The 53,688-nt window shown below is 71.6% G+C and carries 48 protein-coding genes, 1 tRNA gene and 1 pseudogene; 27 read left to right on the top strand and 23 right to left on the bottom strand.

The genetic code is table 11. The features are described 5' to 3' along the window. The first annotated feature begins 38 nt into the window (after positions 1-38). The 3 genes from HPY23_RS33040 (at position 39) to HPY23_RS12855 (ending at position 3,825) form a co-directional block, all read left to right on the top strand. Entirely contained in the window at positions 39-1,421 is a 1,383-nt protein-coding gene (locus HPY23_RS33040) for an ATP-binding protein (RefSeq protein ID WP_200649622.1), read from the top strand. Continuing rightward, the gene (locus HPY23_RS33045) at positions 1,418-2,050 is read left to right on the top strand and encodes a response regulator (RefSeq protein WP_060847335.1); all 633 of its coding nucleotides are present in this window, start codon (positions 1,418-1,420) and stop codon (positions 2,048-2,050) included. The genes HPY23_RS33040 and HPY23_RS33045 overlap by 4 nt, the downstream gene beginning before the upstream one ends. Before the next feature lie 323 nt (positions 2,051-2,373). Further along, the gene (locus tag HPY23_RS12855; protein ID WP_091888950.1) at positions 2,374-3,825 is read left to right on the top strand and encodes a diguanylate cyclase domain-containing protein; all 1,452 of its coding nucleotides are present in this window, start codon (positions 2,374-2,376) and stop codon (positions 3,823-3,825) included. A gap of 39 nt (positions 3,826-3,864) precedes the next feature. On the opposite strand, the gene HPY23_RS12860 is transcribed toward HPY23_RS12855, so the two are convergent. Next, entirely contained in the window at positions 3,865-5,133 is a 1,269-nt protein-coding gene (locus tag HPY23_RS12860) for an FAD-dependent monooxygenase (protein WP_091888952.1), read from the bottom strand. 133 nt (positions 5,134-5,266) lie between these two features. On the opposite strand from HPY23_RS12860, the gene tesB reads away from it, so the two are divergent. The 3 genes from tesB (at position 5,267) to HPY23_RS12875 (ending at position 8,324) form a co-directional block, all read left to right on the top strand. After that, entirely contained in the window at positions 5,267-6,145 is an 879-nt protein-coding gene (tesB, locus tag HPY23_RS12865; protein ID WP_091888954.1) for an acyl-CoA thioesterase II, read from the top strand. Positions 6,146-6,397: 252 nt separating this feature from the next. Next, positions 6,398-6,736 (top strand): P-II family nitrogen regulator, encoded by a 339-nt coding sequence (locus tag HPY23_RS12870; RefSeq protein ID WP_048450383.1) that lies wholly within the window; start codon positions 6,398-6,400, stop codon positions 6,734-6,736. An 82-nt stretch (positions 6,737-6,818) separates the two neighbouring features. Further along, a complete protein-coding gene (locus HPY23_RS12875; protein WP_060847330.1) occupies positions 6,819-8,324 on the top strand; it encodes an ammonium transporter in 1,506 nt (501 codons plus the stop codon). Positions 8,325-8,603: 279 nt separating this feature from the next. Here the strand turns inward: HPY23_RS12875 and HPY23_RS34065 are convergent, their stop codons facing one another. Together HPY23_RS34065 and HPY23_RS34070 are read right to left on the bottom strand one after the other, a co-directional pair. After that, positions 8,604-8,795 carry a hypothetical protein gene (locus HPY23_RS34065; protein ID WP_200602153.1) on the bottom strand — a complete coding sequence of 64 codons (192 nt, stop codon included), beginning with the start codon at positions 8,793-8,795 and terminating at the stop codon, positions 8,604-8,606. A 164-nt stretch (positions 8,796-8,959) separates the two neighbouring features. After that, positions 8,960-9,124: pseudogene (locus tag HPY23_RS34070) on the bottom strand (nucleotidyltransferase domain-containing protein); the annotation flags it as partial. 256 nt (positions 9,125-9,380) lie between these two features. On the opposite strand from HPY23_RS34070, the gene HPY23_RS12890 reads away from it, so the two are divergent. Further along, positions 9,381-12,002, top strand: coding sequence for a DNA translocase FtsK (locus HPY23_RS12890; RefSeq protein WP_200649620.1), 2,622 nt, complete (start codon positions 9,381-9,383; stop codon positions 12,000-12,002). 22 nt (positions 12,003-12,024) lie between these two features. Here HPY23_RS12890 and HPY23_RS12895 read toward each other — a convergent pair whose 3' ends face one another. Beyond that, complete coding sequence (locus HPY23_RS12895) at positions 12,025-13,146, bottom strand: NADH:flavin oxidoreductase/NADH oxidase (protein WP_091890793.1); 1,122 nt, start codon at positions 13,144-13,146, stop codon at positions 12,025-12,027. Positions 13,147-13,258: 112 nt separating this feature from the next. Next, on the bottom strand, positions 13,259-13,660 hold the full coding sequence (locus HPY23_RS12900) for a hypothetical protein (RefSeq protein WP_091890790.1): 402 nt from the start codon (positions 13,658-13,660) through the stop codon (positions 13,259-13,261). Between the two features lie 337 nt (positions 13,661-13,997). Between HPY23_RS12900 and HPY23_RS12905 the strand changes: the two genes are divergently transcribed. Next, complete coding sequence (locus HPY23_RS12905) at positions 13,998-15,245, top strand: sensor domain-containing phosphodiesterase (RefSeq protein WP_175540082.1); 1,248 nt, start codon at positions 13,998-14,000, stop codon at positions 15,243-15,245. Between the two features lie 42 nt (positions 15,246-15,287). Here the strand turns inward: HPY23_RS12905 and HPY23_RS12910 are convergent, their stop codons facing one another. Continuing rightward, positions 15,288-17,198, bottom strand: coding sequence for a propionyl-CoA synthetase (locus HPY23_RS12910; RefSeq protein WP_091890784.1), 1,911 nt, complete (start codon positions 17,196-17,198; stop codon positions 15,288-15,290). 156 nt (positions 17,199-17,354) lie between these two features. On the opposite strand from HPY23_RS12910, the gene HPY23_RS12915 reads away from it, so the two are divergent. Then, positions 17,355-18,986, top strand: coding sequence for an acyl-CoA synthetase (locus HPY23_RS12915; RefSeq protein WP_091890781.1), 1,632 nt, complete (start codon positions 17,355-17,357; stop codon positions 18,984-18,986). A gap of 480 nt (positions 18,987-19,466) precedes the next feature. On the opposite strand, the gene HPY23_RS12920 is transcribed toward HPY23_RS12915, so the two are convergent. Continuing rightward, entirely contained in the window at positions 19,467-19,652 is a 186-nt protein-coding gene (locus HPY23_RS12920; protein ID WP_048427332.1) for a YdcH family protein, read from the bottom strand. 214 nt (positions 19,653-19,866) lie between these two features. On the opposite strand from HPY23_RS12920, the gene HPY23_RS12925 reads away from it, so the two are divergent. From HPY23_RS12925 to HPY23_RS12940, 4 genes are all read left to right on the top strand, one after another. After that, a complete protein-coding gene (locus HPY23_RS12925) occupies positions 19,867-20,085 on the top strand; it encodes a YdcH family protein (RefSeq protein WP_060849372.1) in 219 nt (72 codons plus the stop codon). 152 nt (positions 20,086-20,237) lie between these two features. Next, positions 20,238-20,735, top strand: coding sequence for a 5-(carboxyamino)imidazole ribonucleotide mutase (gene purE / locus HPY23_RS12930; RefSeq protein ID WP_060847323.1), 498 nt, complete (start codon positions 20,238-20,240; stop codon positions 20,733-20,735). Beyond that, positions 20,732-21,832, top strand: a complete 1,101-nt coding sequence (locus HPY23_RS12935) for a 5-(carboxyamino)imidazole ribonucleotide synthase (protein ID WP_091890778.1) — start codon at positions 20,732-20,734, stop codon at positions 21,830-21,832. Before purE ends, HPY23_RS12935 begins: the two co-directional genes overlap by 4 nt. 260 nt (positions 21,833-22,092) lie before the next feature. Further along, positions 22,093-22,974, top strand: coding sequence for a tetratricopeptide repeat protein (locus tag HPY23_RS12940; protein WP_060847321.1), 882 nt, complete (start codon positions 22,093-22,095; stop codon positions 22,972-22,974). Positions 22,975-23,218: 244 nt separating this feature from the next. On the opposite strand, the gene HPY23_RS12945 is transcribed toward HPY23_RS12940, so the two are convergent. From HPY23_RS12945 to HPY23_RS12960, 4 genes are all read right to left on the bottom strand, one after another. Further along, on the bottom strand, positions 23,219-23,665 hold the full coding sequence (locus HPY23_RS12945) for a GNAT family N-acetyltransferase (protein WP_060847320.1): 447 nt from the start codon (positions 23,663-23,665) through the stop codon (positions 23,219-23,221). A 103-nt stretch (positions 23,666-23,768) separates the two neighbouring features. Then, positions 23,769-24,767 (bottom strand): class II fructose-bisphosphatase, encoded by a 999-nt coding sequence (glpX, locus tag HPY23_RS12950; RefSeq protein ID WP_091890775.1) that lies wholly within the window; start codon positions 24,765-24,767, stop codon positions 23,769-23,771. Between the two features lie 154 nt (positions 24,768-24,921). Further along, positions 24,922-26,244 carry a homoserine dehydrogenase gene (locus tag HPY23_RS12955; protein WP_060847318.1) on the bottom strand — a complete coding sequence of 441 codons (1,323 nt, stop codon included), beginning with the start codon at positions 26,242-26,244 and terminating at the stop codon, positions 24,922-24,924. A 132-nt stretch (positions 26,245-26,376) separates the two neighbouring features. Next, positions 26,377-27,060 (bottom strand): hypothetical protein, encoded by a 684-nt coding sequence (locus tag HPY23_RS12960; protein WP_091890773.1) that lies wholly within the window; start codon positions 27,058-27,060, stop codon positions 26,377-26,379. Positions 27,061-27,166: 106 nt separating this feature from the next. Between HPY23_RS12960 and xth the strand changes: the two genes are divergently transcribed. After that, positions 27,167-27,964 carry an exodeoxyribonuclease III gene (gene xth, locus HPY23_RS12965; protein WP_091890770.1) on the top strand — a complete coding sequence of 266 codons (798 nt, stop codon included), beginning with the start codon at positions 27,167-27,169 and terminating at the stop codon, positions 27,962-27,964. Positions 27,965-27,978: 14 nt separating this feature from the next. Here the strand turns inward: xth and HPY23_RS12970 are convergent, their stop codons facing one another. Both HPY23_RS12970 and HPY23_RS12975 read right to left on the bottom strand, forming a co-directional pair. Next, positions 27,979-28,743, bottom strand: coding sequence for a Crp/Fnr family transcriptional regulator (locus HPY23_RS12970; RefSeq protein WP_175540081.1), 765 nt, complete (start codon positions 28,741-28,743; stop codon positions 27,979-27,981). Between the two features lie 74 nt (positions 28,744-28,817). Then, the gene (locus HPY23_RS12975; RefSeq protein WP_175540080.1) at positions 28,818-29,192 is read right to left on the bottom strand and encodes a response regulator; all 375 of its coding nucleotides are present in this window, start codon (positions 29,190-29,192) and stop codon (positions 28,818-28,820) included. Between the two features lie 345 nt (positions 29,193-29,537). Here HPY23_RS12975 and HPY23_RS12980 point away from each other — a divergent pair, with 345 nt between their 5' ends. After that, the gene (locus tag HPY23_RS12980) at positions 29,538-30,008 is read left to right on the top strand and encodes a cyclic nucleotide-binding domain-containing protein (RefSeq protein ID WP_091890761.1); all 471 of its coding nucleotides are present in this window, start codon (positions 29,538-29,540) and stop codon (positions 30,006-30,008) included. Continuing rightward, positions 30,008-30,262 (top strand): DUF6894 family protein, encoded by a 255-nt coding sequence (locus tag HPY23_RS12985; protein WP_091890758.1) that lies wholly within the window; start codon positions 30,008-30,010, stop codon positions 30,260-30,262. The genes HPY23_RS12980 and HPY23_RS12985 overlap by 1 nt, the downstream gene beginning before the upstream one ends. Here the strand turns inward: HPY23_RS12985 and HPY23_RS12990 are convergent. The 5 genes from HPY23_RS12990 to HPY23_RS13010 all read right to left on the bottom strand — a co-directional run bounded on the left by HPY23_RS12990 (position 30,243) and on the right by HPY23_RS13010 (position 37,863). Further along, positions 30,243-30,503 (bottom strand): hypothetical protein, encoded by a 261-nt coding sequence (locus HPY23_RS12990; protein ID WP_060847312.1) that lies wholly within the window; start codon positions 30,501-30,503, stop codon positions 30,243-30,245. The genes HPY23_RS12985 and HPY23_RS12990 overlap by 20 nt on opposite strands. A 52-nt stretch (positions 30,504-30,555) precedes the next feature. Further along, complete coding sequence (locus HPY23_RS12995; RefSeq protein ID WP_139235058.1) at positions 30,556-30,855, bottom strand: hypothetical protein; 300 nt, start codon at positions 30,853-30,855, stop codon at positions 30,556-30,558. A 159-nt stretch (positions 30,856-31,014) separates the two neighbouring features. After that, positions 31,015-31,896: a transglutaminase family protein gene (locus HPY23_RS13000; RefSeq protein ID WP_060847310.1), complete on the bottom strand. Its 882-nt coding sequence runs from the start codon at positions 31,894-31,896 to the stop codon at positions 31,015-31,017. Positions 31,897-31,948: 52 nt separating this feature from the next. Then, the gene (locus HPY23_RS13005; RefSeq protein ID WP_091890752.1) at positions 31,949-34,621 is read right to left on the bottom strand and encodes a circularly permuted type 2 ATP-grasp protein; all 2,673 of its coding nucleotides are present in this window, start codon (positions 34,619-34,621) and stop codon (positions 31,949-31,951) included. Continuing rightward, positions 34,618-37,863: a transglutaminase family protein gene (locus HPY23_RS13010; RefSeq protein WP_091890749.1), complete on the bottom strand. Its 3,246-nt coding sequence runs from the start codon at positions 37,861-37,863 to the stop codon at positions 34,618-34,620. The genes HPY23_RS13005 and HPY23_RS13010 overlap by 4 nt, the downstream gene beginning before the upstream one ends. A 276-nt stretch (positions 37,864-38,139) precedes the next feature. Here HPY23_RS13010 and HPY23_RS13015 point away from each other — a divergent pair, with 276 nt between their 5' ends. The 3 genes from HPY23_RS13015 to HPY23_RS13025 all read left to right on the top strand — a co-directional run bounded on the left by HPY23_RS13015 (position 38,140) and on the right by HPY23_RS13025 (position 42,422). Continuing rightward, the gene (locus HPY23_RS13015; RefSeq protein ID WP_091890746.1) at positions 38,140-39,300 is read left to right on the top strand and encodes a zinc-binding metallopeptidase family protein; all 1,161 of its coding nucleotides are present in this window, start codon (positions 38,140-38,142) and stop codon (positions 39,298-39,300) included. Positions 39,301-39,850: 550 nt separating this feature from the next. Next, positions 39,851-41,584: a dihydroxy-acid dehydratase gene (ilvD, locus tag HPY23_RS13020; RefSeq protein WP_060847307.1), complete on the top strand. Its 1,734-nt coding sequence runs from the start codon at positions 39,851-39,853 to the stop codon at positions 41,582-41,584. After that, positions 41,571-42,422 (top strand): tetratricopeptide repeat protein, encoded by an 852-nt coding sequence (locus HPY23_RS13025; protein ID WP_082742522.1) that lies wholly within the window; start codon positions 41,571-41,573, stop codon positions 42,420-42,422. The genes ilvD and HPY23_RS13025 overlap by 14 nt, the downstream gene beginning before the upstream one ends. 53 nt (positions 42,423-42,475) lie before the next feature. On the opposite strand, the gene HPY23_RS13030 is transcribed toward HPY23_RS13025, so the two are convergent. Then, the gene (locus tag HPY23_RS13030) at positions 42,476-43,099 is read right to left on the bottom strand and encodes a glutathione S-transferase family protein (protein ID WP_091890743.1); all 624 of its coding nucleotides are present in this window, start codon (positions 43,097-43,099) and stop codon (positions 42,476-42,478) included. 144 nt (positions 43,100-43,243) lie between these two features. Between HPY23_RS13030 and HPY23_RS13035 the strand changes: the two genes are divergently transcribed. Beyond that, entirely contained in the window at positions 43,244-43,555 is a 312-nt protein-coding gene (locus HPY23_RS13035) for a hypothetical protein (protein WP_091890740.1), read from the top strand. 110 nt (positions 43,556-43,665) lie between these two features. After that, complete coding sequence (locus HPY23_RS13040; RefSeq protein ID WP_091890737.1) at positions 43,666-44,019, top strand: hypothetical protein; 354 nt, start codon at positions 43,666-43,668, stop codon at positions 44,017-44,019. A gap of 378 nt (positions 44,020-44,397) precedes the next feature. Here the strand turns inward: HPY23_RS13040 and HPY23_RS13045 are convergent, their stop codons facing one another. Both HPY23_RS13045 and HPY23_RS13050 read right to left on the bottom strand, forming a co-directional pair. Further along, entirely contained in the window at positions 44,398-45,183 is a 786-nt protein-coding gene (locus HPY23_RS13045) for an AprI/Inh family metalloprotease inhibitor (RefSeq protein WP_091890730.1), read from the bottom strand. A gap of 19 nt (positions 45,184-45,202) precedes the next feature. Continuing rightward, entirely contained in the window at positions 45,203-46,159 is a 957-nt protein-coding gene (locus HPY23_RS13050) for a 2-hydroxyacid dehydrogenase (RefSeq protein WP_175540079.1), read from the bottom strand. Between the two features lie 273 nt (positions 46,160-46,432). Here HPY23_RS13050 and HPY23_RS13055 point away from each other — a divergent pair, with 273 nt between their 5' ends. The 6 genes from HPY23_RS13055 (at position 46,433) to HPY23_RS13080 (ending at position 53,151) form a co-directional block, all read left to right on the top strand. Continuing rightward, entirely contained in the window at positions 46,433-47,524 is a 1,092-nt protein-coding gene (locus HPY23_RS13055; protein ID WP_060847301.1) for an ABC transporter ATP-binding protein, read from the top strand. A gap of 89 nt (positions 47,525-47,613) precedes the next feature. After that, positions 47,614-48,924, top strand: coding sequence for an ABC transporter substrate-binding protein (locus tag HPY23_RS13060; protein WP_060847300.1), 1,311 nt, complete (start codon positions 47,614-47,616; stop codon positions 48,922-48,924). A gap of 361 nt (positions 48,925-49,285) precedes the next feature. After that, complete coding sequence (locus HPY23_RS13065) at positions 49,286-50,230, top strand: carbohydrate ABC transporter permease (RefSeq protein ID WP_060847299.1); 945 nt, start codon at positions 49,286-49,288, stop codon at positions 50,228-50,230. A 19-nt stretch (positions 50,231-50,249) separates the two neighbouring features. Further along, positions 50,250-51,140 carry a carbohydrate ABC transporter permease gene (locus tag HPY23_RS13070; RefSeq protein WP_060847298.1) on the top strand — a complete coding sequence of 297 codons (891 nt, stop codon included), beginning with the start codon at positions 50,250-50,252 and terminating at the stop codon, positions 51,138-51,140. A 415-nt stretch (positions 51,141-51,555) separates the two neighbouring features. Then, complete coding sequence (gene leuC / locus HPY23_RS13075; protein WP_200602156.1) at positions 51,556-52,971, top strand: 3-isopropylmalate dehydratase large subunit; 1,416 nt, start codon at positions 51,556-51,558, stop codon at positions 52,969-52,971. A 95-nt stretch (positions 52,972-53,066) separates the two neighbouring features. Beyond that, positions 53,067-53,151: transfer RNA gene (locus HPY23_RS13080), tRNA-Leu, on the top strand. A gap of 67 nt (positions 53,152-53,218) precedes the next feature. On the opposite strand, the gene HPY23_RS13085 is transcribed toward HPY23_RS13080, so the two are convergent. Together HPY23_RS13085 and HPY23_RS13090 are read right to left on the bottom strand one after the other, a co-directional pair. Beyond that, positions 53,219-53,410 carry a YcxB family protein gene (locus tag HPY23_RS13085; protein ID WP_200602157.1) on the bottom strand — a complete coding sequence of 64 codons (192 nt, stop codon included), beginning with the start codon at positions 53,408-53,410 and terminating at the stop codon, positions 53,219-53,221. Positions 53,411-53,485: 75 nt separating this feature from the next. Next, positions 53,486-53,688 (bottom strand): transposase (locus HPY23_RS13090; RefSeq protein WP_200649621.1); only part of this gene is annotated, 203 nt, incomplete at its 5' end.

The following is a 53,688-nucleotide window of genomic DNA, read 5'->3' on the forward strand; positions in this document are numbered from 1 at the left end:
ACCGTCCGGGGCCGGCCGGCGCCGCCGCCGGACGCGGGCTGGTACCCGCCCTGTGGTCGGGCCGGCCGATGCGGGCGCGGCTGATGGTGGTGGTCGTCCTCATCGACCTCGTCGCGGCGGCGATCTCCGGGGCGGTCATCATCCACAAGGCGCGCAGCGCGACCGAGGTCGAGACCGCGGCCTCGCTGGCGGTGGTCGAGCCGCTGGTGGCCGAGACCCTGCAGGCCCTTCAGGACGCCCCCCTGCCGGGCCTGTTCCGCACCCTGGCGCTGCGCTTCCAGGGGCTGCGCCACGTCCGGGTGACCCTGCTCGATGCCGCGAACCAGCCGGCCGGGACCGGCCCGCGCCATGAGGGCCGGCGGCGCGCCCCGGGCTGGTTCGCGGCGCTGATCGCCCCGCCGGCGCAACGCCACGAGGTGCCGCTGGTGCTGCGCGGCGTCCGCATCGGCACGGCGCTCGTCACCGCCGAACCCTCCGACGAGATCGACGAGGTCTGGGGCTATGCCCTGGCCCTGGGTCTCACCGGCCTGTCGCTCAGCCTCGCCATGCTGGCGATCCTCTACGTCGCCTTCGGGAGAATCCTGAGCCCACTCGCCCAGCTCGCCGCCGGGCTGACCCGGCTGGAGCAGCAGGATTACGGCGCCCGGGTCGACCGGCCCGACACCCGCGAGCTGGCCGTCATCGCCGCCCGGTTCAACCGCCTCGCCGAGGCGCTCGGGGCGGCCCGGGCCGCCAACCTGCGGCTCCACCGTCGCCTGCTCACCGCCGAGGAGGACGAGCGCCGGCGCACCGCGCTGGAACTCCACGACGAGTTCGGCCCGTGCCTGTTCGCGCTCGAGGCCAATTCCTCCTCGATCGCCCGCATCGCCACGACCCTCGACGAGCCGGCGCGCGGCCGCCTGACCCAGCGCACCGACGACATCGCGGCGATCGTCAAGCGGGTGCAGACCATCAACCGGGCGCTCCTCAACCGCCTGCGCCCGGCCGGGCTCGGCCAGGTGCCGCTCGCCCGCTGCCTCGAGCTCCTGGTGCGCGAGGCCGCCCGGCACCACCCGGAGATCGCGGTCGAGGGCCGCTTCGCGCCGCTCAAGGACGGCTACGGCGACCTCGTCGACCTGACCGTCTATCGCTGCGTGCAGGAGGGGCTGACCAACGCGCTCCGCCATGCCGGGGCGGAGCGGGTGAGCGTTGCGGTCGCCGAGGAGGCCGACGGCAGCGTGCGCCTCGCCGTCGAGGACGACGGCGCCGGCCTTGGGCCGGACCGGGGCGACGACCGGACCGGGGGGCGGGGTCTCGCCGGCATGCGCGAGCGGGTCGAGGCGCTCGGCGGCCGGCTGGCGCTCGTCCCGCGCATGCCCGGCACGGCCCTGCGGATCGTGCTGCCCGCCGGCCCCGAGACTCCCGAGGAGGCATCGCCGTGACCCGCATCGTCGTGGTCGACGACCACCCGATCGTGCTGCGCGGGGCCAGCCGGCTGCTGGAAGACACCGGCGCCGAGGTGTGCGAGGCCGCGAGCCTGTGCCGGGGCTACCGGGCGATCCTGCGCCACCGGCCGGACGTGGCGGTGATCGACCTCACCTTCCCGGGCCGCGACCTCGGCGGCCTCGCGCTGATCGGACGGGTGCGCAAGCGGGCGCCCGCGACCCGCATGATGGTGTTCAGCATGCATGCCGATCCGGCGGTGGTGGCCCGGGCGCTCGCCGCCGGCGCCGTCGGCTACGTGCTCAAGGATGCGCCCGCCGGCGACCTGGTCCGGGCCTACGAGCAGGTCCGGGCCGGCCGGCCCTACCTCGACGGGACGCTCGCCACCGAGGTCGCCCTGCTCCAGGCCGACCCGCGCCGGACGATGCTGGGCGCCCTCACCCCGCGCGAGCGCCGCGTCCTCACGCTGCTGGCCGAGGGTCGGGGCTACACGGCGATCGCCGACGATTTGTCGGTCAGCTACAAGACCGTGACCAACGCCTGCGCGGCCCTGCGCCAGCGCTTCGGGCTCGGGACCCTGACCGAGCTGACGCATTTCGCCGTGCGCCATGCGGGGGATCTGCGCTGAGGCGCTCGGAGCCCGGATCGGCTCGGGTTTTCGCCGAGGGAAACGAGCGTCATCGACCGTTTGCGCAGGCCGGCGATGTCCGCCCCGCGCCCCGTGCCGAGACGAGGGGATAATCGGGACGGGAGGACCGTCGCCGATCCGCTCGACGACATAGGCAGATGCGAGCGGATACCTCCCTTCGAGGGGGCCAGCGCCGCGGTAAGGCCTTCAGAGCTTTCGGCAGACGCCGTCCCCCCGGCAACGTCACGAGCGGTTAAACCCGTTCGGCGTAAGACATCGTCGCGTTCTCGCCTCGGCGAGGCGATGTGGGGGCGGAACGGCGCATGTCGGACGATCAGCATGAGGCGCTCCGGCAAAAGGCCCTGGCCGAGATCGCCCTCCTCGATACGCCGCCCGAGCGCGAGTTCGATGCCCTGGCGAAGCTCGCACAACGCATGCTCGGCACCGGCATGTCCTCGATCACCCTGATCGCCCCGGAGCGCCAGTGGTTCAAGGCCCGCTGCGGGCCCCTCGCCCCGCAGACCCCGCGGGACGGGGCGTTCTGCCCGGTCGTGGTCGAGACCGGGGCGCCGCTCGTCGTCGCGGATGCCTGCCTCGATCCCCGCTTCGCCGGGAGCCCGTTCGTCACGGGCGCACCGAACATCCGCTTCTACGCCGGCGTCCCGGTTCGCGTTCAGCGGCCCGGCGGCGACCCGGTGACGGTCGGGACGCTCTGCGTCCTCGACGCGCGACCGCGCGAGCCGACGCCGATCGACCTGGAGGTTCTGGAGGGACTGGCCTGCCTCGCGGAGGCGCTGATCGAGTCCCGGTCCGTCGCGCTTCGCGCCGCCGAGGCCGCGGAGGAGCACCGTCGGACCGCAGAGCGGCTGGAGCGCGAGCGGCGCCAGTTCAAGCAGGCCGAACGCATGGCCGACATGGGATCGTACCGATACGACATCGAGAAGCGGTCGACGGAGTGGTCGGACGGTGTCTTCGCCATCCACGAACGCCCCGTCGCCGCCGGCGTCCCGGGCGAGGACATCCTGCACTACTTTCCCGAGCCCGACCGCACCGCGTTCGTCGCCGCGGTGATGCGCACGCTGGAGACGGGCGAGCCGTTCGAACTGGATGCCGATTTCGTCACCGCCAAGGGCAATGCGCGGCGCGTGCGGTGTTCGTGCGAGATCGAGCTCGCCAAGGGCAAGCCGGTCGCCCTCATCGGCCTGATCCAGGACATCACCGAGCGTCACGACCTGGAGCAGCGTCTGCGTCATCTGGCCCGCACCGACGACCTGACTCAGCTGGCCAACCGCGTCGAGTTTCACCGGGTTCTCGATGCCCGGCTGCGGGACGCACGCGCCGCGGACGGCGACGTGGCCGTCCTGCTGATCGACCTCGACGGCTTCAAGGGCGTCAACGACGCCCTCGGCCATGCCGCGGGCGACGCGGTGTTGCGCCGGGTCGCCGATCGGCTGCGCGCCTCCTGCAATGCCGGGAGCTTTCCGGCGAGGCTGGGGGGCGACGAGTTCGCCGTCGTGCTGCCCGCCGATGTCGACGGCGTGGGAGTGGACCGGACGGTGCAGCGCCTCCTGCACGACCTCGAGATCGTCATGGAAGGTCCCGGCCACATCGCTCGCGTCACGGGAACGATCGGGATCGCGTGGTCGAGCACGGCCGGGCAAGACCGCGACAGGCTCCTGCGGCAGGCCGATGCGGCGCTCTACGTCGCCAAGCGCACCCGGAAGGGAACGGCGGCGACCTACAGGATCGACGCGGACGACCGGCAGGCGGGGTGAGCCCGTCCCGGCTGCGGCGCGCGGGGACGGTCCGTCCCCCTACAACGCCTCCCCCCGCATCAGCCGCGGCTGGCGCCCGCGCAGGCCTGCCGCCTCGCGGATGAACAGGCGCTTCAGGCCCGGCATCCGGTCGACGAGGCCGAGGCCGAGGTCGCGGGCGAGGCGCACCGGGAGGGCGTCGGTGGAGAACAGGCGGTTGAGTCCGTCGGTGGCCGCCCCCATAGCCAGGGTGTCGAAGCGGCGGCTGCGCTCGTAGGCCTCCAGCGCCTCGGGGCCGCCGGGGTCGAGGCCGAGGCGCATCGTGTCGGCGAGGGATTCCGCCAGGGCGGCGGCGCTGCGCAGGCCCAGGTTCAGGCCCTGGCCGGCGATCGGGTGGATGACGTGGGCGGCATCTCCGAGCAGCAGCAGGCGCCTGGCGCCGAAGCGCCGGGCGATGCCGAAGGCGAGCGGGTAGGCCTTGAGCGGCGATTCGAGGGCAATGCGTCCGAGCGCCAGGCCGAAGCGGCGCTCGACCTCCATCAGGGCCTCCTCCGGCCCGCCGCCGAGGAGCGCCGGCACGTCGGCCTGGCGCTCGGTCCAGACGATCGAGGAGCGGTGGCCGAGGGAGCCGCCGGGGGGAAGCGGCAGCACCGCGAAGGGGCCGGAGGGCAGGAAGTGCTCGATCGCCCGGCCCTCGTGGTCGCGCTCGTGCGCCACCGTCGCGACGATGCCCGATTGCGGGTAGGACCAGCCGACCCAGCCGATGCCGGCGGCCTCGCGCAGGCGCGAGCGGGCGCCGTCGGCCGCCACCACGAGGTCGGCGCGGAGCGCGCGCCCGTCCGGCAGGCGCGCGACGATGCGGTCGGCTTCCGGTACGGCCGCCTGGACCGGGCTCGCCTCCAGCACCACCCCGGCGGCGACGGCGGCGTCCCGCAGGGCAGCGAGCAGGCCGCCGCCCTCGACCATGTGGGCGAAGGGCTCGCCCTCGGCCACCTCGCCCTCGAAGGTCAGGAAGGTCGGCCGCACCGGGTCGGCGAGGCGGCTGTCGGTGATCACCATCTCGCGGATCGGCTGGGCGCTCGCGGAGACCGCGTCCCAGACGCCGAGGCGCGCGAGCATCCGCCGGGCGGCCGCCGCCACCGCGTAGGCGCGCAGGTCCCGGGGGGCGTCCGCGCGGCCGAAGGCCGGGTCGCAGACCGTGATCCGCACCGCCTCGCCGAGGGTCTGGCGCAGGGCGAGCGCCAGAGCGAGCCCCGGCAGCCCCCCGCCCGCGACCACGATCTCCCGCGCCGCCGCCCGCCGCCCGCTCACGCCTTCACCCTGCGCCATCTCGTGACCGCCCGCTGCACATCCGTCGGGCACGGCTCTTAGCACGTCGGGCGGCGCCGCGCGTCGCTTGACGGCGCGCATCGGCCTGCGTCAGCTACGCGCCCCTCCCCCCTCCAAGCCCGGACACCTTCCCTTGCGCGCGGTCGCCGAACTCCTCGACATCCTCGACCTGGAGACGCTCGAGCAGAACCTCTTCCGAGGCCGCTCGCCGAAGGACCGCTGGCAGCGGGTCTATGGCGGCCAGGTGATCGGCCAGGCCCTCGTCGCGGCGACCCGCACCGTGCCGGCGGAGCGCCGGCCGCACTCCCTCCACGCCTACTTCCTGCTCGGCGGCGACCCGAAGGTGCCGATCGTCTACGAGGTCGACCGCATCCGGGACGGCCGCAGCTTCACGACGCGCCGGGTGGTGGCGATCCAGCACGGCCGGCCGATCTTCTCGATGTCGGTGTCCTACCACGTCGAGGAGCCGGGCTTCGACCACCAGGCCCCGATGCCCGCGGTGCCGATGCCCGAGGACCTGCCGGGCGAGGGCCTGCTCAAGGCCTCGGTGATGCCCCGCATGCCCGAGCCGGTCCGGGCCTATTTCGAGCGCGAGCGGCCGATCGAGCTGCGCCCGGTCGAGCTCGAGCGCTACGGCGAGCGCAAGCCCGGCTCGTCGCGCTTCCACGTCTGGATCCGGGCGACCTCGCGGCTGCCGGACGACCCCGCCATCCACCAGGCGGTGCTGGCCTACGCCTCCGACATGACGCTCCTCGACACCTCGCTCAGCCCGCACGGCCGCACGGTGTTCGAGAGCGAGATCCAGCCGGCGAGCCTCGACCACGCCCTGTGGTTTCACCGCCCGTTCCGGGCCGACGAGTGGCTGCTCTACGCCCAGGACAGCCCGAGCGCCTCCGGCGGCTGCGGCTTTGCCCGCGGCCTGATCTTCACCCGCGACGGCACGCTCGTGGCCTCGGTCGCCCAGGAGGGCATGATCCGCGAGAAGCGCACGCCGCCGGAGCCCGAGGCCTGACGTCCACTGCCTTATTCCCAGGCACATGCTGATTTTTTGAACTGCAATGGCGCCGGGAGCGGCTTCAATCTCCGCAATCGGCCCAGGAACCGGGCAGCGTAGCCGCAACGGGCGATCCGCGTGCTGGCACGTTCCTTGATTAGCTTCCCTTGAGACCGGTGCCGGGACCCGAACGGGTTCGCGAATGGCGCCGGATCATGCCCCGACCCGGCGCAAGCCGGCGGGAGCGCCAATCGAAAGGGGGCTCGTCCCATGAAGATCGTCATGGCCATCATCAAGCCGTTCAAGCTGGAGGAGGTCCGCGACGCCCTCACCAGCATCGGCGTGCACGGCCTGACCGTGACCGAAGTGAAGGGCTACGGCCGGCAGAAGGGGCACACCGAGATCTATCGCGGGGCCGAGTACGCCGTCAGCTTCCTGCCCAAGCTCAAGATCGAGGTGGCGGTGGCGGTCGACCTCGTGTCGAACGTCGTCGACACCATCGCGGCCGCCGCCCGCACCGGCCAGATCGGCGACGGCAAGATCTTCGTGATGCCGCTCGAGAAGGCCGTGCGCATCCGCACCGGCGAGACCGACGTCGACGCCCTCTAGGGCGCTGCCCGGGCGGGGCCCGGTCCCGCGCCCCGCCGCCCCCTTCACGCCATCGCCTTATTCCATCGGGAGTTTTTCTTCCATGAAGCTTCGCAACGTCCTGGCTCTGGGCCTGGGAGGCGCCGCGCTGGCGCTCCTCCTGGTGGAGCCGTCCCTGGCGCAGACGCCGACGGTCGAGGCGGCGCCGGCCGCCGCCGCGGCGGCCCCGGTGCCCAACAAGGGCGACACCGCCTGGATGCTGATCTCGTCGGCGCTGGTGCTGATGATGTCGGTGCCCGGCCTGGCGCTGTTCTACGGCGGCCTCGTGCGCACCAAGAACATGCTGTCGCTGCTGACCCAGGTCTTCGCGATCGTCAGCCTCGCCTGCATCGTCTGGGTGTTCTTCGGCTACAGCCTCGCCTTCACCAACGGCGGCGGCCTCAACGATTTCGTTGGCGGCTTCTCGAAGGCGTTCCTGCGCGGCGTCGACGCCAACTCGACCGTCGCCACCTTCTCGAACGGCGTCGTCATCCCCGAATACGTCTACATCTGCTTCCAGATGACGTTCGCGATGATCACCCCGGCGCTGATCGTCGGCGCCTTCGCGGAGCGGATGAAGTTCTCGGCCCTGATGCTGTTCAGCCTGCTGTGGCTGGTGTTCATCTACTTCCCGATGGCCCACATGGTCTGGTACTGGGGCGGCCCGGATGCGGTCGGCAACGCCGCCAAGGCGCTGGCGGCGGCCACCGACGAGGCTTCCAAGAAGGCGGCGCAGGACGCCCTCGACGCCGTCAACGCCGATGCCGGCCTACTATTCAAGTGGGGCGCCCTCGACTTCGCCGGCGGCACCGTGGTGCACATCAACGCGGGCATCGCCGGCATCGTCGGCTGCCTGATGCTCGGCAAGCGCATCGGCTACGGCCGCGACCTGCTCGCCCCGCACTCGCTCACCATGACGATGATCGGCGCCTCGCTGCTGTGGGTCGGCTGGTTCGGCTTCAACGCCGGCTCCAACCTGGAGGCCAACGGCTCGGCCGCGCTCGCGATGATCAACACCTTCGTGGCCACCGCGGCGGCCGGCCTGTCCTGGCTCCTCGTCGAGTGGGCCGCCAAGGGCAAGCCCTCGCTGCTGGGCATGCTCTCGGGCGCGGTCGCCGGCCTCGTCGCCGTCACCCCGGCCTGCGGCTTCGCCGGCCCGATGGGCTGCATCGTGCTCGGCCTCGTCGCCGGCGCCGTCTGCTTCGTGATGTGCTCGACCGTCAAGAACGCGCTCGGCTACGACGACTCCCTCGACGTCTTCGGCGTGCACTGCGTCGGCGGCATCCTGGGCGCGCTCGCCACCGGCATCCTGGTCAACCCGGCGCTCGGCGGCGTCGGCGCCCCGGACTACGCCGCGAAGCCCGGCGAGCTCGTCGCCGCGGCCTACGAGTTCGGCCCGGCCTTCCTGGCCCAGGCCAAGGCGGTCGGCTTCACCATCGTCTGGTCGGGCGTCGGCTCGGCGATCCTCTACAAGATCGTCGACGTTGTCGTCGGCCTGCGGGTGACGCAGGACGAGGAGCGCGAGGGCCTCGACCTCGCCGACCACGGCGAGCGGGCCTACAACTACTGAGGCTCGGCGGCCGGGGCGGGTGCGCCCCGGCCGCACATGCCGCAGAACACATGCGTAGAGAGAGCCCCGGTGCCGTTGCACCGGGGCTCTCTTCTATTTGAACCGACCGGTCGTCAGCGGTTCACGGAAGCACGGCGGTCCTCAGGACCCGATCTTGGATCGCAACTCCACGAGCAAGGCTTCTGCCCGAGCGACAGCCCAAGCTGCCTCGTCCTGGCCGGGCGGCTCCGCGGTACAATCGGCCGGCATCCTGATTTCATGCACGCGGTGGAGCGCCCGTCAGAAGACGGCGTCGACGTACCCGGTCTGAACCAGGTCCCTCCCGAAGGCCGCGATCAGGCTGCGATGGGTCTCGCTTCCGGACCCGGCGACGGCATGCCCCGAAGCCAGCAATGCTGCCTGGGCCGCATCGAACATCGAGTAGTACGCACGATTGCACGCGCCATCGAGATCGCCGGCCGCGAGAAGCATCCGGGCCGATCGCGCCGCTCGCTCGGCTTTCTGCAAGTAGCGGGCAGGAGTGGCTCGCCCGGGCACAAGCGAAGCCCGTCCCGCTTGATCGCGGCGATCAACCCCGGATTGCTGAAGGCCTCCGGCCGCTCGAACTCGTCCTTCCAGAGCGGGACGGCCTGCACCAGGACGCCCGTTTCCAGCATCACCGTGAAGGCGATCTCCGCCATCTCGCCGGCGATCCGGTAGCGCTCGCCGGTCGGACCGCTCAGGATCAAGGCGAGGGCGGCATCGCTGTCATCATCATGCGTGCCGCGGGCGCGGCTGCCGAACAGCACGACGTCCTTCACCGGGTCGCGCCCAACGAGGTGCCGTACGACGATCCGTGCCGCCCGCGCGGTCTCGGGATCGGACAGGACGGGAGCGGGCAGGGGCGCCTCACGCGTTCATGACGGGATTTGATCCGGTCGCCCGGAAAAGTCCAGCAGAGCCAGCACCTTCCCGCCACCCTCCGGCCAAGTTGCAAGATCCGGTTAGCCTTAAACCACCATTAACCGCACCGCCCCATCCTCACGGTCCAGTTCCGCGTACCCGGTATCGTCCCGCATGCGTTCGCTTCGTCGCTCGGCATCGCCCTACGATGGCCTCATCGACACGCTCCGCGCGTTCCTGACGCGGCGGGCGACGGAGGTCACCGGCCTCGCCCTGCTCGTCGGGGCGGCGTGCTTCACCGTCGCCCTGGCGACCTGGTCGATCGACGACCCGAGCCTCAACCACGCCACCTCGCGCGCCGCCCGCAACCTGCTCGGCTTCGGCGGCGCGGTGGTGTCGGATCTCGGCATGCAGCTCCTGGGGCTCGGGGCGCTGGCCTTCGCGCTGCCCCCGGCCGTGTGGGGCATGCGGCTGCTGCGCACCCACCGCCTCGCCCGGATGCAGCTGCGGATCGTGCTCTGGATCATCGGCTTCGGGGCGGCGAGCGGCATGGCGAGCGCGCTGCCGCCGACCGCGCGCTGGCCGCTGCCGACCGGCCTCGGCGGCGTCGCCGGCGACGCGCTGCTCGGCGCCGCCAAGGCGATCGCCGGGCCGGCCGGGGCCTTCGCGGGCTTTCTCTACGCCGCGGTCGCGGTGATCAGCCTGACCGGCTCCTGCGGCTTCGGCCTGATCGAGGACGAGGACGGGGACGACGAGGCGGAGAGCTACGCCCCGGTGGTGAGCCGCTACGACGAGCGCCAGGGCCGCCGGGGCCCGGCGGCCTCGCACGACGACGAATCGCCCGGGATCGGCCTCGCCTCCCTGGGGGCGCTGGCGCACCTCGCGATGAGCGCCAAGGCGGCGGTGACCCAGCGGGTCGATTCGATCCGCGACGGCTCCTGGCGCCAGGCCGGCCACGACCCCTATGCCGGCAACTCGCCCGCGCTCGCCGCCCGCCGCGCCTTCGCCGAGCCCGGCGACGGCGAGGCCTGGGACGAGCCCGAGGCCGAGGCGCCCGCGCGCCCCGGCGCCAAGGGCGCGCCCAAACCTCCAGCCAAGGGCGGGCGGCGCGAGCCGGTCTTCGCGGATGGCGCCCCGCGCCGGGCCGAGCCGGCCTTCGAGGACGAGCCGGAGGACGACGAGGACGGGCTCGCCGCCGAGGCCGCACCCCGCGGCCGGGTCGCGCCCCCTCCCTCGCCGATCCAGACCCGCCGAGCCCCGGCGCCCGGGCCGGCCTCGCCGGATTCCTACGATCTGCCCGCGCTGACGCTCTTGGCCGAGCCGCGCCACCCGGCGCCGAGCGCCGCGGTCTCGACCGACGCGCTGGAGCAGAACGCCACCCTGCTCGAATCGACGCTGGAGGATTTCGGCGTGCGCGGCGAGATTCTCGCCGTGCGCCCCGGCCCGGTGGTGACGCTCTACGAACTGGAGCCGGCGCCCGGGACCAAGTCGAGTCGCGTCATCTCGCTCGCCGACGACATCGCCCGCTCGATGTCGGCCGTCTCGGCCCGCGTCGCGGTCGTGCAGGGCCGCAACGCCATCGGCATCGAGCTGCCGAATGCGCGTCGCGAGACGGTGTACCTGCGCGAGCTCCTCGCCTCCCCGGCCTTCGCCGAGACCAAGCAGAAGCTCGCGCTCTGCTTGGGGAAAAACATCGGCGGCGAGGCGATCATCGCCGATCTCGCCCGCATGCCCCACCTGCTGGTGGCCGGCACCACCGGCTCGGGCAAGTCGGTCGCCATCAACACCATGATCCTGTCGCTGCTCTACCGGATGACCCCGGAAGAGTGCCGCCTGATCATGGTCGATCCGAAGATGCTGGAGCTGTCGGTCTACGACGGCATCCCGCACCTGCTCTCTCCCGTCGTCACCGACCCCAAGAAGGCGGTCATCGCCCTCAAATGGGCGGTGCGCGAGATGGAGGAGCGCTACAAGAAGATGTCGAAGCTCGGGGTTCGCAACATCGACGGCTTCAACGCCCGGGTGGCGGAGGCGCGCGCGCGCGGCGAGGTGATCACCCGCACGGTCCAGACCGGCTTCGACCGCGAGACCGGCGAGGCGGTCTACGAGGACGAGATGATGGATCTCGCGCCCCTGCCCTACATCGTGATCGTGGTCGACGAGATGGCCGACCTGATGATGGTGGCGGGCAAGGACATCGAGGGGGCGATCCAGCGCCTGGCCCAGATGGCGCGCGCCGCCGGCCTGCACCTGATCATGGCGACGCAGCGCCCGTCGGTGGACGTGATCACCGGCACGATCAAGGCGAACTTCCCGACCCGGATCTCCTTCCAGGTGACGAGCAAGATCGATTCGCGCACGATCCTGGGCGAGATGGGCGCCGAGCAGCTGCTGGGCCAGGGCGACATGCTGTTCATGGCGGGCGGCGGGCGCACGACCCGCGTGCACGGCCCGTTCTGCTCGGACGACGAGGTCGAGCAGGTGGTCGCCCACCTCAAGCGCCAGGGCCGGCCCTCGTATCTGGAGGCGGTGACCGCCGAGGAGGGCGAGGAGGAGCCGGACGCGCCGGTCATGGACCAGGGCGGCTTCGGCGAGCCGGGCGCCGATCTCTACGACCAGGCGGTGGCGGTGGTGCTGCGGGACAAGAAGGCGTCGACGAGCTACATCCAGCGCCGCCTGCAGATCGGCTACAACCGCGCCGCTTCGCTGATGGAGCGGATGGAGCGCGAGGGCATCGTCGGCCCCGCCAACCATGCCGGCAAGCGCGAGATCCTGCTGGAGGAGCAGGACGGCTGAGGCCGCCCTGCCGGAGCCCGCCTCAGCGCTGGCCGAAGCTCGCCTCCTTGAACAGGTCCTTCAGGTGGTGGGGCTGCGAGCGCCAGTACTGCTTGGGCGCCCGGACCCGGGCGCCGAGTTCCGCGGCGGCGTGCCAGGGCCAGCGCGGATCGTAGAGCATCGCGCGGGCGAGCGAGACCGCGTCCGCCTTGCCCTCGACCAGGATCGCCTCGGCCTGGCGCGGCTCGGTGATCAGGCCGACCGCGATGGTGACGAGGTCGGTCGCCGCCCGCACCCGCTCGGCGAAGGGCACCTGGTAGCCCGGGCCGATCGCGATCTTCTGGCGGGGCGAGACGCCGCCGGTCGAGACGTGGATGGCGGCGGCGCCCCGCGCCTTCAGGGCCTGCGTGAACGCGATGGTCTGCTCGACCTCCCAGCCCTCCTCGACCCAGTCGGTCGCCGAGACCCGGGCCCAGACCGGGTTGCCCGCGGGAAACGCCTCGCGCACCGCGTCGAACACCTCGAGGGGAAAGCGCATCCGGTTCTCGAGGCTGCCGCCGTACTCGTCGCTGCGCCGGTTGGCGAGCGGCGACAGGAACTGGTGCAGCAGGTAGCCGTGCGCGGCATGGATCTCCGCCGCCTCGATGCCGAGGCGCGCAGCCCGTCGGGCGGTGGCCGCGAACCCGTCGCGGATGCGCTTCATGTCCTCCCGGTCGAGCATGCGCGGCGCGACCTCGCCCTCGGCATGGGCAAGCGGCGACGGCGCCTCGGTCAGCCAGCCATGGGGAGAATCCGGCGCCACCTGCTGGCCGCCGCGCCACGGCGCCTCGCTCGACGCCTTGCGGCCGGCATGGGCGATCTGGATGCAGATCGGCACCGGCGCGTAGTCGCGCACCGCGTCGAGGACTTTCGCCAGCGCCCGCTCGGTGCCGTCGTCCCACAGGCCAAGGTCGCCGTGGGTGATCCGCGCCTCCGGCGAGACCGCGGTCGCCTCCAGTGTCAGGAGCCCGGAGCCCGACATCGCGAGCTGGCCGAGATGCATCATGTGCCAGTCGGTGGCCTCGCCGTCGCGGGCCGAATACTGGCACATCGGCGCGACGATGATGCGGTTCTCAAGCTCGAGGCCGTCGAGGCGCAGGGGCTGGAACAGGGCGGGGCTGCTCATGCGGGGTCTCCGGGTGGGGATGGCCGCAATGTGGCGCGCCCCACCCGCGCGAACCAGCGCAGGCGCTGCAGGGCGCCTGCGCGTTAGCGCCTGATCGAGAAAGGCCGGTCGGTCACCAGCCCCGGCCGAGGCTCATGGCGATCCGGCTCGGACGGGTTCCGACCAGGGCGGCGGCCAAGCGCTTGCGCGCCCGGGTCGCGGCGCCGCGCGCGGCCGCGGCGGCGCGCGAGCGCAGCGAGGTGTCCTCGATCTCGGCCAGCCGCTCGCCCGCGCTCACCACGCGCTCGACCGCCTGCAGGGTCCTCGGGTCGGCCTCGGTGAGGGCGCAGATGTCCGACAGACTGCTGCGGAGCGCGTGCATCGCCTCGCGCGGGTCGGCCCCCCGGGCGAGGTCGAGGATGCCCTGCTCGATGCGCTCCAGGAGCACCTCCAGCGGCTCCGGCACCACGGCGGCGACCGCGACCGGTCCGGCGCCCTGGCACGACGGCTCCCCGTAGATCCCCGAAACGAGCATGGCGACTCCTCTACGCGCGGAGACCGGCCGCAGATCACACGCCATGGTGCCAAACCCGTCGAGGCAATTCAACCACTTGTGCGAGCCCAACGGCTCGGTTAGATATCCAAGTTCTTACTACAATCCATTGCACCAAGATCGAGCCTCAGGCCAAAGATGTCGAACTGTATCTTTCCTGATCCTCGGCCATTCCATTGCAACATTTCCGCCGATACCCGCCCTCGAAGACATCCGCTGTTCGGGCCATCCTCACCCTGAGGACGCATCTAGAATATTCGCAAATACATATAATATACCATCGAGCGCATCACCGAAACTGACGAAGCCGGACCGAACGATGCCCCTGCGTCCCATTTTCGGCGATCATCCCGGCAACACCGGCGACCAGGTCCTGTCCCTGCTCCGGGCGGTCCGCCGCCACCTGGCGATGGATGTCGGCTTCATCTCAGAATTCGTCGCGGGCGATCGGATAATCCGCTTCTCGGATGTCGGGGGACCGGCCCCGAATCCCGTCATGGTCGGCACCTCGGCGCCGCTGGAGCAGAGCTTCTGCTACTACGTCGCCAAGGGCCTGATGCCCGGGCTGATGCCGAACGCGGCGGACGATCCCGTCGCCGCCGCCATGCCGGTCACCCGCGACATGCCGGTCGGCGCGCATCTGAGCGTCCCGCTCCGCCATGCCGACGGCGAGGCCTTCGGGACGCTGTGCTGCTTCAGCTACGCGCCGGATCGCAGCCTCACCGCCCGCGACCTCGGCCTGCTGCGCCTGTGCGCCGAGATGGTGGAGGCGATCCTGGCCCGCGACCACGGCGCTGCGCGCGAACGCGACGCCAAACGCCGGCGCATCGCCGCCCTGCTCAAGTCGGACGCGATCGAGATGGCGTTCCAGCCGATCTACCGCACCCAGGACGGGAGCCTCGCCGCCTTCGAGGCGCTGGCCCGCTTCCCGTCGCCGCCCGGCCAGGGCCCCGACATCTGGTTCGCCGACGCGGCGGAGGTCGGCCTCGGGGAGGAGCTCGAACACCTCGCCCTGCGCAAGGCCCTGGCGGCGTTCCCGGCCCTTCCCGCCGGGATCAAGCTGTCGGTGAACCTGTCGCCCTCGGCCCTCGCCTCGCACCGGCTCGTCGAGGCGCTGGGCGACGTTCCCTCGGAGCGGCTGGTGATCGAGCTGACGGAGCACGCGGCGGTGGCGTCCTACGAGGAGCTGCGCGCGGTGCTCGATCCGCTGCGCGCCCGCGGCCTTTTCCTGGCGATCGACGACGTCGGGGCCGGCCACGCCACGCTGCGGCACGTCCTCGACCTCGCCCCCGAGATCATCAAGCTCGACATGAGCCTGATCCGCCACATCGACACCCATTCCGGCCGCCGCGCGCTGACCGAGGCGCTCACCGGCTACGGCCGGCGCATCGGCTGTGAGATCGTCGCCGAGGGGGTGGAGACCGAAGCCGAGTACGCGGTGCTGCGGGGCATCGGCGTGACGCGGGTGCAGGGCTTCCTGACCGGCCGGCCGATGGCGCTCCAGGCCGCCGCCGCGCTCCCGCCGTTCGGGACGGTCGCCCGCCGGGAGGCCGCGGCGACCGGCTGACCGGGCCGGATCGGGGCGTCGCGGATCGCGCGCGCGATCCGCTCAGCCGAGGCCCCGCTCCCGCAGCGAGGCGCCGATCTCGTCGAGCACGGCGGGATCCTCGATGGTCGGCGGCATCGTCCAGGCGTCACCGTCGGCGATCTTCTTCATCGTGCCGCGCAGGATCTTGCCCGAACGGGTCTTGGGCAGGCGCCCGACCGTGAGGGCGAGGCGGAAGGCGGCGACCGGGCCGATGCGCTCGCGCACCAGCGCCACCAGCTCGCGCTCGATGACGTCAGGCGCCTTCGCGACGCCGGCCTTCAGCACCACGAAGCCGCACGGCGCCTCGCCCTTGAGGGCGTCCTTGATGCCGATCACCGCGCATTCGGCGACCGCCGGATGGGACGCCAGCACCTCCTCCATGCCGCCGGTCGAGAGGCGGTGGCCGGCGACGTTGATGATGTCGTCGGTGCGGCCCATGACGTAGACGTAGCCGTCGCGGTCGAGGAAGCCGGCATCCGAGGTGTTGTAGTAGCCCGGATAGGTCGCGAGGTAGCTCTCGCGGAAGCGCTCGTCCTGCCGCCACAGGGTCGGCAGCGCACCGGGGGGCAGCGGCAGCCTGATGGCGATCGTCCCCATCGTGTCGGCGGGCACCGGCTTGCCGGATTCGTCGAGCACCTGCACGTCCCAGCCCGGCATCGGCACCGTCGGGCTGCCGTGCTTGACCGGGAGGGCGCCCAAGCCCACCGGGTTGGCGGCGATCGGCCACCCGGTCTCGGTCTGCCACCAATGGTCCACCACCGGCACGCCGAGGATCCGCTCGGCCCACGCCACGGTGTCGGGGTCGGCCCGCTCGCCGGCGAGGAACAGGGTGCGGAAGCGCGAGAGGTCGTGGCCCTGCATCAGGCGGGCCTCCGGATCCTCCTTCTTCACCGCCCTCAGCGCCGTCGGCGCGGTGAACAGCGCCACCGCCCCGGTCTCGGCGATCACGCGCCAGAACGCCCCGGCATCGGGCGTGCCGACCGGCTTGCCCTCGTACAGCACCGTGGTGCAGCCGTGCAGCAGCGGCCCGTAGACGATGTAGGAATGGCCCACCACCCAGCCGACGTCGGAGGCGCACCAGTAGGTCTCGCCGGGGGCGACGCCGTAGAGGTTCGGCATCGACCAGGCCAGCGCCACGAGGTAGCCGCCGGTGTCGCGCACCACGCCCTTGGGCTTGCCGGTGGTGCCCGAGGTGTAGAGCACGTAGAGCGGATCGGTGGCGGCGACCGGTACGCAAGGCGCGGCGCGGCCCGCGGTCCTGGCCTGCGCCACGGCCTCATTCCAATCCCGGTCGCGCGCCTCGACCATCTCGGCGACGGCTTGCGGCCGCTGCAGGATCAGGCAGGAATCGGGTTTGTGCGAGGAGAGGCGGCAGGCCTCGTCGAGGAGCGGCTTGTAGGCGACGACCCGGGCCGGTTCGATGCCGCAGGAGGCGGCGAGCACCACCTTGGGGGCGGCGTCCTCGATGCGGGCGGCGAGCTCGCGGGCGGCGAACCCCCCGAACACCACCGAGTGCACCGCGCCGATGCGGGCGCAGGCCAGCATCGCGAACAGCGCTTCGGGCACCATCGGCATGTAGAGCACCACCCGGTCGCCGCGCCCGACGCCGAGATCCTGCAGCACGGCGGCGAGCGACGCGACCTCGTCGAGAAGCTCCGCGTAGGTGATCCGGCGCTTCGTCCCGGTGACGGGGGACTCGTACAGGATCGCCGCCTGCTCGCCGCGGCCGGCCGCGACGTGGCGGTCGACCGCGTTGTGGCACGCATTGACCTCGGCGCCCACGAACCAGCGGCCGTAGGGTCCTTCCCCGGGGGAGAAGACCCGGGAGGGGGGCGTCACCCAGTCGATCGCCTGCGCGGCGTCGCCCCAGAACGCCTCCGGGTCGCGCTGCCAGGCGGCATAGGTCTCCGGGTAGCGGCTCGGGCTGGCCATGGCGTCGTCCTCCGGTGCCGACCGTCTCGGGGCGGTCGTGCGCCTGGGATAGAGCAGCGGCCGCGGCCTCCGGAAGTCGAACTTTCGTAAGGACCGAGATGGATTGATCGCGCCGTCCTCGCGGGTACTGTGGCCGGACAGGCAGCAGGACGACCCATGACCGGCGCGACGATCTACGATCACGGCCTCGACCGGAACCCGGCGAACCACCAGCCGCTGACGCCGCTCACCTTCCTGGAGCGGGCCGCCGCGGTCTTCCCGGACCGCACCGCGGTGATCCACGGGGGCCTGCGCCGCAGCTACCGCGACCTCTACGCCCGCTGCCGGCGCCTCGCCTCGGCCTTGAGCGCCCACGGCATCGGCCGCGGCGACACGGTGGCGGTGATGCTCGCCAACACCCCGGCGATGATCGAGTGCCATTACGGGGTCCCGATGGCCGGAGCGGTGCTCAACACCCTCAACACGAGGCTCGACGCCGCGATCATCGGCTTCTGCCTCGATCACGGCGAGGCCAAGGTGGTGATCACCGACCGGGAATTCGCCCGCACCATGGGGCCGGCCTTGCGCCAAGCCGGGGCGACGCCGCTCGTCATCGATTACGACGACCCGGAATACGACGGCCCGGGCGAGCGGCTCGGCACGATCGAGTACGAGGACTTCCTGGCCGGGGGCGATCCCGCCCATGCCTGGACGATGCCGGGCGACGAGTGGGACGCGATCAGCCTCAACTACACGTCGGGCACCACCGGCGACCCGAAGGGCGTGGTCTACCACCATCGCGGCGCCTCGCTGCTCGCGGTCGGCAACGTGGTGGCGGGCAACCTCGGCCGGCATCCGGTCTATCTCTGGACCCTGCCGATGTTCCACTGCAACGGCTGGTGCTTCCCCTGGACCCTGTCGGTCGTGGCCGGCACCCATGTCTGCCTGCGGCAGGTCCGGGCCAAGGCGATGTACGACGCCATCGCCGATCACGGGGTGACGCATCTGTGCGGCGCGCCGATCGTGATGTCGCTCCTCATCAACGCGCCGGCGGCCGAGCGCCGCGACCTGCCGCGCCGGGTCTCGTTCCTCACCGCCGCCGCGCCGCCGCCGGAGGCGGTGCTCGCCGGGATGGCGGAGGCCGGGTTCGACGTCACCCACGTCTACGGGCTGACCGAGACCTACGGCCCCGCGGTGGTGAACGAGTGGCACGCCGACTGGGATGCCTTGAGCAAGGACGAGCAGGCCGCCCGCAAGGCGCGCCAGGGCGTGCGCTACCCGCCGCTCGAGGCCCTGGACGTGCTCGATCCCGAGACGATGGAGCCGGTGCCCGCCGACGGCGAGACGCTCGGCGAGGTGATGTTCCGCGGCAACGTGGTGATGCGCGGCTACCTGAAGAACCCGAGCGCCACCGAGGCCGCCTTCAAGGGCGGCTGGTTCCACTCGGGCGACCTCGGGGTGAAGCACCCGGACGGCTACATCCAGCTCAAGGACCGCTCGAAGGACATCATCATCTCAGGGGGAGAGAACATCTCGTCGATCGAGGTCGAGGAGGCTTTGTTCAAGCACCCGGCGGTGGCGGCCGCCGCGGTAGTGGCCAAGCCCGACGAGAAATGGGGCGAGACGCCGTGCGCCTTCGTCGAGCTGAAAGGCTCCGAGACGGTCTCGGCCGAGGAGCTGATCGGCTGGTGCCGCCGCTCGCTCGCCGGATTCAAGGTGCCCCGGCACGTCGTCTTCACGGAACTGCCGAAGACCTCGACCGGCAAGGTGCAGAAGTTCGTGCTGCGGGAGATGGCGAAGGCCCTGTGACGGGACCCCGGCGATTCGGGCCGGACGCCGGGCATCCAGGCTTCGAGCCATTCAAGCCCGCTCGGCCCGAATTGGAGACGACCTCCTGACCTCTACCTCATCCTGAGGTGTCAGTTCATCGCAGATGAACTGACCTCGAAGGAGGGCTCCAGAAGTCTCGCGATCCCTGCAGCCCTTCTTCGAGGTCAGCCGATCACGGATCGACCAACGCCTCGGGATGAGGATGCGAATCGGATCGAAGATCGTCGCCCTGTGAGCCCGGTTCGTCGAACGGGCACCCGCGGCCTCGGTGCGAGGTGCCGGCGGACGGGCTTCTCCATAAAGTAAACGACCGCCGAAACGGCGCCGGCGGGACCCACCCCGCGTCGCGCAGTCTGCGCTATCCATCTCGCGGGAGCAGAACCCGCCGGTCGTCTTGAGCAATGAGCGAGGACCGCCGCGTCGATACGCCGACGCGGCGGCGCGCTGAATTCTGCCGGGCTAGTGCATCACGCGGGTGGACGTCGTCCGCAGGCGGCTGATCTCATCCTTCAAGTGAAGCTTGCGCCGCTTGAGTTCGACTATTCGCAAGTCGTCGGTGGAGAGATGGGTGCAGGCGTCCTGAATCTCGCGCTCCAGGGCTTCGTGCTTACGCTCGAGCTCGGTGAGATGCGTGTGCAGCGACATCAGCCATAGCCTCCTGTCATGTAGGTGACACACGAAGCCTGCCACAGGCCGCGGCCGATGTCTAAGGCATTCCGTATTGCAATTGCGTAATGTGCGCCGCAGCGCGAGGCCGCCGAGGAGGCGGTACAACCCCGCCGGCGCCCTTGCGACACCCTTGCCGGAGGGCGGGGCCTGGTTCATGCTTCACCGCATTGTCCAAGGGCTTAGGGCGGCGATGGCGTTCGAGTTGAGTGCGGAATCGACGGCGGAGTACGAGAGCGAGCTGGCGCGGCTCCGGGAGGAGCATCGCGACCTCGACGACGCGATCGAGGCGCTGGCGGGCGTGATGGCCGGCGACCGCCTCCAGCTCCAGCGCCTGAAGAAGCGCAAGCTCGGGATCCGCGACCGCATCTCCTTCCTGGAGGACCAGCTCACGCCGGACATCATCGCCTGAGGGCGGCGTCCGGCGATCGAGGACGTCCCCGCGGTTGAGGACGTCCCGCGGCGGCTTGCGGGAGCGCGGGCGCGCCGCTACTGCGGATGAATGACCGGTCGCGGCCCGTTCGCGCGGCTTTGCGGCGCTTTTGCGAGAGGATGCGCTTGACGATGGCGGCATCGCCCCCCGTCGCAGTGATCATGGGCAGCCAGTCCGACTGGGCCACCATGCGCCACGCGGCCGAGACCCTCGACGCCCTCGGCATCCCCTACGAGGCCCGCATCGTCTCGGCCCACCGCACCCCGGACCGCCTGGTGGCCTTCGCCAAGGGCGCCAAGGCGGCGGGCGTCAAGGTGGTGATCGCGGGGGCCGGCGGCGCCGCCCACCTGCCCGGCATGGCCGCCGCGATGACGCCGCTGCCGGTCTTCGGCGTCCCGGTCGAGTCGAAGGCGCTGTCGGGCCAGGACAGCCTCCTGTCGATCGTGCAGATGCCGGCCGGCATCCCGGTCGGCACGCTCGCCATCGGCCGGGCCGGCGCCGTCAACGCGGCCCTGCTCGCCGCCGCCGTCCTGGCGCTGACCGACGAACCCCTGGCCGAGCGGCTCGACGCCTGGCGCGCGCGCCAGAGCGCGGCGGTCGCCGAGCATCCGGACACGAGCGCCCCGTGAGCACGCCCCCCATCGCCCCCGGCGCCACCATCGGCATCATCGGCGGCGGCCAGCTCGGCCGCATGATCGCGGTCGCGGCGGCGCAGTACGGGCTCAAGGCCCACATATACTGCCCCGATCCCGACAGCCCGGCCTTCGAGGTGGCGGGCCGCCGGACCGTGGCGGCCTACGACGACGCGGCGGCGCTCCAGGCCTTCGTCGAGTCCGTCGAAGTGGTGACCTACGAGTTCGAGAACATCCCGAGCCGCACCGCCGAGATCCTGGCCGCGCACCGGCCGCTGCATCCGAGCGCCTCGGCGCTCGCGACGACGCAGGACCGGCTGACGGAAAAGAGCTTCGTCGCGGGCCTGGGCATCCCGGTGGCGCCGTTCCGGGCGGTGGACGACGCCGCGGGCCTGGCCGAGGCCGTCCGCGAGATCGGCCTGCCGGCGGTGCTGAAGACCCGACGCTTCGGCTACGACGGCAAGGGCCAGGTCATGCTGCGTGATGCGGGCTTCGACACCGCCGCCGTAATGGCCTCCCTGAACGGCCAGCCCTGCATCCTCGAGGGCTTCGTGCCGTTCGAGGCCGAGGTCTCGGTGGTGGCCGCCCGCAACGCGGAAGGACGCTTCTCGGCCTACGACCCCTGCGCCAACGAGCACCGCCACCACATCCTCGCCCGCACCGTCGTGCCGGCCCCCGGCATGACGCCGGAGACCGCCGCCGAGGCGGTCGCGATCGCCCGCACCATCGCGGAGGCGCTGGGCTACGTCGGCGTGCTCGCGGTGGAGATGTTCCTGGTCCGCGGAGCCGACGGGCGGGCGGGCGTCGTCGTCAACGAGATCGCGCCGCGGGTGCACAATTCCGGCCACTGGACCATCGAGGGGGCCGAGACCTCGCAATTCGCCCAGCACGTCCGGGCGATCTGCGGCTGGCCGCTCGGCAGCGCCGCCCTGACCGGCCGCTCGGTCGAGATGCTGAACCTGATCGGCGACCAGGCTGACGACTGGACCCGGATCCTCGCCGAGCCCGGCAGCCACCTGCACCTCTACGGCAAGGGCGCGGCGCGGCCCGGCCGCAAGATGGGCCATCTCACCCGGGTCGCGGCCGGCGCCTGACCCCGCGCCTCGCCCGAACGGGTGAGGCCGCGCGGCCACACCCGTCGCCCCGGGGCGCCCTCCCCTGCTGCAACGGCGCCGGGAGCCACACCTTCGCCACATCGTCCCGCACAAGCGAAGAGGCGCACTGCCTTTAAGCCGGCCTTCACCGCGATCGGAGAAGGGTCGTCCGGCGCCGGGACCGCTTCGAGGCGGGGCGCGCGTGCGGATTGCGAAGGTGCGCGGCGCAGCGAAGATGCGCCGCCCCGGGGGAGCGGGTGATGAACAACGTGATCGGCTGGAGCCGTGTGACACCGGCGGCCCGGATGCTGGGGGCGACCGTGCTGGCCGCGCTCTCGCTCGCCGGCTGCGACACCGTCAGCCGGGCCACCGCGACGCGGCAATTCGCGGTGGTCGAGGCCGACAAGTCCGGCGCGACCGAGGTGAACATCGCCTCCCTGTCGGACGTGATCCAGCGCAACCCGAGCGACGCGGCGGCCTACAACACCCGCGGCGCGGCTTACGCCCGCGCGGGCAACTTCGATTCGGCCATCGCCGACTTCACCAAGGCGATCCAGCTCGACCCGAACTCGGCCTCGGCCTACGGCAACCGGGCCCTGGCCTACCGCCAGTCGGGCCGCAACGACGCGGCGCTGCAGGACTTTACCAAGGCGGTCGCCGCCGACCCGAACTACACCGCCGCCTATATCGGGCGCGCCAACCTGCAGCGGGCGCAGGGCAACTACGAGGCCGCCTACAGCGACCTCAGCCAGGCGATCCGCCTGACCCCGGAATCGGCCGAGGCCTACCACGCCCGCGGCCTGGTGCGGCAGGCGCAGGGCCAGCACCGCTCCGCGATCGGCGACTTCGACGCCGCCATCGACCGCAACCCCTTCGTGGCCGCGCCCTACGCCGCCCGCGGGCAGAGCCTGATCGCCACCAACCAGTACGACAAGGCGATCGAGGACTACAACGCGGCGCTGAACGTCAACAACAAGGACGCGGATTCCTGGGCCTATCGCGGGCTGGCCTACGAGAAGTCGAACCGCCGCCAGGAGGCGCTGGAGAGCTACCAGCGCGCCGTCGCCATCGACCAGGGCAACGCGATCGCCAAGCAGGGCCTGGGCCGGATGCAGGGCGGGGTGGCGTCGCTGTTCCGGTAGGAACGACGGGATTGCAGGATGAAAAGGGCCTCCGGCAATATGCCGGGGGCTTTTTTCTTGGGAGTACACGCGCGCTTGAACTCTCCCCCTCTGCCGAAGAAGGTTGCCCCGCGGAGTGGGGGCGGGAGAGGGACACCACGCTTCGGACTGAGACCGAAACCGTTCTGGCGAGCGGTCTCCTGGACCAGCGTCGCGCTTCCTCGCAGAGGCAGGAGCGTTCAGCCGCGGCCCGCTCCGCGAGACCTCACAGCACCTTGCGGTACTGGATGAAGCCCGGCCGGTCGGCGAGCGTGTCGTAGAGGGCCCGCGCGGTGACGTTGGCCTCCTGGGTCAGCCAGTAGACCCGGCTCGCCCCCGCCTCGCGGGCGGCGGCGTAGACCGCCTCGATCAGGGCACGGCCCACCCCCTGCCCGCGCGCGGCCTGCGCGGTGAACAGGTCCTGCAGGTAGCAGTAGGGCCCGGCGGTCCAGGTCGAGCGATGGAAGATGTAGTGGACGAGGCCGATCACGGCGCCGTCCCGCTCGGCCACGAGGGCGTGCATCGGCTCCGATGCGTCGTGCAGGCGCGCGAAGGTGAGGTCGGTGACCTCGGGCGCGACCGTGGCGCCGTAGAAGGTCAGGTAGCCCTGCCAGAGCGGGTCCCAGGCGGCGCGCTCGTCGGGGCGCAGCGGACGGATGATGGGGCTCGGCATGAGCGGCGAATCCTCGGGTGAGAGACGCCGCAGGGTCGCGGGGAAAGCCCCCCGGATCAAGGGGGCCGCACCGGGATCCCGGCACGGCCCGCTCGGAACAGTCCTACTTCAGGTGGAACTTGTCGAAATCGCGGTGCTCGGCCTCGATCCGGCGCACGGTGCCGGTATGCGAGCGGTAGACCACCGTCTCGGTGCGGATGGTGTTGCGGCCGAACTTCACGCCCTTGACGAGCGCTCCGTCGGTCACGCCGGTCATCGCCACCACGACGTCACCGCGGGCGAGGTCCTCGAGGGAATAGAGGCGGTTCGGATCGGCGACGCCCATCTTGGCGGCGCGGTCGCGATTCTCCTCGGTGTCGAGGATCAGGCGGCCCTGCATCTGGCCGCCGATGCAGCGCAGCGCGCCCGCCGCCAGCACGCCCTCGGGGGCGGCGCCGATGCCGAGATAGATGTCGATGCCGGTCTCCTCCGGCATGGTGGTGAAGATCACGCCGGCGACGTCGCCATCGGAGATCAGGCGCACGCCGGCACCCGTCCGGCGGATCGCCGCGATCAGGTCGGTGTGGCGCGGCCGGTCGAGGACGAGGGCGGTGATCTCGGACGGCGGCACGCCCTTGGCCTTGGCCAGCGCGTGGATGTTCTCCTCGGGGGAAGCGTCGAGGTGCACGGTGCCGACCGGGTAGCCCGGGCCGATGGCGATCTTGTGCATGTAGACGTCGGGGGCGGCGAGCAGCGTGCCGCCCTCGGCCATCGCCATCACGGCGACGGAGCCCGGCATGTCCTTGGCGCAGAGGGTCGTGCCCTCGAGCGGGTCGACCGCGATGTCGACCTTCGGGCCCGAGCCGTTGCCGAGGGTCTCGCCGATGAACAGCATCGGGGCCTCGTCGCGCTCGCCCTCGCCGATGACGACGGTGCCGTCGATCGGCAGGCGGTTCAGCTCGCGGCGCATCGCGTCGACGGCGGCCTGGTCGGCGGCCTTCTCGTTGCCCTGGCCGCGCAGGCGCGCCGCGGCCACGGCCGCACGCTCGGTGACGCGCACCAGCTCGAGGGTCAGGATGCGCTCGATGACCTGGCTCGGCCCCGGCTTCTTGGCGTCCGACATGCGTTCGTAATCCCCGTACTGGTCCTTGGGGCCGGGTCTTAGAGGAGAAACCGGCGCCGCTGAACTGAATTCTGTCGCTCGCCCGGCCGATCACCGGTGGATGGCGCGGGATCGGCGGGCGTCCGTGACTTGTGAAAACCCTCGCGGGCCGACCTCACTCGCGCTCGATGCGGATGAGCTGGGGCGGCTCGGACAGGAGCCCGTCCGCCGCCATCGCGTCGAGGCTCTCGCGGATCGCGGCTTCCGTCGCCGCGTAGGTGATCAGCACCAGCGGCACCGGCAGGCCGGAGCGGCCGTGGCGGTCGCGCGCCGCGGCGCTCTCGGAGCGGTGCTGGAGGATGCTCTCGAGCGAGATCTCGCGCTCGGCCATCTTGGTCGCGACACCGGCGGCGACGCCGGGACGGTCGTGGACGGTGAGGCGGATGTAGTAGCCGCCCTCGTGGCGCTGCATCTCGGCCCGCACCGGGGCGGTGAGGGTCGCGACCGGGCGGCCGAAGGCCGGGGGCGTGCGGCCCGCCGCCACGTCGGCGATGTCGGCGACCACCGCCGAGGCGGTGGCCTCGCCGCCGGCCCCGGGGCCGATCAGGGTCAGCTCGCGCAGTGCGTCGGTGTCGATGGTGACGGCGTTGGTCACGCCCATCACCTGGGCGATGGCCGAGGATTTCGGCACCATCGTCGGGTGGACGCGCTGCTCGATGCCGCCCGCCGTCGCCTCGGCGACGCCGAGCAGCTTGATGCGGTAGCCGAGCTCGTCGGCCATGCGCAGGTCGAGCGGGGTGATCGCCGAGATGCCCTCGACCGAGACGCCCTCGGCGTCGAGCTCGGTGCCGAAGGCGAGGCTGGTCAGGATCGCGAGCTTGTGGGCGGTGTCGAAGCCCTCGACGTCGAAGGTCGGGTCGGCCTCGGCGTAGCCCAGCGCCTGCGCGTCCTTCAGGCAGGCCTCGAAGGTCAGGCCCTCGAGCTCCATCCGGCTCAGGATGTAGTTGCAGGTGCCGTTGAGGATTCCGTAGACGCGGGAGATCCGGTTGCCGGCCAGCGCCTCGCGCAGGGCCTTGACCACCGGGATGCCGCCCGCCGCCGAGGCCTCGAAGGCGAGGGCGGCGCCCGAGGCCTCCGCCGCGCGGGCGAGCGCCGGGCCGTGCTTGGCGAGCAGCGCCTTGTTGGCGGTCACGACGTGCTTGCCGGCGGCGAGCGCCGCCTCGACGGTCTCGCGCGCCTTGCCCTCCGCGCCGCCGATCAGCTCGACCACGCAATCGACCTCCGCGGAGCGGGCGAGCGCCACGGGATCGTCGAACCAGGTCGCGCCGGAGAGATCCAGGCCGCGGTCGCGGGAACGGTCACGAGCCGCGACCGCGGTCACGACGACCGGCCGGCCGGCGGTGGCGCCGATCGCCTCGGCGCGGCGCGCGACCATGCGGACGACGGAGGCTCCGACGGTGCCGAGACCGGCGATGCCGAGGCGGAGGGCTTGAGTCATGGCAAAAATCCGGGGCGAGCGATCCGGGCAGCGGGCGCCGGGCGCCACGGACGGCGCCCTGGCGGCGGCGTTCTTCTGCAACGGTTTCGGGACCCGTGCAAGGAAGCCGCGGCGAGGTCGGCTTCCGGCGCGTCAGGCGGCCGGGCCGGGGCCCGGTTCGCGGGCGCGGCGGGCGGCCCGCACCAGGGCGTAGAGCACACCGGCGTTGAGGAGGTGCCAGAGCCAGTGGGTGCCGAAGGGCACGACCGGGCAGAGGGCGGCGTCCAGGGTGCGGGCGGTGAGCGAAACCATGAACAGCCCCCCGATCCCGATCAGGGCGGCGCCCTCCCGCCGGCCGAACCGAAGCGAGGCGATCCCGACGCCGAACAGCGCCAGGATGGCCGGCGCGTAGGCGATCGAGCCGTTGCCGAGCGGCCCGAGCAGCCGCCCGGCGAGCCAGGACGAGGCGGGCTCGAACAGGGCGGCGGCGAGCGCGAAGGCCAGCGTGCCGGCGAGCGCCGCCGGGACGGAGAGCCCGAGGAAGCGCCCGAGCGCCAGGAAGAAGTAGGCGTGGATGAACAGCGCGATCGGGATCACGTCGGCGAGCATCGCCCACTGCACCGCCAGGGTGTGGAAGAGCGCGCTGCCGATCCCGATCACCCCGACCAGCGCCGCGAACCCGTCGGCGACCGGGTCCGGCGCCCGGCCGCGCCGCAGGAGCAGGACCGCCGCGACCACGAAGGCGGCGTTCGAGACCGCGTTCAGCGGCTCGGCCAGAAGCTCCGGCCCGGTGCGCTCGCAATAGTCGCGCACCGGCTCCCACCATCCCGCCGCCATGCCCGGTCCCCAGTTCACACGCGGCCTCCGGCTTGCCAGCGCGGCGCGAAACCCCGATGACGGGAGCCCTCCGTAGAAGTGCGGTTCACGAGCGGCGCGGGACGCGATGCGGATCACCACCTGGAACGTCAACTCGGTCAAGCAGCGCCTTCCCCATCTCCTGGCCTTCCTGGCCGAGGCGCAGCCCGACGTCGTCTGCCTCCAGGAGCTGAAATGCGTCGACGACGCGTTTCCCCGCACGGAGATCGAGGAGGCCGGCTACGTGGTGGCGACCCACGGCCAGAAGGCGTTCAACGGCGTGGCGCTGCTGGCCCGCCGGCCGCTGCCGCTCCAGGAGATCCGCCGCGGCCTGCCGGGCGACGCCGCCGACGAGCAGGCGCGCTACATCGAGGCGGTGATCCCGACGAGCACCGTGCCGGTGCGGGTGGCCTCGATCTACCTGCCGAACGGCAACCCCGTCGGCACGCCGAAATACGACTACAAGCTCGCCTTCATGCGCCGCCTCCAGGCCCATGCCGTGGCCCTGCGGCAGAAGGAGGAGATCCTGGTGCTCGCCGGCGACTACAACGTGATCCCAGAGCCCGAGGATGCCGCCGATCCGGCCGCCTGGGCCCACGACGCGCTCTACCTGCCCCAGACCCGGGCGGCGTTCCGCGCGCTCCTCGCCGAGGGCTTCACCGACGCCCTGAGGGCCTGCGACGGGCGGGCGGGCGTCTACAGCTTCTGGGACTACCAGGCCGGCTGCTGGCCGCGGAACCAGGGCATCCGCATCGACCACCTGTTGCTGGCGCCCCAGGCCCTCGACCGGCTGGTCTCGGCCTCGGTGCGGAAGCACCTGCGCGGGCTGGAGAAGCCGTCCGACCACGTCCCGGTGACGGTGGAGCTGGCGGTGGAGCCGGCCTGAGGCGGGGCGGACGATCAGGCGCCCGTCGGCCGCAGGTACCCGTCCTGGAACTCGGCGACGCGGCGCAGGCCGGCCCGGTCGAGCACGTCGACCCGTCGGCCGCCGACCTCGACGAGCCGCATCAGGCGCAGCTGCCGCAGCACCCGGTTGACGTGGACGTTGGACAGGCCGGCGGTGTCGGCGATGTCCTGCTGGGTCAGCGGCAGGTCGTAGCCCGCCCGCGTCGCCCAGCCGACGGTGCCGAGCCGCGCGTGAAGCTCGCACAGGAGATGCGCCACCCGCTCGATCGCGGAGCGGCAGCCGACATTCATCAGCCATTCGCGCGTCGTCTCCTCCTCGGCCAGCTTGGCGAGACGCAGCGCCCGGGCGATGCCGGGATGCCGGGCGGTGAGGCCGGCCAGCACCTCGCCGGGCACCCGCGCCACCCGGCACGGCCCGAGGGTGCCGATGCTGTGATTCATCCGGCCGAGATGGACGAGGTCGGGGTCGCAGAGGTCGCCGGGCAGGAGATGGCCGGTGATCTGGCGGGCGCCGTTCGGCCGGTGGCGGTAGCGGCAGGCCACGCCCTCGACGATCAGGACGGCGTGATCGGGCGCGGCGCCCTCGGTCACGAGGTTCTGGCGCCCTTCGACGCATTGCGCGCCGGCGCCGAGATCGGCCAGCGCCTCTTCCTCCGCCGCGCTCAGGGGACCGAAGGCCGCGAGCTTGCGCACGATGGGATGCAGCAGGAGCGGCGCGTGGTGTCCGCATTCCGGCGGGGCGAGCGCACTCGCCATCATGGTCGGCGCAGCGGGCCACGTCCCGGATGTCGCCGTCGCCGATACCGCCGTTGGTGGGGTCATTCTGGGCACGGTCATTCCGGGCGTACCTCGCGGGCGAGCTGGTCGAGCACGAGGACGAGGTCCCGGTGCCAGGCCGGCTTGGTCAGCCGGGGAGCCAGGCTGAGCTCGGTGCAGGCGTCGGCGCTGCGATCGGCATGGACGAGGAACGGCACGCCCCGGGCTCGCAGGGCCCGGGCGAGCCGGCTGCCGTCGCCGTCCCGGAGGGGGAGGTCGATGACGGCGAGGTCGGGCACGCGGCCGGCCATCCAGGCGAGCGCCTGGGCCTGCGTCGCCAGGGGCCCGGCGACGCGGTAGCCGGCTTCCGCCAGCGTCTCGCCGACCGCGAGGCCGACGAGCGGGTCCTCCTCGATCAGCAGCACCGTCGGATGATGGTCGTCCCGTCTCACGATGGGGCCCTCCGTGTCCGTTCCGGGCCGGCCCGGCGAGCTGCTCGGCCGCCCGCGAAACCGTGATGGCGCAAAGAGTTATCGACGCGATCCGCCTCGGCGCAAGCATTCGTTACGCTCGGTATTGTATCGAACCAATCGCACCCGGCGATCTCGGTTCCCGGCATGACGAAAATTACCGCAATAAACGAAGCGTGAGCATGACCGATTTCCGGACTATCATTTGTTATATTGCTTGATTTCTTTGAATTCTCTCTTTGGTTTCATGACGAAAACTGATAGTGGACGACCCCCGCTCGCGGTCGGACAGGGCGCCTCGGCCGTCGGGTCAGCGAGGAGGGAGCCGTGTCGCATCTCCGGCAATCGACCACCCGCAACCGCATCCTCAGGGCGATGGCGCCCGAGGACCTCGCGCGGCTGCAGCCGCATCTCGATCCCCTGCCGCCGCAGCTGCGCGAGGTGCCGATCTCCCCGGACACGCCGGTCGACGAGCTGTTCTTCATCGAGAGCGGCATGGTCTCGATCTCGACCGCGCACGACGAGCGCCGGATCGAGGTCGGCCTGGTCGGAAGCGAGGGGCTGGTCGGCGCGGTCCCGGTCGCCCTCGACTGCCTCAGGACGCCGCAGGTCTACTTCGTCCGGCTGTCGGGCGAGGGCTTGAGCATCGGCCGGGACGCGCTCTGCGCGGCGATCGGCGAGAGCCCGGCCCTGCGCCGGCGGATCGGGGTGCTCGACCGCGCCAGGCTCCTGGCACTGACGAACGGCCGCTACGGCACGCCGGAGGGCGAGTATGCCCGGCTGATCAAGGGCGCCTGATGCGGCGCTTCTTCTTCCATCTCCGGCACGCCCCGGGCCCGGACGGCCTGGCCCGCGACCCCGAGGGGGATGCCCTGCCGGGCCCCGGCGAGGCTCGCGCCCACGCCCTCGCGATCGCCCGCGGCCTGATCGCCCGGACGCGGGTTCACGCGGTGCGGGACTGGTTCGCCTGCACCTTCGAGGTGACGGACGAGGACGACCGGCCGGTGATGGCGGTGCCGTTCTCCGACACGGTCATGGCGGACGAGGACTAGGCTCGGCGGCGAGCCGCCGGGCGATCCAGGTTTGCGCCGCGTCGAGATCGGCGAAGGCCGCCGGCTGGTGCGACGCCAGGGGGCCGAACCCCGCCTCCAGGAACCAGGAGCCGGCTTCGTCGCCGTAGGCATCGGAGAGGCAGACGAGCACGGCCGCGAGCGCGCCGCCCGCGAAGACCAGCAGGCCCCGCTCGTCCTCGCTGCCGGTCCTGACGCGCACGGGCTGGAGCGTGAGATCCATGGCTGGGCAACGGCGCGCCGCTGCGATGGTTCGGGCGGTTCCGGCGAAGTCTTCACGCCGAGCTTTTCTCGCCGAGTTTCCCGCCGAGTTTCCCGCGATGCGTCGTGCTCGCCGGCGGCGGCACGGAGCAGGCGGCGGCCGGGATCGCGGCCGCCCGGGGCACGGGCAGCCCGGATGCCGGCTGCGGGGGGACCGCGGTCGCGCGCTCGCCCCGCGCGATCGTCGGCCATGCCGACGGCGCTGACGCAGCGGGGATCTCGGCGCCGGGGGATTTCGCCGGGCGAATCGTCCGGATCGGGTAAATCGCCGGAGATTGATCCAAGTTGAGGACGCGGGCGGCGAACCGGCCCATGGTCCCCCTCGCCACGCCGGCCCTGTCCCGTCCCATCGACGGCACTCGGTTGGTGTCGCGACCCGCGGGCCGGGACATCTCTCCTCGGCGTTCAGCGCATCGCCCGGCCCGCCCATTCCCCTCGCCGAACGTTCCCCCGCGCATCGCCACGCGCGGCGTTCAGGCGATCTCGTCCTCCGGCACCACGTCCACGGCGACCCGCAGGCTCTGCGCGCCCGACCCGGCGATGATGCCGGCGACCGGCGCCACGTCGGCGTAGTCGCGGCCGCGGGCGACCACGATATGGTCGTCCCGGACGCCGATGCCGTTGGTCGGATCGAGGCCGATCCAGCCCTCCCCGCACCAGACCGCCACCCAAGCGTGGCTCGCATCCGCCCCTTCGAGCCGCGGCTGGCCCGGGGGCGGCAGGGTGCGCAGGTAGCCGCTGACATAGGCGGCCGGCAGGCCGAGGCCGCGCAGCGCCGCGATCATGATGTGGGAAAAGTCCTGGCACACGCCGCGCCGGCCCGCGAAGGCCTGGGCGAGCGGCGTGCCGACCTCGGTCGCCTCGGCGTCGAAGGCGAAGTCCGCGCGGATGCGGCGCATCAGGTCGAAGGCCCCCGCATAGGCGCCGCCGCCGGGGGGGAAGCTCGCCCGCGCGTAGTCCGTGACCTCCGGCAGGAGCGGCACCCGCCGGCTCGGCGCCGTGAAATGGGCCGGCGCGTCGGGATCGAGGCCGGGCCGGGTCAGCACCCGCTCGCGCACCTCCTCCCAGGCCGGGCCGGATTCCGGCTCCGGCAGCGGCGGCCGCTCGACGCGGACGCGGGACTGCGCGTCGATCCGGAAATCCCGGTGCGGCGTCTCGACGGTGAGCGACACCGTGCGGTTGCCGAAGAAGTCGCCGCGCTCGGTCGCGGTGCGGGGCGCGGGCTCGACCACGACCTCGTGCGAGAGCGGCACCTGCCCCTCCCCCGCCGCCGGCGCGAGGCGCAGGGTGCAGCGGGCATAGCCGACCGGGTTGCGGTAGGCGTAGGCCGTGAGGTGGCGCAGGCGGTAGAGCATCGCAGCCGATCGATCGTCCAGAGTGCCGGGCCCGGGGCCCGGGTGCCGCGGCTCAGGCCAGGGTGGCGAGGGTTTCCGGCCGCGCGGCGTCCGACCCGCCGGGGAAATAGCGCGCGGCGACCGCCTCGGCGATCTCCCACAGGCGGGTCTCCCAGGCCGCCACCGCCTCGAGCGGCAGCGTGCCGGCCTCGGCGCCGGCGACCTCCCCGGCGAGGCTCGCGACGAGGCGCACCGGCGCCTCCGCCACCCCGTCCTGGCGCAGCGACGGCAGGCCGGCCAGGCGCTCGGCCAGGCGCTCGACCTGGAAGGCGAGGGAGCGCGGGTTGTAGGGATCGAGCAGCACCATGTCGCGCACCGGCGCCAGGGCGACCCCGAGGATGTAGCGCGCCCCGTAGGAGATGCGGGAATCGGCGAGCTCGAGCAGCACGCCGAGGTCGTCGGTGCTGGCGCCGGCCGCCCCGAACTCGAGGGCGAAGCGGCAGGCATGGACCGCGCGCTCGACCCGCCGGCCCAGGTCGACGAAGGCGAAGCCCCCGGCCCGGTTCATGTTCTCCTGGGCCAGGCCCGCGAGCGCCGCGGTGAGCGAGAGGGCGCGCTCGGCCCGGTCGAGGAGGGCGGCCTCCGAATCGGTCCCCTCGGCCGGGGCCTCCAGCACCTCCCGCAGGGACGAGAGCGCCCGCCAGGTCTCGCCCGACAGGCGCTCGCGCAGCGACGAGGCGTTGCGCCGGGCCGACAGGGCGTGGGCGAGCGCCGAGCCCCACATCCCCCCGTCCGAGAGGGCATGGTGGGCGAGCCGGGCGGCCGGCCCCTCCGTCGCCGGCACGGCGCCCCAGGCGTGCAGCAGGGCACGGATGCGGGCCGAGGTGGCGCGATCCTCGGTCGCCATCGAGACGCTGCCGGCTCCGTCGAGCAGGCAGGCGGTGAGGCGGATCACCGCCTCGGCCCGCTCCAGGTGGCGGCCGAGCCAGAACAGGTTGTCGGCGGCCCGGCTCGGCAGCAGGCCGGGCACCCGGCGCACCGCGACCCGGTCGCTCGGCGGCAGGAGGCTCGCCTGCGCGGCGGTTGAGCCGTCGGAGAGCACCCAGACGTCGGCGGCGCGCACCCCGGCCCCCATCGCCACCGGGCGCACGTCCGGCGTCTCGGAGATGCGGCAGAAGCCGCCGGGCATCACCCGCCAGCCCTCGGGCGTCGCGGCCGCGAAGACCCGGAGCACGAAGGGGCGCGGCACCAGCCGGGTGCCGTCCCAGACCGGGGCGGTGGAGAGGCGCACCGGCTCGTGGGCGACGAGGTCGCCGGGCCGGTCGCGCAGCACCCCGCGCAGGCGCGCGGTCTCGGCCGCGTCGCGTCCCCCGCCGAAGGCGCGGCTGCTGAACGCCCCCTGCGCCGGGGCGGCGGCCGGGCGGAAAGCCAGGTAGTCGAACCGCTCCAGCACGGCGTCGCGCTGGGCGGGGTCGCCGCACCACCAGGTCGGCAGGCCGGGCAGGCGCAGGGGCTCGCCGAGGAGGTGCCGGCACAGCGCCGGCAGCGAGGCGGCGAGCCAGGCGCTCTCGACGAGGCCGGTGCCCGGCATGTTGCCCATCGCCACCGCACCGGCACGCAGCGCCTCGACGAGGCCCGGCGCGCCGAGGCGCGAGGCGGGGTTGAGCTCCAGGGGATCGACGAAGTCGCCGTCGATGCGGCGCCAGAGCACGTCGACCCGCTTGAGGCCGGCCACCGTGCGGATGAACACCAGCCCGTCGCGCACCAGGAGGTCGTCGCCCTCCACCAGGGCGAAGCCGAGATAGCGGGAGAGCACCGCCTGCTCGACATAGGTGTCGCTGTAGGGCCCCGAGGTCATCAGCCCGATGCGCGGCTCCTCGCGGGAGGCCGTGGCGGCGAGGCCGTCACGAAACGCCTGGAAGAACGAGGCGACGCGCTCGACGTCGAGCGCGGCGTAGACCTCCGGCAGGGCCCGGGCCATCACGAGCCGGTTCTCCAGGGCGTGGCCGGCGCCCGACGGCGCCTGGGTCCGGTCGGCCAGCACCCGCCAGGCGCCGTCCGGCCCGCGGGCGAGGTCGGCGGCGTAGAAGTGCAGGTGGCGCCCGCCCGAGGGGGGCACACCGACCAGGGGGCGCAGGAATTCCGGGTCGCCCGCGACCGCCGCCGCCGGCACGAGGCCGGCCCGGGCGAGGGCACCCTCGCCGTAGAGGTCGCCCAGAACCGCCTCGAGCAGCTCGGCGCGCTGCGCCACCCCGGCGGCGATCGCCTGCCACTCCGTCCCCTCGATCAGGAGCGGCAGGGCGCCGATCGGCCAGTCGCGCTCGGTCGTGTCGCCGTAGGCCCGGTAGGCGATGCCGGTGCCGTGGATGTGCCGCCCCGCCGCGGCGAGCCGGGCGGCGATCTCGCAATCCGGCAGCCCGGCGAGGTGGCCCAGGAACCGGGCCCAGGCCGGCCGCAGGGCGCCGTCCGCCGAGACCAGCTCGTCGGGCAGGCCCGGCTGGGCGGCGTAGCCGGCGGTCCAGCGCGCCAGGCGCGCCTCGGGGTCGTCCTCCCGGGCCGGCTCGATCCAGCCCAGGCAGTCGCGGTCGTCCGGATCCCCGCCCGACGCACCTTGCGCCGGGCCGCCCTGCGCCGCCGGGCCGTCGGCGACCGGCCCCGAAGCCCCGGGCTCCCCGTCACCGGGATCCCGGTCGACGAGCCCGTTCCCGGGGAGCGTATCGCCCGGCGCCGTCCCCGCCGCACTCATCGCGGCGCGGGCGTGCGCAGGTCGAGGGTGAGCGGGAACTCGCGCCGGGGCTCCTCCGGCGGCGTGCCGACCCGGCCCGGGGTGTGGCCGTTCTCCTGGAAGCGGGCGAGGCGGCGGCCTTCCGCCTCGTAGGTGTTGATCGGGAAGGTCTCGTAGTTGCGCCCGCCCGGATGGGCGACGTGGTAGACGCAGCCGCCGAGGGAGCGCCCGCTCCAGCTGTCGAGCACGTCGAAGGTGAGCGGCGCGTGGACCGGCAGCGTCGGGTGCAGGGCCGAGGCCGGCTGCCAGGCCTTGAAGCGCAGGCCCGCCACCGCCTCGCCGGAGCGGCCGGTATCGGTCATCGGCAGACGCCGTCCGTTGCAGGTCACGACGTGCCGGCTCGGCACGTAGCCCGACACCTTGACCTGCAGCCGCTCCACCGACGAATCGACGTAGCGCACCGTGCCGCCGATCGCGCCCTCCTCGCCGAGCACGTGCCAGGGCTCCAGGGCCTGGCGCAGCTCGAGCTTGACCCCGCCGCGCTCGACCTCGCCATAGCGCGGGAAGCGGAACTCGGCCTGTGCCTCGTACCAGGCCGGATCGAAGGCGTAGCCGGCGCGGTTGAGGTCGCCCAGCACCGAGGAAAAATCCTCCCACAGGAAGTGGGGCAGCATGAAGCGGTCGTGGAGCGCCGTGCCCCAGCGCACGAACCCGCCCTCCTGCGGCTCGCGCCACAGCCAGGCGACGAGGGCGCGCAGCAGCACCTGCTGGGCGAGGCTCATCCGTGCCTCGGGCGGCATCTCGAACGAGCGGAACTCCAGGAGGCCGAGCCGCCCGGTCGGGCCGTCCGGGGAGTAGAGCTTGTCGATGCAGATCTCGGACCGGTGGGTGTTGCCGGTCACGTCGGTGAGGATGTTGCGGAAGAGCCGGTCGACGAGCCAGAGCGGCACCTCGGGCCCGCCCGGCGGCGGCACCTGGGCGAGGGCGATCTCGAGCTCGTAGAGCCCGTCGTGGCGCGCCTCGTCCATCCGCGGCGCCTGGCTGGTCGGGCCGACATAGAGTCCGGAGAACAGGTAGGACAGGGACGGGTGGCGCTGCCAGTAGAGCACCAGGCTCTTCAGCAGGTCGGGCCGGCGCAGGAACGGCGAATCCGCCGGGGTCGAACCGCCGAGCACGACATGGTTGCCGCCCCCCGTCCCGGTATGGCGCCCGTCGGTCATGAACTTCTGCGCGCCGAGCCGGGTCTGGCGGGCATCCTGGTAGAGCCCGGTGGTGATCTCGACCGCCTCGCGCCAGGTCGCGGCCGGCTGGACGTTGACCTCGATCACGCCGGGATCGGGCGTGACCTTGATCACCGCGAGGCGCGGATCGTAGGACGGCTCGTAGCCCTCGACGTGGAGCGGCTGGCCGATCTCGGCGGCGGCCTCCTCCAGGACGGAGAGGAGCGCGAGGTACTCGTCCACCCGCTCGATCGGCGGCATGAACACGCACAGCACGCCGTCCCGCGGCTCGATCGCCAGGGCGGTGCGCACCGCGACGCCGACCGGGGCGGGCTTGCGCGCCGGCTTGGCGCCGGGCCTGAGGGGCCCGCGCTGCTCCACGGGGTCCTGGGGCACGTAGTACGGGTAGGCGCCCGGCGGCACGTAGGGCAGCGAGGCGAGCGGCAGGCGGAAGCCCGCCGGGGAATCGCCCGGCACCAGGTAGATCGCGCCGCGCTTGAGCTGCCAGGCCTCCGACACCCAGTGCCGCTCGGGGCCGACCGCGACGTTGGCGAGCGGCAGCACGTAGCCGACGGCCGTCTCGAGACCGCGGGTGAAGACCCGCGCCATCCGGGCCTGCGATTCCGCGTCGCCGACCTTCGGATCGAGGGGCGTGACGTTGACCGGCAGCTCGGCGAGCTTGCGCTCCCAGTACTCGGGATCCTCGAAGAGCGGCTGGATGTAGGGCGAGAGGCCGAGCCGGCGGGCGAGCCCGCGCATCAGCGCCTCGGCCTCCTCGAGGCCGGCCTCGCGCGGGCCGGTCTCGGAGGCGATGAGGTCCGGGTCGCGCCAGACCGGCGTGCCGTCCTTGCGCCAGTAGAGTGCGAAGGCCCAGCGCGGCAGGCTCTCGCCCGGGTACCACTTGCCCTGGCCGTAATGCAGGAACCCGCCGGGGCCGAAGCGGTCGCGCAGGCGCCGGATCAGCTGGTCGGCCAGCCCCCGCTTCGTCGGGCCGACGGCGGCGGCGTTCCATTCCGGCGATTCGAAGTCGTCGACCGACACGAAGGTCGGCTCGCCGCCCATGGTCAGGCGCACGTCCTGCCCGGCGAGATCGCGGTCGATCCGCTCGCCGAGCGCGTCGAGGGCGGCCCAGGCCTCGTCGGAGAAGGGCTTGGTCACCCGCGGCGCCTCGGCGACCCGGGTGACGGTCATGGCGAAGTCGAACGCGACCTCGGCCGGCTCGGCGAGGCCGGAGATCGGTGCCGCCGAGCGGTAATGCGGGGTCGCGGCGAGCGGGACGTGGCCCTCGCCGCACAGGAGGCCCGATGTCGCGTCGAGCCCGATCCAGCCGGCGCCCGGCACGTAGGCCTCGGCCCAGGCGTGGAGGTCGGTGAAGTCGGTGGTGGTGCCGGCCGGCCCGTCGACCGCGGTGGTGTCGGGCACCATCTGGAGGAGGTAGCCGGAGACGAAGCGGGCGGCGAGACCCAGGCGCCGCAGCACCTGCACCAGCAGCCAGGCCGAGTCGCGGCACGAGCCGCTGCCCTTCCTGAGCGTCTCGGCCGGGGTCTGCACCCCGGGCTCCATCCGCACGACGTACGACACCGTGTCCCGGACGAGCGCGTTCAGCGCCACCAGGAACTGCACGGTGTTGGGCTCGGCCGGCAGCCGCGCCATCAGGGCGTCGACCTCGGGTCCCCCCTCCTCGACCGCGAGGTAGGGGCCGAGCTCGGCCTTCAGCTCGTCCGGATAGGCGAAGGGCCGGGTCTGCGCGTAGTCCTCGACGAAGAAGTCGAACGGGTTGATCACCGACATGTCGGCGACGAGGTCGACCTCGACGCGGAATTGCGTCGTCTTCTCGGGGAAGACCAGCCGGGCGAGCCAGTTGCCGTTCGGGTCCTGCTGCCAGTTCACGAAGTGGTTGGCCGGGGTGACCTTGAGGGCGTAGCTCTCGATCCGGGTCCGCGTATGCGGCGCCGGGCGCAGGCGGATCACCTGCGGCCCGAGGGAGATCGGCCGGTCGTAGGTGTAGGACGTGACGTGGTGCAGGGCGGCCTTGATCGACACGACGACTCCGAACCTTGATGCTGGAAGAAGGGGCGCCCGCCGGCCTGTCCGCGCGTTCGAGGGCGTTTTACACCTTGGCCGGGCCCGCGTCAGCCGCCGCGTCGCGGGCGTCAACCGGTGTCGCGTCTCTCTACGTCATCGCGAGGCCTCGTCCCGGGCGGCTGGCCGAAATTAAGGCAAGTCCCGTGCCGTCGGCGGCGGAACTTCCGACCGGTATCCGTCCTTGGTGAGCCATGGCCCCGCTCGGCATCCGGCCGGGGCCCGCCGGACGCCGCGATGAAGATCTTCCAGTGCCAGGCCTGCGCTCAGCCGGCCCATTTCGAGGCCGATGCCTGCGAGAGCTGCGAGTGCCGCCTCGGCTACGACCCGGACCTCGCCGACCTGACCGCCATGGTCCCGGCCGGCTCGCGCTGGCGCGGGCTGGCCGACGCGCGCCGCCGCTACCGCCCCTGCGCCAACCGCGAATCGGGGGGCTGCAACTGGCTCGTGCCCGCGGGCTCGGCGGAAACGTTCTGCGTCGCCTGCCGGCACAACCGGGTGGTGCCCGACCTGTCGATTCCCTGGAACCAGACTCGCTGGCGCGAGGTCGAGGCCGCCAAGCGCCGGCTGTTCTACGCCATGCTGCGGCTGCGCCTGCCACTCGCCTCGCGGCGCGAGGACCCGGCCGGCCTCGCCTTCGACTTCCTGGTCGATCCGGCGGAATCCTACCTGATCGGCCCGCCGGTGCTGACCGGGCACGACAACGGCCTCATCACCCTCAACATCGCGGAGGCCGACGACGTCGAGCGCGAGCGCCGGCGCACGCAGTTCGGCGAGCATTACCGCACATTGCTCGGGCACTTCCGCCACGAGATCGGGCATTATTTCTGGAACGTGCTGGTACGGGCCGATCCCTGCCTCGAGGCGTTCCGGGCGGTGTTCGGCGACGAGCGGGCGGATTACGGCGCCGCGCTCCAGCGCCACTACGCGCACGGCCCGGCGGAGGGCTGGCAGGAGACCTTCGTGTCGACCTACGCCACCTCCCACCCCTGGGAGGACTTCGCCGAGACCTGGGCCCACTACATGCACATCGTCGACACGCTGGAGACCGCCAGCCAGTTCGGGGTGCGGGTGCAGCCCAAGCTCCAGGCCGGGCCGGCCCTGCACGCGCCGATCACGCTCGCCGCAAAGGTCGATTTCGATCCCTACCGCAGCCCGGATTTCGGCCGGCTCATCGAGGCCTGGCTGCCGCTGACCTTCGCGATGAACTCGCTCAACCGCAGCATGGGCCAGCCCGACCTGTATCCGTTCCGGATGACCCCGGCGACGATCGGCAAGCTCTCCTTCGTCCACGACCGCATCTATGCCCGCACCGACGCGACGGAAGCCGAGGCCGGCGCGCTCCGGGCGGTGATCGCGGGACTGCGCCACCCGGTGGCGGCGCCGCGCTCGGCCTGAGGCAGATTTCGCGGAGGCGGCATCCGGTTCTGCGCCGAAAATCTGCGACGAAACAAGGGTCTAAGCAGGCGCGCGGCCCGCACCGGGCACGAAGCGACGGCCCGTCGGCCGCCCGCAGCGGGGGGGGCCGCGGCGCCACGAATGCCCCGTCCCGGCCCCGACATCCGCACGAACCCGCCTCAAGCCGGGCACAAACGGCCGCCATGTAGAGGCCGGCTTCCGACGGACATCCCCACCCCCCGTCGGACGTCCGCCGCAAGCTTAGCTGTGGCGAGGTCGCAACACCCCGAAAGCATCCCAGGTTTGCCTCAGACCGCACTTTGCTCCGCCGCGTTCCCGCCATAAACCGGCGGCACCTCAACGGCCACGTTAAGCGATTGTCCCTACAGCGCTTTATCGCGGTCATTCGGGGGTTGCCGGAGATCACGGGCGGCGCTGGCGGACCGGCCCTCGGGTGGCATCGTTTCGCGCACGCCGTCCCGGGACGGCGCAGGGAGCGGGACCGGGGCAAAACCGGCCTTTCAAGAAACCACGGGTACGGGACAGGGCCATGGACGCGCGTCACACCACCGACAAATCGAAGCTGCCCAGCCGCCACGTGACCGAGGGTCCCGACCGCGCGCCGCATCGCTCGTACCTGTACGCCATGGGGCTGACCCGCGAGCAGATCCACCAGCCGCTGATCGGCGTGGCGTCGTGCTGGAACGAGGCGGCGCCCTGCAACATCTCGCTGATGCGCCAAGCCCAGGCCGTGAAGAAGGGCGTGGCCTCGGCCGGCGGCACCCCGCGCGAGTTCTGCACCATCACGGTCACCGACGGCATCGCCATGGGGCATCGCGGCATGCGCGCCTCGCTGCCGTCCCGCGAGGTGATCGCCGACTCGGTCGAGCTGACCATGCGCGGCCACGCCTACGACGCGCTCGTCGGCCTCGCCGGCTGCGACAAGTCCCTGCCCGGCATGATGATGGCGATGGTGCGCCTCAATGTGCCCTCCGTCTTCATCTATGGCGGCTCGATCCTGCCCGGCACCTTCCGGGGTCAGCCCGTCACCATCCAGGACCTGTTCGAGGCGGTCGGCAAGCACTCGGTCGGCGCGATGAGCGACGACGACCTCGAGGAGCTGGAGCAGGTCGCCTGCCCGTCGGCCGGCGCCTGCGGCGCGCAGTTCACCGCCAACACCATGGCGACCGTCTCCGAGGCGATCGGCCTGGCGCTCCCGTACTCGGCCGGTGCGCCCGCCCCCTACGAGATCCGCGACCGGTTCTGCGCCACCGCCGGCGAGATGGTGATGGAGCTCCTGGCCAAGAACATCCGCCCGCGCGACATCGTCACCCGCCGTGCGCTCGAGAACGCCGCGACCGTGGTGGCGGCATCGGGCGGCTCGACCAACGCCGCCTTGCACCTGCCGGCGATCGCGCACGAATGCGGCATCGAGTTCGACCTGTTCGACGTCGCCGAGATCTTCAAGCGCACCCCCTACATCGCCGACCTGAAGCCCGGCGGGCGCTACGTCGCCAAGGACCTGTTCGAGGTCGGCGGCATCCCGCTGCTGATGAAGACGCTGCTCGACGGCGGCTACCTCCACGGCGACTGCCTGACGGTGACCGGGCGGACCATCGCCGAGAACCTCGCCAAGGTGGCCTGGAACGCCAACCAGGACGTGGTGCGGCCCTCCAGCCAGCCGATCACCGCGACCGGCGGCGTGGTGGGCCTCAAGGGCAACCTGGCGCCGGAGGGCGCGATCGTGAAGGTCGCCGGCATGCCGCCGGAGAAGCAGACCTTCGCCGGCCCGGCGCGCGTCTTCGACACCGAGGAGGCCTGCTTCGAGGCGGTGAAGAACCGCACCTACAAGGAGGGCGAGGTCCTGGTGATCCGCTACGAGGGCCCGCGCGGCGGCCCCGGCATGCGCGAGATGCTGGCGACCACCGCCGCCCTCTACGGCCAGGGCATGGGCGACAAGGTGGCGCTCATCACCGACGGGCGCTTCTCTGGCGCCACCCGCGGCTTCTGCATCGGCCATGTCGGGCCGGAAGCGGCGGTGGGCGGCCCGATCGGCCTGCTCAAGGACGGCGACCTCATCCGCATCGACGCGATCCAGGGCACGCTCTCGGTCGACCTCTCGGACGAGGAACTGGCCCAGCGCCGCGCGGCCTGGCAGCCGCGGGCCAACGATTCGACCTCGGGCTACCTGTGGAAATACGCGCAGACCGTCGGCCCGGCGGTGAACGGCGCGGTGACGCATCCGGGCGGGGCCCAGGAGACGCTCTCCTATGCGGATATCTGAGGCCGGCCTGCCCCGTCGGGCGGGCCGCCGGTTCCTCCTCGCGCTTCTCGGCCTCGTCATGGCCGGGGCCGGCCCGACCGCGGCGCTCGACGCCGCGGTGCGGACCCCGGTGCCAGCCGCGACGGGCTACCGCAACGCCCGCGAGGCGATGCGGACGGGCATGCGCGACTACAATGCGGGTGACAAGGAAGGCGCCGCCCGCGCCCTCGAATACGCCGCCGGGCAGGGCCACGCGCTGGCCCTGTGGAAGCTCGGCCGCATGTACGCGGAGGGCGACGGCGTCCCGCACGACGACCTCAAGGCGTTCGAGTTCTTCTCGAAGATCGCCGACGAGAACGCCGACGAGGGCCCGGAGGCGCCGAATGCCGGCGTGGTGGCGAGCGCCTTCACGGCGCTCGGCCGCTACTTCCTCGACGGGATCAAGGGCTCCTACGTGCGCTCGAACGTCGAGCGCGCCTACGACATGTTCAACTACGCGGCGACCTACTACGGCGACCCGAACGCGCAGTACAATCTCGCCCGGCTCTACCTCGACGGCACCGGCGTGACCCAGGACCCGCGCCAGGCGGCGCGCTGGTTCAACCTCGCCGCCGAGAAGGGGCATCCGGCGGCCCAGGCGCTGCTCGGCCAGCTCCTGATCAACGGCCAGGGCGTCACCGTGCAGCGCGCCCGGGGCCTCGCTTGGCTGACGCTGGCCCGCGATGCGGCGGACGGCCCCAAGGACCAGTGGATCGTCACCCTGCAGGAGCAGGCGATGGCGGCCGCCAACGAGCGCGACCGGGCCGAGGCCCAGTCCCAGGTCGACGGCTTCTACCGCCGCAGCGCCAAGGGACGATGATGAAAGCCGGGCGCTGAGCGAGGGGACGGCGTCCCGCCCCCTCGCCTCCCGCCTCAGCCCTGGCGGGCCGCGATCGCCGTCTTGAACGACGGGCGCTCCAGGATGCCGGTCACGTAGGCCGCGAGGCGCGCCCAGCGCCCGGCATCGACCGTCTCGCCGGCGAGACGCAGGTTGTGGAAGCTCGTCGCGACCGAGATGTCGGCCAGGCCGAACGCGCCGCCGACGAGGAACTCCCCGTCGATCTGCCCCTCCAGGTAGTCGTAGAGCCGCGGCAACTCCTCGCCGAGGCACTTGGCCACCACGGCCTCGTCGCAGGGCTGGTTCATCATCTTCGGCCGCAGCACCCGCTGCACGAACGGCTTGATCAGGACCGGGAACAGCTCGGTATCGCCGAACTCGTCGAACCAGATCGCCCGGCCGAGATCCCGGGCCTCCGTCGGCAGCAAGGCCGGCGCCGGGTGCTTGCGCTCCAGGTAGTGGATGATCGCCGAGGAATCGGCCAGCAGGAAGCCGTCGTCGTCGAGCGCCGGGATCTTGCCGAGCGGGCTCGCGGCCTGGAAGCGCGGATCGGGGTCGTGGAAGCGCAGCGGCACGTGCTGGACTTCGACGCCCTTCTCGGCGAGGACGACCAGCACCTTGCGGACGAAGGGCGACAGGCTGGTGCCGTAGAGTTTCATCGGGTGTTCTCCCTCGCGGCCGGGAGGCCGCCGGGGCGGATATCGCGCCCGGCCGGCCGGTTGACACCCCTCCCCGGCCTGGAAACCGCGGGGCCGCGCGGCCATACTCCGCCCCGGCCGTTCCCGGCCCGGAAAGGCCGATCCGTGGACGATACCTTCGAACTGCGCGAGCGCCTGTCGCGCGCCTGGCGGGCGGTGTTCGACAACGCCGTCGCGGCCGGCAGCCCGCCCGATGCGGTGGTCGAGACGATGACGGCGGTGGCCCATGCGCGCTTCGCCGAATTGTTCGGCACCGCCGCCGCGGCGAGCTACCTCGCGCTGCTCGCCGAGCAGATGCGCGACGTCGACCACGGCGAGGCCGAGATCCTGATCCGCGGCGAGGCGCCCGGGCCGGCGCCGTTCGACGAGGCGATGCCGGCGATGGATCCGGTCTGGATCGAGCGCGACCCGGCCTGACGCGGGCGCGTGCGCTCGCGCACATGACGGGGGGTGGGCTCGGGAACGCCGATCGGACTCGGCGATTCCGTCGGGCAGGATCAACCCCGTGCCCTTGCACGAGCGCAGCCATGATCGTTCGGCCACTTCTCGTCGCCGCTGCCTGGGCGGCCTTCTGCTTCACGGCCCAGCCACACCGGGAGCCGGCCTCCCCGCAGGATCCGGTGCTCCTCACCGGCATCGAGGCCGATCTCGCCAGCCGCCGCTGCGACGGCGTGCGGATCGATGCCGAGCATTTCCGGACCTTCTCGTCGCAGGTGCAGCTCAACCACGCCGACTTCTTCCAGAAGACCCGGTCCGCCCGCCTGCAGGCCGCCCTCGACGACCTCGACGGCCGGCTCCGCACCGACCGCCAGGCGGCCTGCGCGGCGATCTGGGTGGCGTACGGGCCCGGAAGCCCGTTGCAACTGTTGCGGCGGGGGTGAGGCAGGGAGCGTGTCATGCACTGTTTCTGACGTGCCTGATCCGCACAAGTCGGCGTCCCGACCTGGCTGCGGTCATCCACGTTCCCCGGCATGACGCGCGGCACCGCCAGGTGCACAGGCGTGTCCACCGTCCTTCGATCGCGACCGCGACGTTCGGGTCAGATCCTCTCCGGATATGGGACCTTGGCGGCGTCCTCCCCCGGAATCACGGCGAGGCCGCCCGGACCTCGTTCCCGGCCGCGACGGCAAAGGACGTCGAGGGCATCCACTGGCCTCGCTCGTGGAGCATCGGGTACGGCCAGCGTGGACCGCAGGAGCGCTGCTTCGAGGGCACGGCCCTGAGCGTCGACAGGCACCGGGGGACCTTCTGATGCGCCCTCACGGCTCCACCCGCCGGAGCAGGAAGGTGGTGCCGATCTCGGGGTCGCGGCGCCAGCGCCCCTCCCCCACCGGGATCAGCTCGACGCTGTGGCCGCGTCGCGCCACGAGGGTGAGGCGGCCGGCCTCGTAGTGCCAGGCGGTCGGATCGAACAGGGCGAGGCCGGCGTCGCGGCAGCCCTCCTGCACCTGGGCGGTCACTTGGGCGGTCACTTGGGCGGTCTCGGCCCGGAGCACCACCCGGCAAACGTCCTTCTCGACGAAGCGGTCCAGGGTGTAGAGCCCGGCCACCGAGGCGGCGGTCGAAGGCGCTCCCGCCCAATTCTCCGGGCCGGCTCCGCGCAGGCTCGACGGGGTCGTCAGCGCGGCTTGCGTCACCAGCGGCGCTGCGGGCCGCGAGTTGGTCGGGATCGTGCCCGCCTGAGCCAGGCTGTAGCGCTCGCCGCCGGGGGTCTCGGCGCTGCGCGGGCCGTCGCCCTCGGGGCCCGCGAAGGCCAGCACCGGCTGGCCCTCCCGGTCGAGGAGCTGGATCATCTCCCCCTCCTGGCGCCAGCCGACGATGCCGTTGATCAGCGGCAGCGCCCGCCGGCAGCCGGCGGGGAAGCGCAGGGCCCGGCCCACGCTCCCGGGCTCCGCTCCCAGCATCAGGCCGCAGCGGCGGAAGCTGCCGTCCAGCGCCAGCTCCCACGGCCCCGCGGCGTCCGGGAGCGGGCTCGCCTCCTGCGCCGCCGCGCATCCCGCCCAGGTGAGGAAACCGAGGACGGGGAGGAGGCGGCGCAGGCGCATGGCGTGGCTCTCGGGTTCGTCAGGCCTTCCAGGGTGTCTCGGCCACCGGCGTCACCGGACCGTTGCCCTGGAACCAGGAGGTCAGGTTATCAACGACGAGCTGGCCCATCGCGTTGCGCGTATGGTGCGAGGCCGAGCCGACATGTGGCAGAAGAACCGCATGTTCCTGCCGGATGAGGGCGTCCGGCACCTTCGGCTCCTCGGCGAAGACGTCGAGGCCGGCGCTCTGGATCGTGCCGTCGGCCAAAGCCGCGGCGAGCGCGTCCTCGTCCACCAGCGTGCCGCGGGCGACGTTGACCAGCACGCCCTCAGACCCCAGCGCCTCCAGCACCTCGCGGCCGACGATGTTCTTCGTCTCGGGACCGCCGGGCGCCACCACCATCAGCACGTCGCAGGCCTTGGCCATCTCGATGAGCGAGGGGAAGTACTCGTAGGGTACATCCGACTGCTTGGTGCGGCCGTGATAGGCGATCGACAGCCCGAAGGCGACGAGGCGGTGGGCGATCGCCCGGCCGATGCGGCCGAGCCCCAGGATGCCGACCTTGCGCCCGCGCAGCGTGCCGGTCAGCGGGTAGGGTTTCTCCAGCCACTTGCCCTGGCGCAGGTAGCGGTCGACCTGCGGGATCTGCCGCACGGTGGCGAGGAGCAGGCCGACGGCCAGGTCGGCGACCTCGTCGGTGAGCACGTCGGGCGTATTCGTCACCATCACGCCGCGCCGGCCGCAGGCCGCCGCGTCGATCGTATCGTATCCGACGCCGAAATTGGCGGCGATCTCGAGCTTCGGCAGCCGGTCGAGCAGGGCGTCGTTCACGTGGACATGGCTCACCGCCATGCCGCGGATCTTCGGCCCGACCTCGTCGAGGAAGCGCTCCTTGTCCTCCGCCAAGTCGCCGCGGTGGAGGGTGAAATGCCTCTCCAGGCTTTCGGTCACGAGCGGCGACATCGGCCGCATGATCAGAACATCTGTGGACTTCAAGCCTGTCTCCCGGTCTTTTCTGGCCATCCGACGATGGGCGCATGGCGAGGGCGCTTGATCTTGCGCCCCGCGCGCCCGATGATGGCCGCCAACACGAGAGGCGGCAAGACAGGCCGCCCCGTTCGACGGGTCGAGGAAACACCCCAATGAGCGCCAGACACCCTGATCGGGGCCCGCCTGTCGTGTGTTCGTCGTCTGCCTGTGGCAGCGCTGCCGTTTCGGTCCGCGCGCCGCGCGCGACCCTATTCTCATAGACACGACCACGAGGAGCCGATGGCCGGGCTGGAAATCAGGAACGTGCGCAAGTCGTTCGGGGCCACCCCGATTCTGCACGGCGTGTCGATCGACATTCAGGACGGGGAATTCGTGATCCTGGTCGGCCCGTCGGGCTGCGGGAAATCGACCCTGCTGCGCATGATCGCGGGGCTGGAGAACATCACGGCGGGCGAGATCCGGATCGGCTCGCGCGTCGTCAACGCGGTGCCGCCCAAGGAGCGCGACATCGCCATGGTGTTCCAGAACTACGCGCTCTACCCGCACATGACCGTGAAGGACAACATGGCCTTCTCGCTCAAGCTGAGGAAGGCCGCCAAGGAGGAGATCGAGAGCCGGGTCGGGCGCGCCGCGGCGATCTTGGGGCTGGAAAAACTCCTCGACCGCTACCCGCGCCAGCTCTCCGGCGGCCAGCGCCAGCGCGTCGCGATGGGGCGGGCGATCGTGCGCGATCCCCAGGTGTTCCTCTTCGACGAGCCGCTCTCCAACCTAGACGCCAAGCTGCGGGTGGCGATGCGGGCCGAGATCAAGGAGCTGCACCAGCGGCTTCGCACCACCACGGTCTACGTCACCCACGACCAGATCGAGGCCATGACCATGGCCGACAAGATCGTGGTGATGCATGACGGCGTGGTCGAGCAGGTCGGTGCGCCGCTCGAACTCTACGACCGGCCCGACAACATCTTCGTCGCCGGCTTCATCGGCTCGCCGTCGATGAACTTCCTGAAGGGCAAGATTTCGGGTGACACGTTCCGCACCGACAGCGGCCTGACCCTGCCGCTGCCGACCCGCGGGGCGCGCCCCGCCGACGGGATGCCGGCGGTCTACGGCCTGCGGCCGGAGCATGTCCGTCTGGCGGAGGGCGGCGTGCCGGTCGAGGTCGCCGTGGTGGAGCCGACCGGCTCCGAGACCATGGTGCTGGTGCGCCCGCCCGGCGGCGGCACGCAGGCCATCGCCAACGAGGTCGCCCGCGACATCGCCTGCGTGTTCCGCGACCGGATCGGCGCCGGCCCGGGCGAGCGGATCGGCATCACCGCCGATCCCGCCCTCGTCCACCTGTTCGACGCCGAGAACGGCCGCCGGCTGAACTGAGCCGAGGACTTCCGGCCGGCGGCGGGACGCCATCCCGCCGCCGGCCGCGACCGATCAACGATCAGAACAATCCCGGGAGACACGCCACGATGTCAGCCTTCGATCGTCGCCAGATCCTCAAGGCGGGTGCCGCGCTCGGCCTCGCCTCCGCCGCGGGCCTCGAGGGCTTCGCCCGCGCCTGGGCCCAAGAGAGCCAGTGGAAGCCCGAGGCCGGCGCCTCGCTCAAGCTCCTGCGCTGGAAGCGCTTCATCCCCGCCGAGGACGAGGCCTTCATGCGCCTCGTCGACGCCTTCACCAAGGCCACCGGCGTACCGGTGAGCGTGACGAGCGAATCCTTCGACGACATCCAGCCCAAGGCCTCGGTCGCGGCCAATACCGGCCAGGGCCCGGACATGGTCTGGGGCCTCTACTCCTTCCCGGCCCTCTTCCCGTCGAAGTGCCTCAAGGTCGGCGACGTCGCGGACTATCTCGGCAAGAAGTACGGCGGCTGGCTGCCCACCGCCGAGGCCTACGGCAAGGTGAAGGGCGAGTGGATCGCCATTCCGATGGCGTTCAACGGCGGCTACCTCAACTACCGCATCTCGGCCATGAACAAGGCCGGCTTCCAGAAATTCCCGGAGGACCTCGATGGCTTCCTGGAACTCTGCAAGGCGATGAAGAAGAACAACACCCCGGCGGGCTTCGCGCTCGGCCACGCCACCGGCGACGCCAACTCGTGGATCCACTGGGCGCTGTGGTCGCATGGCGGCAACCTGGTCGACGCCAACGAGAAGATCATCATCAACTCGCCGGAGACCGCCAAGGCGCTCGAATACGTCAAGGCACTCTACGAGACCTTCGTGCCCGGCACGGTGTCGTGGAACGACTCGTCCAACAACAAGGCGTTCCTGTCGGGCGACCTGTACCTGACCAACAACGGCATCTCGATCTACGCCGCGGCGAAGAACGAGAAGAAAGACATCGCGGCGGACATGGACCACGCCGCCTACCCGGTCGGCAAGTCCGGCAAGCCGACCGAGTTCCAGCTCGCCTTCCCGATCCTGGCCTACACCTACACCAAGGCGCCGAACGCCTGCAAAGCCTTCATGGCCTTCGCGCTCGAGGCCCAGAACTACAACGCCTGGCTCGAATCGGCGCAGGGCTATCTCTGCCACCCGCTGCGGGCGTATTCCAACAACCCGATCTGGACCGCCGACCCGAAGAACAAGGTGTTCGGCGAGGCCTCGACCCGGACGCTGGCCGCCGGCGGCCTCGCCCCGGTGAGCGAGAAGGTGGCCGCCGTGCTCGCCGACTTCGTCGTCGTCGACATGTTCGCCTCCTACTGCACCGGCCGCGAGGACCTGAAGGGCGCGATCCGCACGGCGGAGAAGCAGGCCCAGCGGATCTTCCGGTCGGCCTGATGCGCTCACCCCCTCGTTCGAGAGGGCCGACAGCGTCACGCAGCGATCCGTGCGCATTCCCCTCTCCCCGCGGGCGGGGAGAGGGCTTTGGTGACCCGGTCGTCACCAAAGCGAGGCGGTAGCCGAAGGTGAAGGGGCGTTCCCGGGTGAGACACCTCCGGGAGCACCCCCTCACCCTCGCTCCGGCTCCGCCTGCACTCACTTCATCGACGACAAGGTCGATGAAGTCCTCTCCCCGCCCGCGGTGAGAGGAGAAACCCGCGTCTCATGCGGCGACGGATGAGTGCGGCAGTCCGATGATGCCGCTCTCGTCTGCCCCGAGACAGCCCGAGAACGAAAACACACCCGGAGGAGGCTCCCCGTGGCCGACATCGCCCTCGCCCGCCCCGCCGCGGCGGCGTCCACGACCGGCTCGGCCTGGAGCCGGCTGCGGACGAGCCGCGGCTGGCTGGGCTTCTGGTTCATGCTGCCGGCGGCCGCGATCCTGCTGCTGTTCCTGGCCTATCCGCTGGCGAAGGGCATCTGGCTCTCGCTCACCGACACCCGCATCGGGCGCGGCGGCAACTTCGTCGGGATCGAGAACTACGAATGGCTGTGGGACGACAGCGTCTTCTGGCTCTCGGTGTTCAACACGCTGGTCTATACGGGCTTCGCCTCGGTGGCGAAGTTCGGCATCGGCCTCTACCTGGCGCTGCTGCTCAACAAGCGGCTGCCGTTCAAGGCGCTGATCCGCTCGATCGTGCTGATCCCGTTCGTCGTGCCGACCGTGCTGTCGGCGCTGGCCTTCTGGTGGATCTTCGACAGCCAGTTCTCGATCATCTCGTGGTCGCTGCGCCATCTCGGCCTGCTCGACCACAACATCGACTTCCTGGGCGATCCGACCATGGCACGGATCTGCGTGACCTTCGCCAACATCTGGCGCGGCGTGCCGTTCATCGCCATCACGCTGCTGGCCGGCCTCCAGACCGTCTCGCCCTCGCTCTACGAGGCGGCGACGATCGACGGCGCGACCCCGTGGCAGAACTTCCGCCACATCACCCTGCCGCTCCTCACCCCGATCATCGCCGTGGTGATGACCTTCTCGGTGCTGTTCACCTTCACCGACTTCCAGCTGATCTGGGCGATGACCCGCGGCGGCCCGGTCAACGCCACCCACCTGATGGCGACCCTGTCCTACCAGCGCGGCATCCTGTCGGGGAATCTCGGCGAGGGCGCGGCCATCGCCACCGCGATGGTGCCGTTCCTGATCTTCGCCATCGGGATCTCGTGGTTCGGCCTCCAGAACCGCAAGTGGCAGACCGGCTGACAAGAAGGATCGAACACCCATGGCCGCGACCACGACCGCCCACACCCCCGACGACAGCGAAGGCATGGCCTATCTCGACACGCTGCCCAAGCGCGTCGTCACGGTCTACCTGCCGCTCTTCGTCATCCTGGTGGTGCTGCTCTTCCCGTTCTACTGGATGGCCTTGACCGCCATCAAACCGGACGACCAGCTCATCGACATGGAGACCTACAACCCGTTCTGGGTGGTCTCGCCGACGCTCAAGCACATCACGAAGCTCTTGTTCCAGACCAACTATCCGCTGTGGCTCTGGAACACGATGATGATCTCGGTGGCGGCCACCGTGCTGTCGCTGTTCGCCAGCGTGCTCGCGGCCTACGCGATCGTGCGGATCCGCTACAAGGGCGCGGTGGCGGTCGGCGCGGCGATCTTCCTCGCCTACCTGGTGCCGCCCTCGATCCTGTTCATCCCGCTCGCCACCATCATCCAGGCCTACGGGCTCTACGATTCGCCCTTCGCCCTGGTGCTGGTCTACCCGACCATCCTGATCCCGTTCTCGACCTGGCTCCTGATGGGGTACTTCAAGACCATCCCCTACGAGCTGGAAGAGTGCGCGCTCATCGACGGGGCGAGCCGCTGGCAGATCCTCGTCAAGATCATCCTGCCGCTGGCGGTGCCGGGGCTGATCTCGGCCGGGATCTTCTCGCTGACGCTCTGCTGGAACGAGTTCATCTACGCGCTGACCTTCCTGTCCTCGACCCAGAACAAGACCGTGCCGGTGGCGGTGGTGAGCGAGTTCGTCGACGGCGACATCTACCGCTGGGGCTCGCTGATGGCGGGCGCACTCGTCGGCTCCCTGCCGCTGGTGATCCTCTACTCGTTCTTCGTCGAGCACTACGTCTCGGCCATGACCGGGGCGGTGAAGGAGTAAGACTCCGCTCGAGATCTGAAGGATGCACCGCAGGATACGCTCCATCCCACCCGCGACCTCATCCTGGGGTGCGACCGAAGGGAGCCTCGAACGAGGCCTCCAGAAAACGCACAGACGTCTGGAGGCCTCCTTCAGGGTCAGTCGATTTGCAATCGGCTGACACCTCAGGATGAGGTCGTGGGTGGGACGAGACCTGCCAGGGGCCAAGCATATTCCGACGCTGCCGGGGCCCCCGAGAGGCCGCGCGGCCGAAGATGGCGGTCGGGTCTCGGCGCCCTTGCGACGCCTGCATCCCCTTGCGGCGCCGCGGGGTCTACCCGTCGGCGGTTCAGGCGGTTACATGACGGGTCCGCCGCGTGCGCGCGCCACGCGCCCGGCCCTACCGTCAGGTCTTCGTGACAAGGCAAACACCCCGATGACTGCCCCTCGCACCCTCTACGACAAGATCTGGGACGACCACGTCGTCGATCGTCAGCCGGACGGCACCTGCCTCCTCTACATCGACCGTCACCTCGTCCACGAGGTCACCTCGCCCCAGGCCTTCGAGGGGCTTCGTCTCGCCGGGCGCCGGGTGCGCCACCCGGAGAAGACGCTGGCGGTCGTCGACCACAACGTCCAGACCTCGTATCGCAGCTTCGGCATCGAGGATCCCGAGAGCCGCACGCAGATCGACACGCTGGCCGAGAACGTCCGCGAGTTCGGCATCGAGTATTACGATGCCCTCGACAAGCGGCAGGGCATCGTCCACATCATCGGGCCGGAGCAGGGCTTCACCCTGCCGGGCCAGACGATCGTCTGCGGCGATTCCCACACCTCGACCCACGGCGCCTTCGGAGCGCTCGCCCACGGCATCGGCACCTCTGAGGTCGAGCACGTGCTCGCCACCCAGACGCTGATCCAAAAGAAGGCGAAGAACATGCGCGCCGTCGTCGACGGGCGCCTGCCCGCCGGCGTCGGGGCCAAGGACATCATCCTGGCGATCATCGGCGAGATCGGCACCGCCGGCGGCACCGGCCACGTGCTGGAATATGCCGGCGAGGCGATCCGCGGGCTCTCGATGGAGGGCCGGATGACGATCTGCAACATGTCGATCGAGGGCGGCGCCCGCGCCGGCATGGTCGCCCCGGACGAGACCACCTTCGCCTACATCAAGGACCGGCCGAAGGCACCGAAGGGCGAGGCGTTCGAGCGCGCCCTCGCCTACTGGCGCAACCTCGTGTCCGACGAGGGCGCGCATTTCGACCGCGAGATCCGGTTGGATGCCGCCAATCTCCCGCCGATCGTGACCTGGGGCACTTCGCCCGAGGACGTCGTCTCGGTCCAGGGCCGGGTGCCGGATCCGGCCTCGATCGAGGACGAGAACCTGCGCGTGTCGAAGGAGAAGGCCCTGTCCTACATGGGCCTGACCCCGGGCCAGAAGATCACCGACATCGCCCTCGACAAGGTGTTCATCGGCTCCTGCACCAACGGCCGGATCGAGGATCTGCGGATCGTCGCCCGCATGGTCGAGGGCAAGACGATCCACCCGAACGTGTCGGGCATGGTGGTGCCGGGCTCGGGCCTGGTGAAGCAGCAGGCGGAGGAGGAGGGTCTGGCCAAGATCCTGATCGCCGCCGGCTTCGACTGGCGCGAGCCGGGCTGCTCGATGTGCCTCGGCATGAACGCCGACCGCCTCAAGCCTCACGAGCGCTGCGCCTCGACCTCGAACCGCAACTTCGAGGGCCGCCAGGGCCACAAGGGCCGCACGCACCTCGTCTCCCCGGCGATGGCGGCGGCCGCGGCGATCGCGGGCCACTTCGTCGACATCCGCGAGTGGCCGACGGGAGCCTGATCCTGTCTCACGAAACGGCGGAGTTCGGCGTTGACGCCGGCTCCGCCGCCGACTAAACGACTGACACCGGGGCGCCGCCAAGGCGACGCTCTAGGGCCCAGGTGGCGGAATTGGTAGACGCGCTGGTTTCAGGTACCAGTGGTGCAAGCCGTGGAGGTTCGAGTCCTCTCCTGGGCACCAACACCCTTCAATGGTGTTGATGCTTCCCGCGATACGGTGATATTGCGAACAACTACCCCTTGAACGATCATATTTTCGGCCGAGCGGTGCAGCGCGCTAGCAGTTGGTGCAGTTCATCGAGACGATCTTCGTCGAGCGCTCGCTTTGGGATCACCAGCACTGCGCTGAGCGGCAACAGCAGGCCGACGTGATCGCGGCGCTCCAGGACAGCCTGGACGGAACTCCAGGTGTAGCGGATCCACGTGCCGGGCACCGCCACCGTTACGTCAGCCTCTCCGAGCGCGAGATCGACGGGAACGTCCGGGCGCGACCGTGCCCTAGGCGGTGTGGACAGTTACCGCAGCCACATGACAATAGCCGCGATGGTGACCATGGCGGCGTAGTTGCGGGCTGTCTTCTCGTAGCGTGTCGCGACGCGCCGAAACTGATTGAGCTTGGCAAAACAGCACTCGATCAGGTGACGCTCCTTATAGAGGGCTGTGTCGAACTCATACTTCTTGGATCGCGAGGGATTGTTCGGGATCACGGCCGTCGCGC

This window comes from Methylobacterium ajmalii, assembly GCF_016613415.1.
Lineage (GTDB): Bacteria > Pseudomonadota > Alphaproteobacteria > Rhizobiales > Beijerinckiaceae > Methylobacterium > Methylobacterium ajmalii.

Bases quoted from the DNA above. Each gene is read 5' to 3' on its own strand.
- HPY23_RS12905 (WP_175540082.1), top strand. From the start codon at position 13,998: ATGCCCCTGCGTCCCATTTTCGGCGATCATCCCGGCAACACCGGCGAC.
- HPY23_RS12985 (WP_091890758.1), top strand. From the start codon at position 30,008: ATGCGGCGCTTCTTCTTCCATCTCCGGCACGCCCCGGGCCCGGACGGC.
- HPY23_RS13025 (WP_082742522.1), top strand. From the start codon at position 41,571: ATGCGGATATCTGAGGCCGGCCTGCCCCGTCGGGCGGGCCGCCGGTTC.
- leuC (WP_200602156.1), top strand. From the start codon at position 51,556: ATGACTGCCCCTCGCACCCTCTACGACAAGATCTGGGACGACCACGTC.
- HPY23_RS12960 (WP_091890773.1), bottom strand. From the start codon at position 27,060: ATGGCGGCGGGATGGTGGGAGCCGGTGCGCGACTATTGCGAGCGCACC.
- HPY23_RS13015 (WP_091890746.1), top strand. From the start codon at position 38,140: ATGAAGATCTTCCAGTGCCAGGCCTGCGCTCAGCCGGCCCATTTCGAG.
- HPY23_RS13005 (WP_091890752.1), bottom strand. From the start codon at position 34,621: ATGAGTGCGGCGGGGACGGCGCCGGGCGATACGCTCCCCGGGAACGGG.
- HPY23_RS12890 (WP_200649620.1), top strand. From the start codon at position 9,381: ATGCGTTCGCTTCGTCGCTCGGCATCGCCCTACGATGGCCTCATCGAC.
- HPY23_RS12915 (WP_091890781.1), top strand. From the start codon at position 17,355: ATGACCGGCGCGACGATCTACGATCACGGCCTCGACCGGAACCCGGCG.
- HPY23_RS12855 (WP_091888950.1), top strand. From the start codon at position 2,374: ATGTCGGACGATCAGCATGAGGCGCTCCGGCAAAAGGCCCTGGCCGAG.
- HPY23_RS13030 (WP_091890743.1), bottom strand. From the start codon at position 43,099: ATGAAACTCTACGGCACCAGCCTGTCGCCCTTCGTCCGCAAGGTGCTG.
- glpX (WP_091890775.1), bottom strand. From the start codon at position 24,767: ATGTCGGACGCCAAGAAGCCGGGGCCGAGCCAGGTCATCGAGCGCATC.
- HPY23_RS12875 (WP_060847330.1), top strand. From the start codon at position 6,819: ATGAAGCTTCGCAACGTCCTGGCTCTGGGCCTGGGAGGCGCCGCGCTG.
- HPY23_RS12900 (WP_091890790.1), bottom strand. From the start codon at position 13,660: ATGCTCGTTTCGGGGATCTACGGGGAGCCGTCGTGCCAGGGCGCCGGA.
- HPY23_RS13060 (WP_060847300.1), top strand. From the start codon at position 47,614: ATGTCAGCCTTCGATCGTCGCCAGATCCTCAAGGCGGGTGCCGCGCTC.
- ilvD (WP_060847307.1), top strand. From the start codon at position 39,851: ATGGACGCGCGTCACACCACCGACAAATCGAAGCTGCCCAGCCGCCAC.
- HPY23_RS12995 (WP_139235058.1), bottom strand. From the start codon at position 30,855: ATGGGCCGGTTCGCCGCCCGCGTCCTCAACTTGGATCAATCTCCGGCG.
- HPY23_RS34065 (WP_200602153.1), bottom strand. From the start codon at position 8,795: ATGCTTCTCGCGGCCGGCGATCTCGATGGCGCGTGCAATCGTGCGTAC.
- HPY23_RS12945 (WP_060847320.1), bottom strand. From the start codon at position 23,665: ATGCCGAGCCCCATCATCCGTCCGCTGCGCCCCGACGAGCGCGCCGCC.
- HPY23_RS12910 (WP_091890784.1), bottom strand. From the start codon at position 17,198: ATGGCCAGCCCGAGCCGCTACCCGGAGACCTATGCCGCCTGGCAGCGC.
- HPY23_RS12920 (WP_048427332.1), bottom strand. From the start codon at position 19,652: ATGTCGCTGCACACGCATCTCACCGAGCTCGAGCGTAAGCACGAAGCC.
- HPY23_RS12895 (WP_091890793.1), bottom strand. From the start codon at position 13,146: ATGAGCAGCCCCGCCCTGTTCCAGCCCCTGCGCCTCGACGGCCTCGAG.
- HPY23_RS12870 (WP_048450383.1), top strand. From the start codon at position 6,398: ATGAAGATCGTCATGGCCATCATCAAGCCGTTCAAGCTGGAGGAGGTC.
- HPY23_RS13055 (WP_060847301.1), top strand. From the start codon at position 46,433: ATGGCCGGGCTGGAAATCAGGAACGTGCGCAAGTCGTTCGGGGCCACC.
- HPY23_RS12955 (WP_060847318.1), bottom strand. From the start codon at position 26,244: ATGACTCAAGCCCTCCGCCTCGGCATCGCCGGTCTCGGCACCGTCGGA.
- purE (WP_060847323.1), top strand. From the start codon at position 20,238: ATGGCGGCATCGCCCCCCGTCGCAGTGATCATGGGCAGCCAGTCCGAC.
- HPY23_RS13070 (WP_060847298.1), top strand. From the start codon at position 50,250: ATGGCCGCGACCACGACCGCCCACACCCCCGACGACAGCGAAGGCATG.
- HPY23_RS13000 (WP_060847310.1), bottom strand. From the start codon at position 31,896: ATGCTCTACCGCCTGCGCCACCTCACGGCCTACGCCTACCGCAACCCG.
- HPY23_RS12990 (WP_060847312.1), bottom strand. From the start codon at position 30,503: ATGGATCTCACGCTCCAGCCCGTGCGCGTCAGGACCGGCAGCGAGGAC.
- HPY23_RS13040 (WP_091890737.1), top strand. From the start codon at position 43,666: ATGATCGTTCGGCCACTTCTCGTCGCCGCTGCCTGGGCGGCCTTCTGC.
- HPY23_RS12940 (WP_060847321.1), top strand. From the start codon at position 22,093: ATGAACAACGTGATCGGCTGGAGCCGTGTGACACCGGCGGCCCGGATG.
- HPY23_RS12925 (WP_060849372.1), top strand. From the start codon at position 19,867: ATGGCGTTCGAGTTGAGTGCGGAATCGACGGCGGAGTACGAGAGCGAG.
- HPY23_RS12970 (WP_175540081.1), bottom strand. From the start codon at position 28,743: ATGATGGCGAGTGCGCTCGCCCCGCCGGAATGCGGACACCACGCGCCG.
- xth (WP_091890770.1), top strand. From the start codon at position 27,167: ATGCGGATCACCACCTGGAACGTCAACTCGGTCAAGCAGCGCCTTCCC.
- HPY23_RS12860 (WP_091888952.1), bottom strand. From the start codon at position 5,133: ATGGCGCAGGGTGAAGGCGTGAGCGGGCGGCGGGCGGCGGCGCGGGAG.
- HPY23_RS13045 (WP_091890730.1), bottom strand. From the start codon at position 45,183: ATGCGCCTGCGCCGCCTCCTCCCCGTCCTCGGTTTCCTCACCTGGGCG.